Origin of the sequence: Mycobacterium mantenii (assembly GCF_001667865.1) — a bacterium.
Classification (GTDB): domain Bacteria; phylum Actinomycetota; class Actinomycetes; order Mycobacteriales; family Mycobacteriaceae; genus Mycobacterium; species Mycobacterium mantenii_A.
This window is the reverse complement of record NZ_LZJP01000010.1, coordinates 57,672-100,118: the sequence shown is the minus strand read 5'-3', so window position 1 is coordinate 100,118 and position 42,447 is coordinate 57,672. Positions and strand designations below refer to the sequence as shown.

General features: G+C 65.4%; 42 protein-coding genes and 1 pseudogene (1 of these 43 cut by a window edge). 26 read left to right on the top strand and 17 right to left on the bottom strand.

Translation table 11 applies throughout. From position 1 onward, the window contains the following. Nucleotides 1–386: 386 nt before the first annotated feature. From A5688_RS01235 to A5688_RS01225, 3 genes are all read right to left on the bottom strand, one after another. Nucleotides 387–1,058: a TetR/AcrR family transcriptional regulator gene (locus tag A5688_RS01235; RefSeq protein WP_067831440.1), complete on the bottom strand. Its 672-nt coding sequence runs from the start codon at nucleotides 1,056–1,058 to the stop codon at nucleotides 387–389. Between the two features lie 231 nt (nucleotides 1,059–1,289). Continuing rightward, nucleotides 1,290–1,598: a hypothetical protein gene (locus tag A5688_RS01230; protein WP_067831441.1), complete on the bottom strand. Its 309-nt coding sequence runs from the start codon at nucleotides 1,596–1,598 to the stop codon at nucleotides 1,290–1,292. Between the two features lie 152 nt (nucleotides 1,599–1,750). Next, nucleotides 1,751–3,082 carry an acyltransferase family protein gene (locus A5688_RS01225; protein WP_067831443.1) on the bottom strand — a complete coding sequence of 444 codons (1,332 nt, stop codon included), beginning with the start codon at nucleotides 3,080–3,082 and terminating at the stop codon, nucleotides 1,751–1,753. Between the two features lie 96 nt (nucleotides 3,083–3,178). Here A5688_RS01225 and A5688_RS01220 point away from each other — a divergent pair, with 96 nt between their 5' ends. After that, a complete protein-coding gene (locus A5688_RS01220; RefSeq protein ID WP_067914671.1) occupies nucleotides 3,179–4,150 on the top strand; it encodes an aldo/keto reductase in 972 nt (323 codons plus the stop codon). A gap of 14 nt (nucleotides 4,151–4,164) precedes the next feature. On the opposite strand, the gene A5688_RS01215 is transcribed toward A5688_RS01220, so the two are convergent. Genes A5688_RS01215 through A5688_RS01205 form a run of 3 tightly spaced genes read right to left on the bottom strand, consistent with a single transcriptional unit; the run spans nucleotide 4,165 to nucleotide 6,658 of the window. Then, the gene (locus A5688_RS01215; protein ID WP_067914669.1) at nucleotides 4,165–5,265 is read right to left on the bottom strand and encodes an NAD-dependent epimerase/dehydratase family protein; all 1,101 of its coding nucleotides are present in this window, start codon (nucleotides 5,263–5,265) and stop codon (nucleotides 4,165–4,167) included. A 7-nt stretch (nucleotides 5,266–5,272) separates the two neighbouring features. Beyond that, a complete protein-coding gene (locus tag A5688_RS01210; protein WP_067831449.1) occupies nucleotides 5,273–5,791 on the bottom strand; it encodes a nuclear transport factor 2 family protein in 519 nt (172 codons plus the stop codon). Nucleotides 5,792–5,851: 60 nt separating this feature from the next. After that, complete coding sequence (locus A5688_RS01205) at nucleotides 5,852–6,658, bottom strand: acyl-CoA thioesterase (RefSeq protein WP_067831451.1); 807 nt, start codon at nucleotides 6,656–6,658, stop codon at nucleotides 5,852–5,854. Between the two features lie 209 nt (nucleotides 6,659–6,867). On the opposite strand from A5688_RS01205, the gene A5688_RS01200 reads away from it, so the two are divergent. The 11 genes from A5688_RS01200 to A5688_RS01150 all read left to right on the top strand — a co-directional run bounded on the left by A5688_RS01200 (nucleotide 6,868) and on the right by A5688_RS01150 (nucleotide 18,295). Continuing rightward, a complete protein-coding gene (locus A5688_RS01200) occupies nucleotides 6,868–8,115 on the top strand; it encodes an acyl-CoA dehydrogenase family protein (protein ID WP_068268025.1) in 1,248 nt (415 codons plus the stop codon). Further along, entirely contained in the window at nucleotides 8,112–8,978 is an 867-nt protein-coding gene (locus A5688_RS01195) for a hypothetical protein (protein WP_067914667.1), read from the top strand. Before A5688_RS01200 ends, A5688_RS01195 begins: the two co-directional genes overlap by 4 nt. A gap of 170 nt (nucleotides 8,979–9,148) precedes the next feature. Continuing rightward, the gene (locus A5688_RS01190; protein ID WP_082955223.1) at nucleotides 9,149–11,626 is read left to right on the top strand and encodes a heavy metal translocating P-type ATPase; all 2,478 of its coding nucleotides are present in this window, start codon (nucleotides 9,149–9,151) and stop codon (nucleotides 11,624–11,626) included. An 86-nt stretch (nucleotides 11,627–11,712) separates the two neighbouring features. After that, a complete protein-coding gene (locus A5688_RS01185; protein ID WP_067831694.1) occupies nucleotides 11,713–11,964 on the top strand; it encodes a hypothetical protein in 252 nt (83 codons plus the stop codon). A gap of 133 nt (nucleotides 11,965–12,097) precedes the next feature. Then, nucleotides 12,098–13,093 (top strand): Acg family FMN-binding oxidoreductase, encoded by a 996-nt coding sequence (locus A5688_RS01180; RefSeq protein WP_067914665.1) that lies wholly within the window; start codon nucleotides 12,098–12,100, stop codon nucleotides 13,091–13,093. Between the two features lie 72 nt (nucleotides 13,094–13,165). Beyond that, entirely contained in the window at nucleotides 13,166–13,744 is a 579-nt protein-coding gene (locus tag A5688_RS01175; protein ID WP_067914683.1) for an Rv1733c family protein, read from the top strand. 58 nt (nucleotides 13,745–13,802) lie between these two features. Beyond that, a complete protein-coding gene (locus A5688_RS01170; protein WP_067831696.1) occupies nucleotides 13,803–14,927 on the top strand; it encodes a 4Fe-4S dicluster domain-containing protein in 1,125 nt (374 codons plus the stop codon). Further along, entirely contained in the window at nucleotides 14,920–15,777 is an 858-nt protein-coding gene (locus tag A5688_RS01165; protein WP_067831459.1) for an FAD/NAD(P)-binding protein, read from the top strand. The genes A5688_RS01170 and A5688_RS01165 overlap by 8 nt, the downstream gene beginning before the upstream one ends. Next, on the top strand, nucleotides 15,778–16,536 hold the full coding sequence (locus A5688_RS01160; protein ID WP_067831461.1) for an oxidoreductase: 759 nt from the start codon (nucleotides 15,778–15,780) through the stop codon (nucleotides 16,534–16,536). Continuing rightward, the gene (locus tag A5688_RS01155) at nucleotides 16,533–17,825 is read left to right on the top strand and encodes a Ni/Fe hydrogenase subunit alpha (protein WP_067831463.1); all 1,293 of its coding nucleotides are present in this window, start codon (nucleotides 16,533–16,535) and stop codon (nucleotides 17,823–17,825) included. The genes A5688_RS01160 and A5688_RS01155 overlap by 4 nt, the downstream gene beginning before the upstream one ends. Continuing rightward, nucleotides 17,774–18,295, top strand: coding sequence for a hydrogenase maturation protease (locus A5688_RS01150; protein WP_242660408.1), 522 nt, complete (start codon nucleotides 17,774–17,776; stop codon nucleotides 18,293–18,295). Before A5688_RS01155 ends, A5688_RS01150 begins: the two co-directional genes overlap by 52 nt. Here A5688_RS01150 and A5688_RS01145 read toward each other — a convergent pair. Then, nucleotides 18,264–18,671: a DUF302 domain-containing protein gene (locus tag A5688_RS01145; protein ID WP_067831470.1), complete on the bottom strand. Its 408-nt coding sequence runs from the start codon at nucleotides 18,669–18,671 to the stop codon at nucleotides 18,264–18,266. The genes A5688_RS01150 and A5688_RS01145 overlap by 32 nt on opposite strands. Before the next feature lie 374 nt (nucleotides 18,672–19,045). On the opposite strand from A5688_RS01145, the gene A5688_RS01140 reads away from it, so the two are divergent. The 4 genes from A5688_RS01140 to A5688_RS01125 all read left to right on the top strand — a co-directional run bounded on the left by A5688_RS01140 (nucleotide 19,046) and on the right by A5688_RS01125 (nucleotide 21,014). Then, nucleotides 19,046–19,414 carry an STAS/SEC14 domain-containing protein gene (locus A5688_RS01140; protein ID WP_067831472.1) on the top strand — a complete coding sequence of 123 codons (369 nt, stop codon included), beginning with the start codon at nucleotides 19,046–19,048 and terminating at the stop codon, nucleotides 19,412–19,414. A 92-nt stretch (nucleotides 19,415–19,506) separates the two neighbouring features. Continuing rightward, nucleotides 19,507–19,770, top strand: coding sequence for a DUF1918 domain-containing protein (locus A5688_RS01135; protein WP_067831474.1), 264 nt, complete (start codon nucleotides 19,507–19,509; stop codon nucleotides 19,768–19,770). 78 nt (nucleotides 19,771–19,848) lie between these two features. Next, complete coding sequence (locus A5688_RS01130; RefSeq protein ID WP_067831476.1) at nucleotides 19,849–20,130, top strand: DUF1876 domain-containing protein; 282 nt, start codon at nucleotides 19,849–19,851, stop codon at nucleotides 20,128–20,130. 80 nt (nucleotides 20,131–20,210) lie between these two features. Next, entirely contained in the window at nucleotides 20,211–21,014 is an 804-nt protein-coding gene (locus A5688_RS01125) for an HPF/RaiA family ribosome-associated protein (RefSeq protein ID WP_067831478.1), read from the top strand. Between the two features lie 130 nt (nucleotides 21,015–21,144). Here A5688_RS01125 and A5688_RS01120 read toward each other — a convergent pair. The 3 genes and pseudogenes from A5688_RS01120 to A5688_RS01110 form a co-directional block, all read right to left on the bottom strand. Continuing rightward, nucleotides 21,145–21,789: pseudogene (locus A5688_RS01120) on the bottom strand (dienelactone hydrolase family protein); the annotation flags it as partial. A 127-nt stretch (nucleotides 21,790–21,916) separates the two neighbouring features. Next, entirely contained in the window at nucleotides 21,917–23,035 is a 1,119-nt protein-coding gene (locus A5688_RS01115) for a hypothetical protein (RefSeq protein ID WP_067914663.1), read from the bottom strand. A gap of 129 nt (nucleotides 23,036–23,164) precedes the next feature. Then, the gene (locus A5688_RS01110; protein WP_067831482.1) at nucleotides 23,165–25,033 is read right to left on the bottom strand and encodes an AMP-dependent synthetase/ligase; all 1,869 of its coding nucleotides are present in this window, start codon (nucleotides 25,031–25,033) and stop codon (nucleotides 23,165–23,167) included. 295 nt (nucleotides 25,034–25,328) lie between these two features. Here A5688_RS01110 and A5688_RS01105 point away from each other — a divergent pair, with 295 nt between their 5' ends. Continuing rightward, nucleotides 25,329–25,811, top strand: a complete 483-nt coding sequence (locus tag A5688_RS01105; protein ID WP_067831484.1) for a flavodoxin family protein — start codon at nucleotides 25,329–25,331, stop codon at nucleotides 25,809–25,811. A gap of 96 nt (nucleotides 25,812–25,907) precedes the next feature. Here A5688_RS01105 and A5688_RS01100 read toward each other — a convergent pair whose 3' ends face one another. Continuing rightward, nucleotides 25,908–26,177, bottom strand: coding sequence for a hypothetical protein (locus A5688_RS01100; RefSeq protein WP_067831486.1), 270 nt, complete (start codon nucleotides 26,175–26,177; stop codon nucleotides 25,908–25,910). A gap of 241 nt (nucleotides 26,178–26,418) precedes the next feature. On the opposite strand from A5688_RS01100, the gene A5688_RS01095 reads away from it, so the two are divergent. From A5688_RS01095 to A5688_RS01085, 3 genes are all read left to right on the top strand, one after another. Then, nucleotides 26,419–27,657, top strand: a complete 1,239-nt coding sequence (locus A5688_RS01095; protein WP_067831488.1) for an alpha/beta hydrolase family protein — start codon at nucleotides 26,419–26,421, stop codon at nucleotides 27,655–27,657. Between the two features lie 13 nt (nucleotides 27,658–27,670). Beyond that, nucleotides 27,671–29,080 (top strand): wax ester/triacylglycerol synthase family O-acyltransferase, encoded by a 1,410-nt coding sequence (locus A5688_RS01090; protein WP_067831490.1) that lies wholly within the window; start codon nucleotides 27,671–27,673, stop codon nucleotides 29,078–29,080. Nucleotides 29,081–29,264: 184 nt separating this feature from the next. Further along, nucleotides 29,265–30,080: a slipin family protein gene (locus A5688_RS01085; RefSeq protein ID WP_067831700.1), complete on the top strand. Its 816-nt coding sequence runs from the start codon at nucleotides 29,265–29,267 to the stop codon at nucleotides 30,078–30,080. Between the two features lie 48 nt (nucleotides 30,081–30,128). Here A5688_RS01085 and A5688_RS01080 read toward each other — a convergent pair whose 3' ends face one another. Beyond that, entirely contained in the window at nucleotides 30,129–31,766 is a 1,638-nt protein-coding gene (locus tag A5688_RS01080) for a GAF domain-containing sensor histidine kinase (RefSeq protein WP_068268023.1), read from the bottom strand. A gap of 361 nt (nucleotides 31,767–32,127) precedes the next feature. On the opposite strand from A5688_RS01080, the gene A5688_RS27615 reads away from it, so the two are divergent. Both A5688_RS27615 and A5688_RS01075 read left to right on the top strand, forming a co-directional pair. Then, the gene (locus A5688_RS27615) at nucleotides 32,128–32,271 is read left to right on the top strand and encodes a hypothetical protein (RefSeq protein WP_165606899.1); all 144 of its coding nucleotides are present in this window, start codon (nucleotides 32,128–32,130) and stop codon (nucleotides 32,269–32,271) included. 131 nt (nucleotides 32,272–32,402) lie between these two features. Next, a complete protein-coding gene (locus A5688_RS01075; protein WP_242660407.1) occupies nucleotides 32,403–34,097 on the top strand; it encodes an HAD hydrolase family protein in 1,695 nt (564 codons plus the stop codon). Between the two features lie 40 nt (nucleotides 34,098–34,137). Here the strand turns inward: A5688_RS01075 and A5688_RS01070 are convergent, their stop codons facing one another. After that, complete coding sequence (locus tag A5688_RS01070; protein ID WP_067831494.1) at nucleotides 34,138–35,556, bottom strand: WS/DGAT/MGAT family O-acyltransferase; 1,419 nt, start codon at nucleotides 35,554–35,556, stop codon at nucleotides 34,138–34,140. A gap of 220 nt (nucleotides 35,557–35,776) precedes the next feature. Here A5688_RS01070 and A5688_RS01065 point away from each other — a divergent pair, with 220 nt between their 5' ends. After that, the gene (locus A5688_RS01065; RefSeq protein ID WP_067831496.1) at nucleotides 35,777–36,448 is read left to right on the top strand and encodes a hypothetical protein; all 672 of its coding nucleotides are present in this window, start codon (nucleotides 35,777–35,779) and stop codon (nucleotides 36,446–36,448) included. 76 nt (nucleotides 36,449–36,524) lie between these two features. Here A5688_RS01065 and A5688_RS01060 read toward each other — a convergent pair whose 3' ends face one another. Then, nucleotides 36,525–36,956: an Hsp20/alpha crystallin family protein gene (locus tag A5688_RS01060; protein ID WP_067831498.1), complete on the bottom strand. Its 432-nt coding sequence runs from the start codon at nucleotides 36,954–36,956 to the stop codon at nucleotides 36,525–36,527. A gap of 478 nt (nucleotides 36,957–37,434) precedes the next feature. Here A5688_RS01060 and A5688_RS01055 point away from each other — a divergent pair, with 478 nt between their 5' ends. After that, a complete protein-coding gene (locus A5688_RS01055; protein ID WP_067831703.1) occupies nucleotides 37,435–38,616 on the top strand; it encodes a site-2 protease family protein in 1,182 nt (393 codons plus the stop codon). Nucleotides 38,617–38,676: 60 nt separating this feature from the next. Further along, nucleotides 38,677–39,471: a universal stress protein gene (locus A5688_RS01050; RefSeq protein WP_067831500.1), complete on the top strand. Its 795-nt coding sequence runs from the start codon at nucleotides 38,677–38,679 to the stop codon at nucleotides 39,469–39,471. A 9-nt stretch (nucleotides 39,472–39,480) separates the two neighbouring features. On the opposite strand, the gene A5688_RS01045 is transcribed toward A5688_RS01050, so the two are convergent. The 3 genes from A5688_RS01045 to A5688_RS01035 all read right to left on the bottom strand — a co-directional run bounded on the left by A5688_RS01045 (nucleotide 39,481) and on the right by A5688_RS01035 (nucleotide 41,484). Continuing rightward, nucleotides 39,481–40,374 carry a universal stress protein gene (locus tag A5688_RS01045; RefSeq protein ID WP_067831502.1) on the bottom strand — a complete coding sequence of 298 codons (894 nt, stop codon included), beginning with the start codon at nucleotides 40,372–40,374 and terminating at the stop codon, nucleotides 39,481–39,483. Nucleotides 40,375–40,437: 63 nt separating this feature from the next. Continuing rightward, a complete protein-coding gene (locus tag A5688_RS01040; protein WP_067914659.1) occupies nucleotides 40,438–40,899 on the bottom strand; it encodes a hypothetical protein in 462 nt (153 codons plus the stop codon). A gap of 153 nt (nucleotides 40,900–41,052) precedes the next feature. Beyond that, nucleotides 41,053–41,484, bottom strand: coding sequence for a hypothetical protein (locus A5688_RS01035; protein ID WP_082951125.1), 432 nt, complete (start codon nucleotides 41,482–41,484; stop codon nucleotides 41,053–41,055). 435 nt (nucleotides 41,485–41,919) lie between these two features. On the opposite strand from A5688_RS01035, the gene A5688_RS01030 reads away from it, so the two are divergent. Then, on the top strand, nucleotides 41,920–42,447 hold the 5' end (the start) of the coding sequence (locus tag A5688_RS01030) for a cation-translocating P-type ATPase (RefSeq protein ID WP_242660406.1). 2,175 nt of this gene lie beyond the right edge of the window; 528 of the gene's 2,703 nt are visible here — the first part of the coding sequence; the start codon lies at nucleotides 41,920–41,922; the stop codon falls past the right edge of the window.

Genomic DNA, 42,447 nt, shown 5'->3' with positions numbered 1-42,447 from the left:
TGTAGTGCTCCGTGCCGTCCTGGGCCGCGATCCGTCGAGCGCAGGTCGACCAATCGCCGCTGCCGTACGGTCGGTCAGTTAAAGTCCAGGTTCTCTCTGGTCGATGCGATTCTTAGGCTGCCCTTGCCGTCAGTCACGCGGCGACGCGAAATTCACGCAAAGTACCTGCTAAAAGTGGATTTGCGGTCCTTGGCCACCCGGCGGTTGGCTCGCGGCTTCTCTAAGGTCGGCCCGCGCCGGACCCCAAATGTCATTGACCGACCGTACGGCAGCGGCGATTGGTCGACCTGCGCTCGACGGATCGCGGCCCAGGACGGCACGCCGCTCCACGTGCTACGGATGCGGCTAATTACCTTCCTGCACAAGCCAATTCGAATGCTATGCGGTCAATCCGTCGGACCCGTGGCCGCGGCAAGGCATTCGCGCACCACCGAGACGACGTCCGCTGACGGGTTCGCCCACTTCCCGAGCCCCAACCGGTCGAGCAGGAGCCCGCCGAGGAACACGTCGACGAAAGCTGCCCCGACTTGTTCGGGTGTCCGGGAATCGGTGGGATCGAACCACACCCACATCCACTGCAGCGATCCCCACAGTTGCAGCGCGGCCAGGTCGACGTCGACGCTTCGGAACACACCGCTGTCAATTCCGTTGCGTATTTCGTCAATCGCCAGATTTTGCAACTGATTCCGTAACTTGCGCACTTGTTGCATCGCAGGATCATCGGACAACTGAACCACCTCGCGCTGGCTCGCCACCGTCGCATCGCGGGCGATCACCTGCAGCAGTGCCGAGGTGTAGATGATTGCGGCGATGCGCTCGTGCGGAGCGGCCAGGCGTTCCCATGCCATCTGCAACACATCGAGTTGGCGGGCCAGGTGGGTTTCTTCCAGTTCCCGCAACATCTGCGCTTTGGTGCCGAAGTGATGAACGATGGTGCCCTTGGACATACCGAGCTCGTCGGCGATGTCTCCCATATTCGTTCTGTCATAGCCGCGTTCGGCAACATAGCGGACAAACGCGTCGAAAATCTCGTTTCGCCTACCTGGCGATCGGGGCATCTTCCACCCTTCGGCATAAACTAACCGTACGAACGGTCTATCATAGCCGCCGCAAAGTCAAGTTCCCTCGCCGTTGCTGGGACCGGGAACGGTGGCCGGCATGTGGCGACGACGGTTTGAATTGGCGTCCTGCACTGCGGGGATCGGGTCGACGAGTCCCGCATCGTGCGGACATCTGGCCGGCCCGGCCTTTGAAACGGCGGCGAGCGACGGCCGGCAACTCAGCGGGCTCTAGGCGCCCTTGCGGCCATCGAACCTGTCCGGCGCGGTCACCACATAGGTGTTCGCGCGAGGTGATGATTTGATTTCACCGGCGGTGTACACGGTCATCAGTTCTCTGCCATCGCCGTCGACGACGCACACGTAGGTGTCGGTCTCGGCGTCGTAATCGAAGCTTTCCCAGGCCAATACGAATGCCAGGCAGTTCCCCTCGCGGTCCGTGATCACCAGCTTGTGAACCCCGGACTCCTTCAACAGCTCGGCGTCCTGCTCGCGCTGCCGAGGAACTTGGCTGGTGTGGAGCGTAGCGGTGTGTGACATTTGTGCACTCCCTTCACAGGGGTTTCTTCGTCCGGGCCTGGGCGCTCGATACTCACGTAATCCGAAGCCTGCCGGAGACGTTTCTCCGTGCATACCGGTCTGGCCAGGGCATTACGGCCCCTCTCGTGGGGCCGTAAGTCGCTCCCGCGCGGCTACGCGGTTCTGTGCCCGACCGTCGGGCCGCGAGTTGTCGACTCGGCGGTGGGACGAAACGCGGCAATGAGCACTCCGACGGCAAAAACGACTGCGATCAACCAGGGGAAGTGGCCATCGGGGGCGAATCCCTCGGAGGCGACGACGGACAGCGCGTAGGCCGCCATCGCGGCGCCGGTCAGCATCACCGGTTCCATCCAGCGCTCGGTGAGCGGAATCCCGACCAGCGGCAACGGGGCCGCGAAAATTCGCCGTCCCCACCACAACAACAGCATCTCGACCGCGGTCACGGCGCCGAGGATGGCCACCCATTCCAGCCGGGCCAACCACCACGCCGCGGTCCCGATGGGTGGTTGTGGCAGCAGCCCGGCGGGGTAACCGACGATCGCGACGATGACGACCGGAATCATGTGCCAAAGGTAAAGCGCCATGATGTTTCGATTACCGATGGAGAGCACGCGCTGGACACGCATGGCGTGCAGCGCGCGGTTGAGCGCGGGCGCCAGCGCGATCACAATCCCGGCTTGGGTGCCCGCAAACGACAACAGTGCCACGGTGGGCGGCGTCGTATTGTCGATCGTTTGACCGGGGACCCCGATCATGCTGACCGGATAGATCTTCAGCCACATCAGCAGCGCGAGCACGACCGCCGATACGCCGGCCAGTACGGCGGGTCTGTGGCCGTCCAATCGGCCTGCCCGCCAGGCGATTCCGAGCTGATAGAGGGCCCCCCAGGCCAAAAGGTAATTCAGCCAGTCGAGGTATTGCACATGGCCGCCAAGCCGGACGGCGTCTACCACCACAACGGCCAGGGCGAGGGCGCCGGGCGCCAAGAGTCCCCAACGCCGGTCTGCGGCAATGGCAATCGGCGTCAACGACACCACCACGAGATAGACGGCCAGAAACCAGAGGTGCATGGCGACCGCCCATCCGGCGTACTCGAGCACCGAGCCGGCGACACCGCCGGCGCCCAGGACGATCACCACCACCGACACCAGCACTCCGTAGACGGCCGTTGGTCCCAGCACCCGGGCCAGGCGATGCTGCAGCCAGGTCTGGCGCGAGAATCCGCCGGTGTCGCGCCGGTGGGTCCAGGACACAGCGCCGGCGTAGCCGGCCACCAGGAAGAACGTCGGAACCGCCTGGAATGGCCACGTCAGCCACTGGGTCCAGGGCAGCTCGACGAGGGGGTTCTGCCGGCCGAACTGCCCATCGCGATACGTCACCGATCCGGCCAGCCAGTGCCCCAGCACGATGAGCACCACACCCGACACGCGATAAAAATCGACCGCCAGATTTCGGTCCGGCCGCGGGGTGTTTGCGCGGTTCATCAGATCGGGGGAAGCTCGACGCGGTGCACAGCGCCACCGTACCGTCGCGCGGTTGCGTGAGGCGTGTCGAATCGCGTCGAGGACAGGAGACAAGCCATGAAACAGGTTCAACTCGGCGAGCTGAACGTCGGGCGCCTCGGACTCGGCGCGATGGGCATGTCGGTGGCTTACGCGGTCGGCGGTTTCGACGACGCCGAATCCATCCGCACGATTCATCGTGCCATCGACCTGGGTGTCACGCTGATCGACACCGCCGAGGTCTACGGGCCGTACGCCAACGAGGAACTCGTCGCCCGCGCCCTGCAGGGCCGCCGAGATCGGGTGGTGCTGGCAACCAAATTCGGGCTGATCTCGCATACCGGCCGCGACGGCCTGGACAGCAGCCCCGCCAATATCCGTCTCGCCGTGGAAGGTTCGCTGCAACGATTGGCGACCGATCACATCGATTTGTACTACCAGCACCGCCTCGACCGCCAAACCCCGATCGAGGACACGGTTTCAGCGCTGGCAGAACTGGTCGCCGCCGGGAAGATCCGGCACATCGGTCTGTCCGAGGTCGGCGTGAGCACCATTCGCCGCGCGCACGCGGTACACCCCATCACGGCCGTCCAGTCCGAGTACTCGCTGTGGACGCGCGATCAGGAAGAGGCGATATTGCCGGTGCTGCGCGAGCTGGGGATTGGATTCGTCGCCTATTCGCCGTTGGGGCGTGGCTTCCTCACCGGCGCCATCCGCTCCACGCAGGAGATTCCCGACACCGACTACCGCAAGACCAACCCGCGGTTCTTCGACGACAACTTCGCGCACAACCTCAGGTGTGCGGACGAATTACGCGACATCAGCGCCGACATCGGTGCCACCCCGGCCCAGGTGGCGTTGGCCTGGTTGCTGGCGAAAGGCCCCGACATCGTGCCGATCCCGGGAACCAAACGCGTCGCGCGCCTTGAAGAAAACGCCGGTGCCGACGCGATAGAACTGAGCGGCGACCAGCTGGCCAGGCTCGATCGCCTCACCCCGCCCGTGGGAGGGCACCACGCCGAGGCGCAAATGGCCTGGATCGACCGGTAGTCGTGCTGGTCGCGTCAGTCGACGCGGGCCAAAGCCGCTGTCCCGTATTTCTTTTCGACCAGCGCCCACGGGTCGGCGTAGGGTCCGCGTCCCTCGAGCCGGCGCTGCACGATCAGGACGGCGCGCAAGGCCGGCCGCAATAGCGGTCCAAGCAGCCGCAGCACGATGCGCAGGTGGCCCTGCGACGCGGCGAGCCAGGCCAGGGTATGGCTCCAGTCGTGTTCTTGAAAGTCCAGCAGCGCCTGCGCTTCGGTGGTGTCGTACCAGCCGGTGAAACTCCAGCCGCGGTCGTCGCTCGGGTCGCCGGGCAGGCTGGCCGATGGGCCGAGGCGACCCAATCCGATGGCCTCCATCAGGCCGTCCTCGAGGCCGCGCTGCGTCAGCACGTAGGACTCGTTACCGCCGATCAGCAGAACCTTGCCGGAAATGGTCGCTTCCCGATCGACGCCGTTGGCGAATGCCAGTGCCACGTCACGCGCGTCCACGGCGTGCATGCGGTTGTCTCCCGGCATCGATCGCATGAGGAGCAGCGAATCGGCGTTGACGGTCGAGTGGGTATCCGGCGAGATGACGCCGCCCAGCCGGAACAGCGCGTAGGGCAGCCCGCTCGCGCGGATCGCCGCCTCGCCGAGCACTTTGTCCTGGCCGTATTGATCGATCGGGTTCACCGGGGTGTCCGGGGTGATGCGCTCCGGCTGGCGGTAGGGATTCCTTGACCCGTACACCGCGGCGCTGGACGCCATGAGGAACAGCGGTGGACGGGGGAGCGCGGTGCAGGCGGCCAACAGGTTCTCGGTGCCACCGACGTTCACCTTTCGGGCCAAACCGGGATTGCGGTACGACAGCGGGGAGACGATCGCGGCCAGGTGGACGACCGCTCCCGGGGAATGCGTCGTGACGAGCTTGCGCACCGCCTCGGCGTCCAGCAGGTCGGTGTAGGCGGGAATCAGTGTCCCGGGGTATCCGGCGGCCGCGAGTTCCTTTTCCGCGGCGACGGTGTTGTCGTTGCGCAGATCCATTGCGACGACGGTTCGCCCCCGCTCCAAAAGAAGCTGCGTGCAACGCTTACCGACTTGCCCGAAGGCGCCGGTGACCAAAACGATGTCGACTGTCATGGGTGCGTCACCGGTCCATCAGCCGGCCGGCGATCTTGCCGATCGCCGTGCGCACTCGCGGAGAGACGTAGAACGAGAAAAACGGAGTCACGATGTCCTCACGGAGTCGAGTTAACTTGGAGCTCTTGATCAACCACTGCCCGGCGATGAGTTCATAGGTCTCGTGGTAGTGGCCGTAGCCGACCAGAGTCACCCCGGGCCCGAACCGGACGACGTCTTGCAGCGCCCATGTTCCACGTGCCGTCGTCGCCGACGTGAGCTCGATTTCGGGCGTGTGCACCTGGTGGGCGGTGGGCTGTGTAGGCCGGCCGAGGGCGCGGCGGGTGAACGCCACGAAATCGTCGGCGCCGGCGATCAGCTTGCCGCCCGCTTCGGACGTGTCACTGACGAAGTCGTCGGCGAAAATCGTCCGCCATGCCGCCCAGTCCTTGGTGTCCAGATGGCGGCAGTACCGGGCCTTGAGCTGCTTGATGGATTCGATCGCCGGCAGCGTCTCGGCGACCAGGCCGTCCGCGCGCTCTGTCATTGCGGCTCGATTCTTTCAGTAAGCGTCCCGGCGCGACGTTTCACTGGCGAAGTGTAAACGTCACCCCTTGAAGTAGACGATCTGATGCGTGGTGGCCAGCAGCCCGCCGTCGCGCGTCCACACCTGCGCGCTCTGGTCGGAATAGCCGCCGGAGAAGCGGTTGGCGTGCGCGGTGGCCAGGACGAAGTCGTTGTCCAGGGCACCGAGTTGATGCCGGTCGGCGTGAAAATACGTGGTCAACGAGATGGTCCCGGACGGGATGAAGCCGCCGCGGCGCAAAAACACCCGCGGGTAGAAGATGTCACACAGCGCGGCCAGCGCCGGATAGTCGACCGGGCGCCCGGCGCCGTCGCGGGCCCAGAGCGTGGTGGTCGAAGACGGGCTGGGATCCCCGTCTTTGCCGGGCATCGCGCCTTCGACGAACCGCATGTCGTACAGGCTCGTCCACCTGACGAGGCCCGGGTCGACGGCGGGCACCTGCTCGGGCGCCGGTGCGCTGGGCGGCCGGCTTTCGGTGTCGCTCCAGCTCTCCCGCCGGACCGCGTAGATCGCGGTCGCCGTGGTCTTGACGTCGCCGTCCTGGCTGAGTTCGACGATCCAATGCTGGTTGGTGCGGTTGGTGCGCGCGGCCCGAAGTGTGAGGTCGAAGTCGCCGTCGGCGATGGGGGCGGCGTAATTGACGGTCAAGGCCAGCGGTTCCCCGATGCGGTCGGGGTGCGTCTCGACGGCGCGCAGCATGGTGGCGGCCGTGATCCCGCCGAACGGTCCGACCATGTTGGCCCACTCCGGGTGCGTGCGGCCGCGCCTGGTGTCCGCGCCGACGGTGTCGAGCTGGATGGCTTCGTCGAACGGATGTGTGTCGGTCATCTGGCTTCCTTGATCTCCGGAGCGTGCAGCGCCGTGGAGCCGGGCTGCGCGCTTGCCACCGCACCGGCACGAGTCGACCGCAGATTACTTGCGGGCGACCGCGGTGCCGGACAGCGGGTCACGGCGCACCCAGCTGCGCCTATACACCCGGGTGGCGGTGCTGTACAGTCGCCCAGCACACGGTCGACGTCGAACGAGAGGCCATCGGTGTGACTTCCGAATCCGTCGAGGAATTCCGGAGCCGGGCCAGGGCCTGGCTGGCCGCCAACATGCCACGACTCGATCCGGCCAAGGCGGCGACGCTGGAGCGCGATGAGTTGCCGTCGTGGCGCCGGGCTCGTGAACTGCAAAAGCTCTTGTGGGACGGCGGATTCGCCGGGATCTGTTTTCCGCGCGAGTATGGCGGGCTCGGGCTGAGCTACGAATACAAAAAGGCGTTCGACGCCGAGTCCCAGGCCTACGAGACACCACTGCTGCTCAACGTCCCGTCGTTCGCCATCTGCTGCGCCACGATTCTCGATATGGGCAGCGAGGAGCAAAAGCGCACGCACATCTCGGCCGCGCTGCGCGGCGATGAGGTGCTGGTGCAACTGCTGTCCGAGCCCAACGGGGGATCGGATCTGGCCGGCGTCATCACCCGCGCCGAGCGCCGGGAAGGACGATGGATCATCAACGGCGCCAAGACCTGGAGCACCTGGGCGTTCGCCGCCGATTACGGTCTGTGCCTGGCCCGGACCGACTGGAACGTGCCCAAACACGAGGGGCTGACCATGTTCCTGGTACCGCTTGCCCATCCCGGCGTCACCATCAACCGCATCCAGCAGGTCAACGGCTCCATCGAATTCTGCGAGGAGTTCTTCGACGACGTCGAGGTGGGCGACGACGCTGTCGTCGGAGAACCGGGCAAGGGATGGGACGTCGCGTCGCGACAGCTCTACCACGAGCGGCGCACCATGGGGGACGGGTCGGAGTACACCAGCGGACCCGGAATCGCTGAGGCCCACGATGTTTCCGTCGACCTCGTGTTCTTGATCGAGAAGACGAATCAGGGTGACAACCGGCGACTCCAGGAAATGGTCGGCCGGGCGCTGGTGCACCGGGCCGTGCATGGACAACTCAGCGAACACGTCTTCCACGCCGTGGCCAGCGGATCCCTGCCGCCCGCCGCGGGATCGATCATCCGCCTGTACATGGCCGAGGTTCACGACGTCGAAACCGACACCGCGCTGGCCATGGCGGGCTCGGCGGCCGTGGTCGAGTACGACGGCGGGCTGCTCGACATCGGGACGCGCTATCTGAGCCGCCAGACCGCCAGCATCGGCGGCGGCACCACCGAGATGGCGCGCAACGTGATCGGCGAGCGGGTGTTGAACTTCCCGCGCGAGCGAGCCGACGACCGCGGCGTGCCGTTCAACCAGGTGCGGCGCGGCAAAGGCCCGGGAGGCGAACGGAATTGAGCGATCAGCTGCGTGACATCCGAGAGTTGGCGGGAGACTCCGACGCCTACCGCGATGAACTGTACCGCCGCTGGACGGGCCTGCTCAGTTACCGCTACATCGGTCGCAAACACTCGTCGATGAATCTGGGCGAGACCGACGACACCGTCACCATCCGCCGCGACATGCGCAACGAAGCGGGCGGAATCATGGTGGCGCCGTTGGCCATCTCCTCCCCGGAGGGCTGCCAGACCGACATGGTCGCCGTGCCCAATCCGGTTATCGCCTCGGTCCAGATCATCGATCCGGGTTACGACGTCAACAGGATCGAGATCGTCGGGTCGGGCATCGTGCACCAGGGCCGCACCATGGGCTACGGCCGCTGCACGATCGTCGACGCCGACAACCCGAGCAGAGTCATCGCCTTCAACGAGGGGCAGGGAGCGATCATCGGCACCCCGCCGGAAGGCCTGGACCGCATGGATGTTTCGGGCACGGAGCTGGTGGTCGAGGATTCGCCCGACCTGCCGCCGCTGTGGCAGGCCTTCGGTGCCGGCCGGCGGGGCGACGGCCACTGGATCCTGCCCGAGCTGAGCACCGAACTCGCGTCGCCGGACGCCGCGCTGCACATCGGACCCCAGCACGTCGTCCTCGAGACCGCGGCGATCGACCTCGCCGCCGAGGTCGCGGGAACCAGGAAGCTGCAGGTCGTCAGCTGGCACGTGATGTTCATGTCACGCGGCAAGGTGGGCCCTTTCCGGGTCGAGGGCACCGCACATCCGGGCGGAGCCGGACGCGTCGGAGTGCGCATGCTGCTGCACGACGAGGGCAACGCCGACAAGGCCGTCACCAGTGCCGCGGCGGTCTTCGACATCGTCCGCTGAGCCGGGGTCCGGCCGCGGGCCGAAAGGCCCGCGAGTGCGGGCATTACGACACTTGCCCGCCAGAGTGCACGACTGATCGACTCGGTGGGGACGCCGTTGGCCGTCGTCGGTGATGCTCGATGGCATTGGTTCTCGATCACGAACGGATTGCGAGGCCGGAGGAAGCGCTCATGGTTTTCGGTGTGCGCGGGCGTTGGATCGCGTGGGTGCGGCCCTATGTCGAACCGGCTTTGGTGGCAGGCACATTGGCTGCGTTGACAGCCGGGGGGATCGCGTGGCTCGGCGGTTGGCGCGGGGTGGCCGATGCCTGCTGGATTGCCGGCACGCTACTCGCGATCGCACCGGCCGCGGTGTGGGTGATGGCGGCATTACGCCGCCGACGCGGTGGCGTCGACCTCATTGCGTTGTTGTCGCTGATCGGCTGTCTGCTGGTCGACGAGTACCTGGCCGGTGCACTCATTGCGCTGATGTTGACGGGTGGGCGTGCGTTGGATGCGGCGGCCGAGCGCCGCGCCTCGCACGACCTGCGTGCGCTGCTTCAGCGCGCCCCGCGCTTTGCGCGGCGACGCATCGGTGCGCAGGTCAGTGTGATCCCGCTGGACGATGTCGCCGTCGGCGACGTGCTGGTGGTCGGCCCCGGTGAAGTGGTGCCGGTGGACGGGCGGGTGGCCGACGTCGCGGCGGTGCTGGATGAGTCCGTCCTGACCGGCGAACCGCTTCAGGTGGAGCGTGGGGTTGGCGAACCGGTCCGCAGCGGGGTGATCAACGCCGGCAGCGCTTTTGAACTGCGGACGACCGCAACCGCCGCCGAGAGCACATACGCGGGCATCGTCCGGCTGGCTCAGCGGGCCAGCGCGCAGAATGCGCCGATTGTGCGGTTGGCCGACCGCTACGCGGCCTGGTTTCTGCCGCTGGCGCTGCTACTTGCCGCGATCGCGTGGCTGGCGAGCGGATCAGCAGTGCGTGCCGTGGCGGTGCTGGTGGTGGCGACGCCATGCCCGCTGCTGCTGGCTGCACCGGTGGCGATCGTCTCGGGTTTGTCCCGGGCATCTCGCGCAGGGGTCGTCATCCGCGGCGGTGGTGTGCTGGAAAACCTCGGTCATGCAACGACTTTGGTGATGGATAAGACCGGAACCATGACAATGGGACAGCCGACGGTCGTCAACGTGATAGCCGCCCCCGACGAAGATGCGACTTCGGTACTACGGTTGGCCGCGTCGGCGGACCAGCTCTCGCCCCACGTACTGGCTGAGGCCATCGTCACCGAAGCGCTCCGCCGCGGCCTGGCGCTGTCGCTGCCCACCAATGTCCTCGAACAGCCCGGCCGCGGGGTCGCGGCAACGGTCGATGGACGGCCGGTCAGCGTCGGCAAACTGCCGCCCGACGGGGTGACCGGCGCGTGGACACGAACGGTGTTCAATCGTGCCCGCCTCGATAGTGCGGCCATTGCCTGGATCTGCGTCGAAAATCGGCCCGTGGGTGCCGTTTTGTTGCGCGACCCGCTGCGTCGCCAGGCGCCGCGCACGGTGCGGCGGTTGCGCGAGGCGGGACTGAATCGGTTGATCATGCTCACCGGAGACCGCCTGGAGCCAACCCGCGAAATCGCCGCGATCCTGGGACTGGACGAGGTCTACGCCGAGCAGACGCCGGCCGACAAATTCGCCGCCGTGCGCGACGAATCCGCGCGCGCCGTGACGGTGATGGTGGGCGACGGCATCAACGACGCGCCGGCATTGGCCGGGGCCACCGTCGGCGTGGCGATGGGCGCGCGGGGCGCCACGGCATCCTCGGAGGCCGCAGATGTCGTGCTGACCACGGATCGCATCGACCGACTTGCTGACGCCATGGATATCGCCCGCTGGTCGCGGCGTATTGCCGTGCAGAGCGCGGTTGTCGGCATGGCCCTGTCGCTGATGGCCATGGTGATCGCCGCGCTGGGCTGGTTGCCGCCCGCCGCGGGCGCGCTGCTGCAGGAAGGCATTGACGTCACCGTCATCCTCAACGCATTGCGGGCACTGCGGGGCAACCCCGGCGCCGAGGCGTCGTTGGCGGCCGGCACGGAAAAGATGTTGCACCGCTTCGCCGCCGAACACGAAGAGCTGCGTGACACCATCGGACTCCTGCGGGACAGCGCGGATCGGCTGGTCGCCGGCCCGGACGCCGCGGGATTGGAATCGTTGGCCGCCGCGCATGCCCTGCTGGCCGAGCGGATCCTTCCCCATGAACAAGCGGAGGAAAATCAGCTGTATCCGGCCCTGGCGCGCCCCCTGGGCAACGCAGCCACCGCGACCATGAGCCGGATGCACGCCGAGATTCAGCGTCTTTCCGATCGCATCGGCACGCATCTGGCTCTCGCGCAGGCGGCCGGAGCGATCCAGCCCGACCAAGTCGACGACCTACTCGCGTGCCTCTACGGTCTGTACACGCTCTTGCGGCTGCACTTCGTTCAGGAAGAGGAAAATTACTTCGTTCTCGTGGAGGATGATCTCGCCCCCGCGGTCAAAACCGCTGAGCGGCAACGTAATCAGCTGACGTCAGCTGGGGGCGATCCCACCCCGGCCGACGCGGCTCGGGGTGTTGAGCCTCGGCATTCGTGTGACCAAAGGCCTTTCGCGCGGGGACTTCAGGCCGGCGACAAGGGCGACTGAAGGACTGCGGGCGGGTTTCGTTCGGCTCTACGGACCGAGTAAGCGATGTGGTCGAATCGAGCCTACGGCCGATCGAGGAGGCTGCGATGAGGTTCCCGAGGCATGTGAATCGGGTTGAGGTGACCTACTACGTCACCGACCGCCTGCATGATGGCCGCACTGTTGCGGTGCCTGGACGTGAGATCGCCGCCATCGTGTCGACCTGGCTGGCCGAGCTGGGAACTCATAGCCCCCTGGTGGAGGAGTTGGCACGGGCGGCGTGCGTCGGCGACTGGGTGACGGCTTGCGCCGTCGGTAACCAGCTGTCCGTGGGTATCAGCGTTGCGAGCGCAGCGTAGGTTGCGTCCGAATCGCCCCGTGATTACCTGATTTGTGGCACAAAGTCACTCGCAGCTGGGGACGTCATCCCCTCGTGCGGCCGCGGGTAATCGAAAGATCATTGACAAGACCACGCCATGGAAGGGGCTGAGTATGACTACGCGCTTTCCCGATGAGGGCACCGTCCGGACGGTGCTGGCCTTGGCGTCTCGCGCTCCGTCCGTGCATAACACTCAGCCGTGGCGCTGGCTGGTGGGCCAGGAGAGCCTGCATCTCTACTCCGAGCTTGACCGGCAGTTGCCGAACACCGACCCGGACGGCCGCGACTTGATCTTGAGTTGCGGTGCGGCCCTGAACCACTGCGCGGTTGCATTCGCGGCGGTCGGTTGGCAAGCCAAGGTGACCCGCTTCCCTAATCCCGATGATCCCAGTCACCTCGCCGCGATCGAGCTGGTGCGCGCTACTGCGGATTCCGTTGACATATCGCTTGCGGCGGCGATACCCCGGCGACGAACCGACCGGCGCCACTACAGTTCCTGGCCGGTACCGGTGGGCGACATCGCACTGATGGCCGCCCGGGCCGCCCGCAACGGAGTGACGCTGTGCCAAGTCGAAGACACCGACAGGTTGCATAAGCTTGTGACTCAATCGGTTTGGGACCACATGAACCACGACTACCTGGTCGAACTCACCGCATGGAGCGGCCGCTACGCGTCGGAGGCCGGCGTTCCCGCACGGAATACGCCGCAGTCCGACCCCAGCGCAAGAATCCCGGGTCGGCTGTTTGCCGGCCCTGCGTTAGCGATGCCATCGGGATCGTCGGCCGCCGAGGACAATGCCGTGGTGCTTGCGCTTGGAACCCGCAGCGACGACAGGCTGGCCCAACTGCGTGCCGGAGAGGCCACCAGCATCGTGCTGTTGACCGCGACATCGATGGGCTTGGCCAGTTGCCCGGTTACCGAACCGCTGGAGGTTGCGGAAACACGCGAGGCGGTGCGCGCCGAGATCTTCGGTGGGAGCAGCTATCCGCAGATGCTGCTGCGGGTCGGCTGGGCGCCGATCAACGCCGATCCCTTGCCGTCGACACCGCGACGAGACTTCTCCGATTTCGTCGAATGGATGTCCGAGCGCGAACACAGCGGCCGCTGAGTAGTAGGCCGGCCCCGATCGCTGTGAATGTTCGGCATGAAACCGGAATCGTGGGGCTCGAGGGGGCATGCGATGGAACAGTTCATGTTAGACCCACGCTGCTGGCGGGTCGCCCGCATTTTTGGCCGCAATCCACTGCTCCGGCGTGTTGATCGAATCGAAGCCATGGTCGCGATGCTGGCGATCGTCGTGTCGCTGGTTGCGATACCCATCGCCGGCGTCGCGGGCACAGCGGTCTACGGTTCACGTCACAGTCAGTACGTGCAGGAAGCGAATCAACGGCACGCGGTCGTGGCAACGATCACGGCTACCGGAAAAGATCGCGTGAATGCGGCTGCGGTGCAGGCGAGTTGGCCGGTCGTGGGCGGGGACCGCTCTGGACCGATCCTGGTCGCCAGTGCCGCCAAGGTGGGCCAGCACATCCGGATCTGGATCGATGAGAACGGCAACCCGGCGGACCCGCCGACTCCGGTTTGGCAGGCCTTCACCGTCGCCCTGGCAACCGGACTGGCGATCGTGCTGGCGACGGCTCTCGCTTCGGCCGCACTCGCCACCGGCATCCGTGCGCGGCTCGATCGCGCACGCGACGTTCGGTGGGAGCGCGAGATCAGGCACTTCCAGGAAAACGGCGGCCGGACGAACCAGCGTTGACGCGAGAAGGGGCAAACGCCTCTTTGCAGAGGATGTGGGTCGGGCGGATGATGTGTCGATGAGCGGACATGGCGACGATCCCGGCGTCGCGATGTTGACCACCGCTGGGCTGCACCGCCTGGTCGAGGTGCTGATCGCACAGGGATACCGGGTGGTGGGTCCGACGCTACGGGACAACGCGATCGTGCTGGCCGAACTCGCCTCGGCAGCCGATCTGCCCAACGGGTGGGGTGTCGATGTGGGTCCGGGACACTACCGGGTCCGTCGCCGCGAGGACGACGCGGCGTTCGGGCACTCGGCCGGTCCGCAGTCCTGGAAGCAATTTCTCCACCCACCCCGGCAGCGCATGTGGGCGGGCACCCGGGGCGGCACCGGCGAAGCGGAATCCCAAGAAGAGACTCCCCGGTACGCATTCCTCGGAGTGCGCGGGTGCGACCTGGCGGCGATCGCGACACTGGACCGCGTGCTGGGCGGTCCTTCCTATCCCGACCAGTCTTTTGTCGGGCGCCGCCGCCTTGCTTTCGTGATCGCGGTGAACTGCACGGAACCGGGCGGATTGTGCTTCTGCGCGTCGATGGGCACCGGACCCGCGGCCGGACCGGGTTACGACCTGGCCCTCACGGAGCGGCTCGAGGGCGACGAGCCGTCCTACCTTGTCGACGTCGGCAGTGCGGAGGGCGCCGACGTGCTGGCGGCCGTATCGCATCGACTCGCCGAGGACGACGAAATCGCCTCTGCTCGTGATGATGTCGAGGCCGCGGCACATCGAATGGGTCGCCAGATGCCGGAGGCGGATTTGCGGGACCTGCTCGTCCGGTCGCGCGAATCGCCGCAATGGGACGAGGTGGCCAGTCGTTGCCTGACGTGCGGCAACTGCACGATGGTATGCCCGACGTGCTTTTGCACCAGTACCGAAGACGTCAGCGATCTCACGGGGGAGCACGCCGAGCGTTGGCGGCACTGGGCGTCGTGTTTCGAATTCGACTTCACTTACATTCACGGCGGTGGCAGTGTTCGCCAGTCGGGCGCATCGCGCTACCGGCATTGGCTGACCCACAAATTGGGCACGTGGCACGATCAGTTCGGTATGTCGGGCTGTGTCGGCTGCGGGCGCTGTATCGCCTGGTGCCCAACCGGTATCGACATCACCGCGGAAATGAACAAGATGGCCGGCGATGACTGACCGGGTGGTCGGCACTACCGCACTGGCGTCGGCCATGGCGCCCATCCCGTATCGGGTGTGCACGCGGGTGGTGGAGAGTCCGGACTCGGCGACGCTGACCCTGGTTCCGGTTGACGAGTCGCTACGGTCTCCCCAACCGGGGGAGTTCATGATGCTCTACGCGTTCGGTGTCGGCGAAGCCGCGATTTCGATCAGCGGTGATCCCACCGTCACCGACGGGTCGATCACCCACACGGTCCGCGCGGTCGGCGCGGTCAGCCGGGCACTGCACGACGCCGGCCCGGGAACCGTTGTCGGCGTGCGCGGCCCGTTCGGCACCACGTGGGGATTGGACGAGGCGGTCGGCAGGGACCTGGTGATGGTCGCCGGCGGCGTCGGGCTGTGTCCATTGCGCCCGGCCGTGCTCGGCGCGCTGGCGCGCCGCGCGCGCTACGGCAAGCTCACGCTCATCGTCGGTGCACGTTCCCGGGCCGACTTCGTATTCGCTGCCCAACTGGAAAAGTGGGCGCAGGAGCCGCAGATCGATCTGCATCTGATCGTCGATGCTCCGGTAGCCGGGTGGACGGGCGAGGTCGGGCTGGTCACCGCGCCTCTGAGCCGGCTCGAGCTCGATGCCGATCGCACCACGGCATTCCTGTGCGGGCCGGAACCGATGCTGCGCTTCGCGGCCGACGTCCTGCTGACGAAAGGCCTGGCAGCGCAGAATATTCGAGTGTCACTGGAACGCAACATGCAGTGCGGAGTCGGTTGGTGCGGGCACTGCCAGCTGGGGCCGCTACTGCTGTGCCGGGACGGGCCGGTCGTCGGTTACGACATCGCCGGACCGCTGCTGCGGGTGAAGGAGCTTTGAGTGAGCCGACCCACGCTGGCCGTGTGGAAGTTTGCCTCCTGCGACGGTTGTCAGCTGACCCTGCTGGACTGCGAGGACGAGCTGCTGGTCCTGGCCGACCAAGTCGAGATCGCCACCTTCGCGGAAGCTTCGAGTGCAACCGTCGGCGGTCCTTACGACGTGTCACTGGTCGAAGGTTCGATCACCACCCGGCGTGATGCGCAACGGATTCAAGAAATCCGGGACCAATCGAAAGTTTTGGTCACCATCGGCGCGTGCGCGACCGCCGGGGGCGTGCAGGCGCTCCGCAACTTTGCCGACATCGCCGAATTCACCTCCGTCGTGTACGCGAAACCCGAATACATCGATACGCTGGCCACCTCCACGCCCGCGTCGGAGCACGTCACCGTTGACTACCAGCTGCCCGGGTGCCCCATCGACCGTGGACAGCTGCTCGATACCCTCGCCGCGCTGCTCATCGGGCGCAAACCACGGCTGCCGGCCAAGACGGTGTGCACGGAATGCAAACTTCGCGGCGTGACGTGCGTCCTGGTCGCCGACGGCATTCCATGTCTGGGACCGGTCACCCACGCCGGCTGCGGAGCCTTGTGTCCACGGCATCATCGCGGTTGCTACGGCTGCTTCGGCCCGTCGGCGGCACCACGCACCGCGACATTGATCCCACTGCTGCGCCGAGACGGCATGTCCGACGGCGATGTCGACCGGGTGTTCTCAACGTTCAACGTCGCGCCGTTCGCCGCCGAGCGGGGCAAGGAATGACGGGGGGGACCCGCACCCTGAGTGTCGGCGCGCTCACCCGGGTGGAAGGTGAAGGCGCGCTGCACATCACCTTCAAGGGTGCGGAGTTGGAGAGCGTCCAGCTCAACATCTACGAGCCGCCGAGGTTTTTCGAGGCGTTCCTGCGCGGCCGTGCCTACACCGAACCCCCGGACTTGACCGCGCGCATCTGCGGGATATGCCCCGTCGCCTATCAGATCAGTGCCTGCAACGCGATCGAACAAGCCTGTGGCGTCGACATCGATGAGGAACTCATCGCGCTGCGGCGGTTGTTGTATTGCGGCGAGTGGATCAACAGTCACGCGCTGCACATCTATCTGTTGCACGCACCGGACTTTCTCGGCTACTCCGACATCGTGGGCATGGCGCGCGATCACGCCGAGGCCGTGGAGCGTGGGTTGGCGCTGAAAAAGGCCGGCAACCGCTTGATGGAGTTTGTCGGTGGGCGGGCGATACATCCCGTCAATGTGCGCCTGGGCGGTTTCTATTCCGTGCCGACCAAGGGCGACTTCAGACCGGTAACCGAGCAATTGCGCGTGGCGCTGGACGACGCGCTGGCGACGGTCGAGTGGGCGTCGCGGTTCGATTTCCCCGACCTCGAGCTTGACCACGAGTTTCTGGCGCTCAGTGCATCCGGCCGTTACCCCATCGAGGATGGTGTGATCGCGCGCAGCGCCGGCCCGGCTTTCCCCGTCGCCGATTTCACCAGCCACGTTGCCGAGTCGCAGGTGCCGTACTCGACGGCGTTGCACGCCACGCTCGACGGCGGCCGCCACTTGACCGGACCGCTCGCACGATACTCGTTGAACTCGTCGGCGCTGTCACCCGTCGCCGCTCAGGCCGCGACGAGCGCCGGGTTGTCGCGCGAATGCCGAAACCCGTTCCGAAGCATCCTCGTTCGCGCCGTAGAAATCGTCTACGCGATCGAAGAGGCGTTGCGGATCATCGAGGCATACGAGCGCCCGTCGCGCCCGTACGTCGACGTTCCCGCCCGGGCCGGGGTAGGCCACGGCGTCAGCGAGGCGCCGCGTGGGCTGCTCTATCACCGCTATCAGATCGACGCCGCCGGATTGGTATCGGCGGCGACCATCATTCCTCCCACCTCGCAGAATCAAGCCGCGATCGAGGCGGACCTGGCCCGCCTCATCACGGACAACCTCGCCCTCGATGATGCCGCGCTGACCGCACTGTGCGAGAAAACGATTCGCAGTTACGATCCGTGCATCTCGTGCTCGGCGCACTTCCTGACACTGAAGGTGCAGCGCCGGTGAGCCGAAACATCGTCGTCATCGGCCTGGGCAACAGCTACCGGTGCGACGACGGCGTTGGCATCGCCGCCGCCCAGGCGCTCGACGACATGGCATTGCCGGGGGTTCGGGTGGTCACCGGCATTGCCGAACCGATGGGCCTGATCGAGACTTGGTCCGGCGCCGCTCTGGCCGTGGTGATCGATGCCGCCGCCGCCAATCCGTCGGTGCCGGGGCGTATTCGCCGCTGCACCGCGCGCGATGCGGCCGATGAATCCGCGAAATTCAGCTCGCACGGCATGAACCTCGGTCGTACACAGTCGTTAGGGCAAGCCCTCGGCCGACTCCCCGACGCGCTGGTGGTCTTCACCGTCGAAGCGGCCGATACCGGCCACGGCGTGGGCTTGACCCCACCCGTGGCAGCTGCGGTACCGGAAGTGGTCGGCCTGGTGGCGGCCGAGATCAACTGTGCACGGCTGTCAACGAAGCGATAGCAGCACTGAGCTTTTCCGCGATCTCGCGGGCGATCGCCAACAGCGCGGGCTCACCGATTACCTCCACCAGGAGGGTAGGGTCCATCGCCTCGACAATCACCGTGTCGGGATCACCGGGGTCTGCCCGTACCACGACGTTGCAGGGCAGTAACAACCCGATATCTCGATCCACGCTGATGGCCTGGTACGTCAACTCCAGGTTGCATGCACCGAGGATCAGGTACTCCTCGATGGCTACCCCGAGCGTTGCCTTCAGTGTCTCCGCGATTCTGATCTCGGTGAGTACACCAAACCCGTTTTGTGCGAGTGCCTCTCGAGTGCAATCCACCGCGTCTTGGAATCGGCTGGCTAAGCGCGTCGATAAAGCAATGGTCATGCTGACCTGTCATCGGACGACCCGAGAAAGATCGGGTAGGCAGAACCCGCCACTCGTGTCGCGGCCTGGCTGCCTGCCGGGGGGCCGGTCATGCCGGCCGCTGTCAGCACGGGCCCTCGCCCGCATCTGGACCGTGCGGCTCGCGTCGGCGCGGCGCGCCGATCAGGGGCGCCGAATAAGGGAAGTCCACAGGATCGATCTGATCGTCCGAACGGAGCCTGCGATAGGGGCGGAAGTCCCAAAGTCGACCGGATCCAGCCCCGCGCATCGAGCCGACTTGCCGGATCGTCGAGTGGGGTATTCCCAGATGACCTAAGGCACTAGTTGGTATGGGCCGGCACGGAGAAGCTTGAGACCGTGCAAAGGAGAATTCGATGATCGAAGAACTGCAGGATATGCCCCAGGGTGTGATCGGTCTCCGCGTGTCGGGCCGGTTGCGTGGTGACGAGCTGCGGGAGATGAAGCCCGCTCTCGAAGACCTACTCAAGACCGGCGAGATCAGAATCGTGGAGATCATTCCTGACGATTACGAGGGCTTCGGGCCCGGCGGCTTCTTCGAGGATCTCAAGCTGGGGCTGGGCACCGTGTTGCCGCATTATTCGGCGTTCAAGCGAATCGCAGTCGTATCCGACAAGGAGTGGGTCGCACACACGCTGCATGCCCTGTCGTGGATGGTTCCCGGGGAGCTCGCGGTGTTCGGGCTCGACGAGCTCGAGCATGCCAAGGAATGGGCCGCGGGCTGAGGACCTTTGGTCATCTGAGTTTGTGACGTGATACCCCTCCCGGCGCCACGTCATGCGTGTGCACGATTGAGCCCGAAGGAAAGGAAAGGCGCGTGAAGGCAAAAGTCGGTGACTGGCTGGTGATCAAGGGCACCACCATCGATCAGCACGACCAGCGGGGTTTGATCACCGAAGTTCACTCAGCAGATGGGTCACCACCGTATGTGGTGCGGTGGCTGGCCAACGACCACGAGGCGACCGTTTTTCCAGGCCCGGACGCGGTCGTAGTCACCGCCGCGGAGCAAACGCGCGCCGACAAACGTGCGCAGGCCCGCTTCGGCGCCATACAGTCGGCCATCTCCCATAAGAGCAAGTAGACGCTTCAAGCGATGGCGGCCCGTTAGCAAAGGCAACTGCGAGTCCATTTATCGGCTTGCCAGACAAGGAGATTGGCGATGACCGGCAACGATGAGGGCACCAAGACCTGCTTCATCGACGTGCTGATTGAAGAGCGCGAAGAGAAGACCCGGGCAAAGGCTCGGCTGTCCTGGGAAGGCCAACGGTACGTCGGCGTTGGTTTGTCGCGGCTCGATCCGACCGACGAACCTGTCGCGCAGATCGGCGACGAACTCGCCATAGCCCGAGCCCTGGCCGATTTGGCGAATCAGCTGTTCGCCTTGACATCAGCCGACATTCAGGCCAACACTCACCAACCGATCACAGGTCTGCACCACTGAACCCGGGGATGGGCGACCCCGTTTGGGCGTGGTGACTTTCTGCTCTGCAACAACGATTTACGAAAGCGTAGCAACGAATTATGAGGCAGCGACCCGATTTGCCGGCCGTTCTCGACGTCGAGGTGGTCACGCATGGCCGGCTGGAGGATGCGGCGACGTACGCGCGGGCAAAGATCGGCGAGCTTGGTCCATATACCCACCAGCCGGTGCTGCATGCTGTCGTCAAACTGAGTGAGCACACCGATCCGGCTGTGGCCCGGCGAGTGATCGCGCAGGCGAACCTCGACGTCAACGGACGGCTGGTCCGCGCTCAGGTCGAAGCCGCGACCGCGCGGGAAGCGATCGATCTACTACAGGCCCGTCTGCTTCATCGGCTGGAACGCAGCGCCGAACACTGGGAGTCCAAGCGAGGTGGCTTTCCGCGGGGTAGTGGACGCGAATGGCGGCACGGATCCGAACCCCATGATCGGCCCAAATACTTTCCCCGGCCGGCGAATGAACGCCGAATCATGCGGCACAAGGCATACAGTCTGCCAACGTGCACCGTCGAGGAAGCTGCGTTCGAGATGGACCAGCTCGATTACGACTTCCACCTCTTCACGGAGGAAGGAACACACCAGGACAGCGTGCTGTATCGCGGTAAGCCCGGGGAATACCGCCTCGCCCAGGCCAATCCGGAACACGCGGACAAGCTGTCGCCATGCGAGTTGCCGGTGACCATCAGTCCGCAGCCCGCTCCGTCTCTCAGCGTCGAGCAGGCCATCGAGCGAATTGGATTGCTAGGCCTACCGTTCCTGTTTTTCGTCGATACCGCCCGAGGTCGTGGCAGCGTGCTGTATCACCGCTACGACGGGCATTTCGGACTCATCACGCCGGCATGCTGAACAGTCGCCACGCAGGCGAACCCCCGACCTGATTCCGCGGTGGTTGGTCCCGGTACCCCCGTCATCTGGGACCAACCACCGCTCTAACAAGACATCCGGGTTCTGCGTTGCGCCGCAGGTCTTTCGGGGCTCAGGCTGCCTGGCCGTCAAGGTAGTCGACAAACCAGTCCCGAGCCAGCCTCGATGCTTGCTCGAGCGTGCCCGGTTCTCCGAACAGATGGGTGGCGCCGGGGACCACGACCACCTTGCACCTGGCAGTCATCATCCGTTGCGCCTGCCGGTTGAGTTTGAGGACGGTCTCGTCACGTTCGCCCACAATCAACAGGGTGGGCGCCTTGACCGCAGGCAGCGCCATTCCCGCGAGATCAGGCCGGCCGCCGCGGCGCACCACGGCCGCCACCTTGACACCGGGGTGGGCGGCCGCGGCCAGGGCCGCACCGGCGCCGGTGCTGGCGCCAAAATAACCCACCGGCAATGACGCGGTGTCGGGTTGACCGGCCAGCCAGTCCGTGACGTTGACCAACCGGCGGGCGAGCAAGTCGATGTCGAACACGTTGGCGCGGTTGCGCTCCTCGTCGGGCATCAGCAAGTCGAAGAGGAGCGTGGCGAATCCGGCACCGTTGAGGACTTCGGCGACGAACCGATTGCGTGGGCTGTATCTGCTGCTTCCACTTCCGTGCGCGAATACGACAACGCCTTTCGGTTGTCGCGGAATGGTCAACTGGCCGGCCACCGAGACCGGCCCAGCGGTCACCCGGATTTCCTCGTCGCGTAGCAACGCATGGTCAGCCCCGGCCACCAAATGTAAATCGTTGTGGCGGGCGGCGTGAGACCGCTCGCCTCGACGAACCCGCATGCCTTCATCGTTGGTGTTCATGGCTATCCGCCCCCTGTTCAACCAATCATTGGCCTACGAGCCTGTCGACCGACACATAACGCAGCAGCGCCGCGATCCCATCCACCGGTGCGATGCCGTCACCGGCCCGAACCAATGCGGCGCGACCCGCGATTGCGGCGAACGGCAAAGCCTCGTCTGCCCGCGCTATCCGTTCGACCGGCTCACCGAGTTCGGACAGAGCGTCGGCGTCAGGGGCGATCGTGCTGAGCGCTTCGCCGCTGACCACCGTGATGTCATCCAAATCCCCGACGATCAGGGTGTCGACGTCGCCGTCGCGCAGTGCCTCGCACACGGCCGCGAGCCCCTCGGCCGCCAACCCCGATTGTCGTCCGATTTCGGTTTTGAATCGGTCCGCGCTGTCGGTCGCCTCACTGCGGCGCCGTCGTTCGAACTCCGCGGCGGTCAGTCGGCGAATCTCTTCGGAATCCACGCCGGTCTTGCGTGTCCCGGCATGCAGCTGCGACACCCGCTGTCCGACGCGCTCCGGCAATTCGGCGACCACGTCTGTGCGGGAACGTACTTCGCCGCTCAGGAACACCACGTCGGGATCCGCCTCGTCGACCAGGCGCGTCAGTTGATGGGCGATCGCACGCGAATTCATCCGGATCGCTTCATCGGTCGAGCGCTGGAAGTCGCCGTAGCCGTTCCAGCCGGCGGTGACCGGCTTGTGTACCGGGTAGCCGCCGCCCTCGATGCTCACGCAATCGCTGGTGCCGCCCCGATACAGGGCGATATCGGCACCCGTATGGTCGACGGCGGCGACCATATACGTCGGTTGTTGTGCCTCCAAGTCGATCAGGGGCACGACGTAGGGGTAGTCCGATACGCGAACCACCGCAACCGGAGGCGGGCTGATGAGCTGCTCGTTGATCAGTACCTGATCCTTCGTCGCGATCACGGCGCGGCCGCGCCGGCCCACCGCAGGGCGATGGGCGCGCACCGCCTCTTCGACCGTCGTGAGGAGTTGTGCACCGGCGCCCTGATTCTCGAGCTGCCTGCGCAGATCGCGCCATCTCGCCTCGAGCTGCTCCGTTGCGTCGGCGGTGTCGTGCGAGTCGTCGAAATATAGTGAGGCGAATGGGCCGGGCGTCGTTGTCAGCCTTCTGAAGCGTTCTGATCGCATGCCATCCCTCCACTGTTCGTCCGGACGTGTCCTCGTCGGTTTCGCATACCGTACAAAGGGCCGATGTGGCGCCGCGAGAGCCGTTAGCCTCCCGATAAGGGTCTTAAGTCCCGGCCGCTCCTCGCCGACTCATGATGCGGCGAGCGACTTTTCGGTGCCGGAGTCGTAAAGGGCCGACAGCCGGTCGGCGAATTTTTCGATGACCACCTTGCGGCGCAGCTTCATACTCGGCGTCAAATCGCCGTCTTCGATCGACAGTTCGCGGTCGGCGATCGTGAACTTCTTGATCTGTTCCCAGCGATTCAGTTCGGAGTTCAGCACGTCGAGGTATCCGGCGATCATCGCGCGGGTCTTCTCGTCGCAAGCGATCTCGGCGAAAGACTTGTCCGCGAGCCCGTTCTTGGCGGCCCACTCGGTAATCGCCTCGGCATCAAGGCCTATCAGGGCGACGCAGTACGGCTTACCCTCGCCATAGACGAGGAACTCGCTCACGTACGGACAGAGGCCCTTGAATCTCGCATCGATCGCCGACGGCGCCACGTACTTTCCCTGCGAGGTTTTGAACATGTCCTTCTTGCGGTCGGTGATTCGCAGGAAGCCGTCGGCGTCGATCTCGCCGACGTCGCCGGTGCGGAACCAACCATCCGGGTCCAGCGCCTCGGCGGTAGCGTCGGGCAGATCGTGGTAAGCGGTCATCAAACCTGGCCCCCTGAGCAAGATCTCACCGTCGTCGGCGATCTTGACCTCGGTGGCCGGGAACGGCCAGCCAACCGTTCCGAATCGGTAGGCGCCGGGGCGGTTGATGAACGACGCCGCGGCGGTCTCGGTCAGACCATAGCCCTCGAGCACGACGATGCCGATCGCGTCGAACCACTGCGCGACATCACGGTCGAGGGCTGCGGCAGCGGACACGAAGAATCGCAGCCGCCCGCCGAACCGCTGCCGGATCGTCGAGAACACCATCCGGTCCGCGACCTTGTAGGCCAGCGACGACGATAACGAGGGCTTCTTCCCCGCTTGCCGGGCAGCCGAGACCTTCAAACCCACCCCGATCGACCAGTCGAACATCTTCTTGCGGAACCGGCCCTGCTCGGCGACCAGCTCCTGGACGCGGGCGTGAGCCTTTTCGAAGATGCGTGGCGCGGCGCCCATGATGGTGGGGTGTAACGCCGCGAGATTGTCGACGATCCTTTCCACCCGGCCATCGATGGCGGTGGGGAACCCGATCTGAAGCGGCAGCGCCAGCATCACCTTGCCGAATGCATGCGCCAACGGCAGCCACAGAAAGTTGAGGTCGTCGGGGCCGAGGATGTTGAGTGCGTCGATGGCCGCCGCGGTATACGTCCACGCGCCGTGGGTCAGCCGCACGCCTTTGGGGCGCCCGGTGGTGCCGGAGGTGTAGATCAGGCTGGCGAGCTGATCCGGACCGACCGCCGCGACACGCTTCGTGACGGCATCGGGTGAATCGGCGAGCAATTGCTTTCCGAGCTGTTCGAGTTCGGCGAGGGTGATCACCCAGTCGCCGTCACCATTGCCGTCGATCATCACCACCTTGTGCACATCGGGCAGTTCGGCCCGGTGGGCGAGCAGTTTGTCGAGCTGAGTCTGGTTCTCGACGATCACCACCCTGCTTCCGGAATTGGCCAGAATGTAGGCGGTGTCGCGGTCGTTCGTCGTGGGGTACACCGTCGTGGTGGCGGCGCCGGCGCACATCACGCCGAAATCGATGAGCACCCACTCGTAGCGCGTCGCCGATACCAGGGCGACGCGATCCTCTGGTGCGATTCCCAACGAGATCAGGCCGCCGGCGATGTTGCAGACACGTTCGCCGACCTGCTGCCAATTCACGCTTTCCCAGCTGTGGTCCTGTGGGTATCGAAAGGCCTCGGCGTGCGGAGTGGCGGCGACCCGGTTGAGGAACATGTGAGCCACCGACGGTGCGCGAGTCTCGATCTTGGCGAAGTCGGGCCGCTCCGCCGGAAGGTGTAATGCTTTCATGGTGCTAATCCGTTGCTGCCGAGCCGAATACCGCTGGTGCGACTATCTGTTGTGAGCCTTTCGATCCTGCCGCTGCCCGCAGGTCGCGGGTAGAGGCAAAAGTCACGTCGAGACCGACAAACGTCCCGGGCGCCGCTCTTCCCTCGGTGTGCTTGCGCGGCAGGCAACCGGCGATACCTCGATTCATCACAAGTGACCAAGGCCCCGCTCCCGTGTGCCTTTACGCCCTTACGGCCGGCGCACAACGCACGCAGCATGGGACCGGCGTCCGCACGTTCACGAAGGGGGTTGAGCAGTGAAGTCGCTCATCATCTGCTCCTCGAAGTCGCACGGCAATACCCGCTTGGTCGCCGACCGGATGGCCGGGGCGCTGGGTGCCGAGGTCGTCGCACCCGAGGCAGTCGACCCCGCCACGCTGCGCCAGTACGACCTCATCGGCTTCGGGTCGGGCATCTATTACATGAACGTGGATACGAGGCTGCAGAAATTGATCCGCCACTTGCCGACCGTCGACCGTATCCGTGCGTTCACGTTCTACACCAGCGGCGCCCGTGAAGTTCCGCTGTTGGGCTACCATCGGCCGCTGCGGAAACGGCTCGAAGCCAAGGGTTTTGAGGTAATCGGCTCGTACTCGTGCCGGGGGTTCGACACGATTGGGCCATTCGGGTTGATCGGGGGCATCAACAGGGGACGGCCGGATGGCCGCGATCTTGAACGAGCCGAGGGGTTCGCGGCGCGTCTGCGCCGGCGGGTCGAGGCCTCCACCGCCGCTTCCTGACCGCCGGCTCGCGAATAGTGCGGTTTGCGCGTCCCGGGACGGATGCCCCGCCAAAGGCGGTGGGGCATCCGGTCATCGATGTTTTCGGGTGAAGCTCTACTTGCTGACCGCCTCGCCGGCGCTTCGTACCACGCTGCGGAAGAACTCGATCCGGGCGGTGATCAATTCCTCAGCCAACTGCAGCGCGGCGTCGACGACGGTTTTGCGCCGAGATTGATCGGGAATCTGGGCGCTGACCTGATCGACGAATTTGCGGACGGCCTCGATGGCCTGCTTACGGCCGGACTCGACCGATTCGAGTACCTCGTCGGACAGTTCCGCCCAACGGGGCGGCTCGGACTTCTGCGGTGTCTGTGCCTGTGTCATGACAACTCCTCATGCTGACTTCGTCGCGATCGGCCGTTCATCTCAGCGTTGAGACCGGCCTTATGGGACGCCCCGAGGCTACGACTGCCCGAACGTCGGCGCGAGTGACCAAAGTCCCTTCAAACCCGGTAATTGGTCCCAGGCGGTGCGGGCGGTTTAGGTTGCCGGTAAAGGACTTTCGTGACTTTGGTCGGGCCGTAATCCCCTAAGGTACTGCCCTGGGCCGCGCTAACCTGCCGTCATGGCCGACGAATCCGCCAGCCACGACCGTCAGCGACTGAGCTCCTCTGCCGCCGGCGGGTTAGGCGCAGCAATCAAGCCGTTCACGCACACCGGTCGATACCTCGCTCAGTCGTGGCGCGATTATCTCTATCAAGCGCCGAATCAACTCCCGATCGCACGGCCCACCCTCGCGCTGGCCGCACAGGCTTTTCGCGACGAAATCGTCCTGACCGGACTCAAGGCGCGCCGTCCGGTCAGTCGACCCGAGGTGTTCGAGCACATCACCCGCGAGGTCATCGCCGCGCTGGACTTCTACGGGGGTAAGGGATGGCTGGACAATCCCACAGAATTCTTTGGCGAGCCTCCGGTCCTTTCGGAACTGACTATTCGGCACGTCAGGGGATACCGACGTTCGTTTTACCGCCTCGCCTTTGACAGTGGCTACCTGCCGCATCCCGGCGAACCGGGCGCGCAGCGCTGGCAGACGTACACCGGGAACAACCGTGAGTACGCCCTGCTGCTGCGCCATCCGCAGCCGCGCCCCTGGCTGGTGTGTGTGCACGGTACCGAGATGGGCCGGGGCGCACTCGATCTCGCCATATTTCGCGCGTGGAAACTGCACGATGAGCTCAAACTGAACGTCGTCATGCCGGTGCTTCCGATGCACGGCCCCAGGGCGCGCGGGCTTCCCCAGGGCCGGGTCTTCCCGGGAGAAAATGTTCTCGACGACGTGCATGCGACGGCCCAGGCGGTGTGGGATATCCGGCGCCTGCTGTCCTGGATCCGGATGCAGGAGCCGGATTCGCCGATCGGATTGAACAGCCTGTCGCTGGGCGGCTATATCGCCGCGCTGGTTGCCAGCCTGGAGAGCGGCCTCACCTGCGCGATCCTGGGCGTCCCAGTGGCGGACCTGGTGACGGTGCTGGGCCGGCACTCCGGCCTGAGCCACGACGACCCACGTCGTCCCACGATGAAGTTGGCTGAACCAATCGGGCGGATGGTCTCGCCGCTTTCGCTCACGCCACTGGTGCCCATGCAGGGGCGTTTCATCTACGCGGGCATCGCTGACCAAGTGGTGCACCCACGCGAGCAGGTGATCCGCCTCTGGGAGCACTGGGGTAAACCGGAGATAGTCTGGTACCCCGGTGGACATACCGGATTCTTCCGATCGCAGCCGGTGCAGCGGTTCGTGCTGGCGGCGCTACGGCAGTCGGGGCTTCTGGACTCACCAGCGATGCGGCGCGACAAGTCCGCGTAGTGCCGAGCACACGGTGAATCCGCTGAATCCGTTGGACGCCGCGATGATGACCGCGGAGTTGGTGGCCAGTCCCATGCATGTCGGTGCCGTGCTGCTACTGTCACCGCCCGCGGACGCCGGGCCTGACTATGTCGATGAGCTCTATCGCGCGGCGCTTGCGACCCACGACTCGACCGATCCGAGGCTTCGCAGGTACCCGCATCGCGGCTTGGATACCGGTGGGATGTGGGTCTGGCATGATGCCGAGACCGTCGACCTGAGTCGACATTGCCTGCGCCGCAGTGTTTCTGGCGGTTACGACGAGTTCTGGCGGCTGATCGGCGAGCTCGATGCCCAGCGGCTTGACCGGTCGCGCCCGATGTGGATGTCGTATCTGATCGACGGCCTCGAAGACGGCAGATTCGCCTTTTACGTCAAGGTGCACCACACCATCATCGACGGCGTTGCCGGGGTTCAGATGATCGCCGATGCGCTGAGCACCGATCCGATGCTTCGGTCAATGCCACCTTTCCATGCGGACTGCGGTCATGGGTGCGCGCCGGCGCCGGCATCGACAGGGTTGTTGCGCCGTTTGGTCGCGCCGCTTCGGTTCCTGGCCGGTGCGGCGGCGTCGAGCACCGGCTTGGCCGAACGGGTCATTACCGGCGAGTTGTCCACCGTGGTCGGCGGTCTGGTCCGGCACACCACCGTGCTGCCGCTGGGGGCTCCGTATACCAGGTTCAACGGCCGTCTTGGGCCCGGGCGTGCGGTCAGTGCGGGCAGTTGGGCGAAGAGCCGTATCCAAGCGGTACAACGGGCTGCCGGGGTCACCGGCAACGACGTGGTCAACGCCGTGCTGGGTTCCGTTCTGCGCCGGTGGTTGAGTGATCGCAGCGAATTGCCCAAGCAGTCGCTGGCAGCGATCTGTCCGATCACCGTCCGCGATCGCACGCAATCCGCGACCGTAAATGAGAATTATGGCAACAGGTTTGGCTTCTGGATATGTCCGCTGGGCACCAATGTGGATGATCCGGTCGCGCGGTTGGCGCTGATCCATCGGTCCATGTCGGAAGGAAAGGACTGGGTGGCAAAACGCGGAGCGGCGGCATCCCTGCTGACCACGGCGGGAAGCATTGCCGCGACGGTCATCTCCCCGATGCTGCCGTTGGCGCCGAAGATCCGAACCGGATACAACCTGCCGATTTCGCATGTCCCCGGACCCCGCGACGAAATGTACTTCAACGGAGCTCATATCGACGAGATGTATCCGGTGTCAACCGTTTACGACGGTCAAACTCTCAACATCACGACGTGCTCCTACGCCGACCGGATCGGGATCGGGTTTGTTGCGGGCGCCGAGGTGGTGCGCGACATCGGCGCCCTGATTCCGCTCACGGAGCTGTCCTTGGTCGAACTGGAAGCCGCCGTCGGCGTGCAGGGCTGAACGGGATCGTCCGGGAACACCTGGGCGCACTGAGGAAGGGCCCTTCGGCGGCCGGACAGGGACTTTCGGCCGCTGAGGGAGTCGATGACGGGCTCTAGCGTTGGTGGTAACCGCGTGGTCACCGCGGACCAGCAAGAGCAAGTGGATCGAGGTGGTCGTCGTGAGTCAAGGCGCGACGGTTCTTATGGTTTTCCTGTCGGCCCTGGGGTTGTCCTTGTTGGCCGCCTCGATTCGGGTCGTGCAGCAATATCAACGCGGCGTGCATTTTCGGCTCGGCCGGGTCATCGCGGTCCGTGAGCCCGGGCTGCGATTCATCATCCCGATCATCGACCGTCTGCTGCGGGTGTCGATGCGCATCGTGACCATGCCGATCCAGTCGCAGGGGATCATCACCCGCGACAACGTCAGCGTTGACATCGCCGCGGTCGCCTACTTCCGGGTCATCGATGCCCGCAAGGCCGTCGTCGTCATCGAGAACGTGCACGCGGCCATCGACCAGATCGCCCAGACCACCCTGCGCAACGTCGTCGGGCAACATTCTCTCGACGAGGTCCTCGCCCAGACGGAGAAGATCAACGCCAGCATCCGCCAAATCCTCGACACGACAACGGTGGAGTGGGGCGTGGAGGTCACGTTGGTCGAACTCAAGGACATTCAGCTTCCGGACAGCATGAAACGCGCGATGGCTCGTGAGGCCGAGGCGGAACGGGAAAAGCGTGCCAAAATCATTGCCGCAGAGGGAGAGGCGCGTGCTGCGGCCGCCCTCGGCGATGCGTCGGACACCATGATGCAGCACCCGCTGGCCTTACAACTGCGAAACCTTCAGACACTGCTCGAACTCGGCGTGGAGAAGAACACCACCATCGTGTTCCCCGCCCCCTTGATGAGCGCGATCGGCGAACTCACCGGATTCTTGACGCGCGAGTCCGGCGCCTCGAAATCCGGGCAGCCCAATGGGTTACCCGACGAGAAGCTCGTCAACGCGGCCACGCTGCATTGAGCACCGCTGCCCAGCCCCGTCCCGTCCAAAAAGCGAAAACAGTGGGCTTTACAGGCAGGTGAGAGGCGCGGTCCAACGGACGTGGTTGCCGCCTTCGGGAGGTGAACTGACCCGGCAGGTGCCGCCGAGTTGTGCCGCGCGGCGGTGCATGTCCGTGCGGCCTTGCGGGTTGTCGGCCGGGATTTGTCCACCGTCGGCGGTGATATCGAGGGTGAACGAGTCGTCCACGGTAATCGCCACGGTCAGTTGGGACATACCGACGTCGCACGCAGTGTCGCCGATGGCCTGGGTAATGACCGCCGCGGCATGCTCGGCCAGCTCGCTGCCGACCGCGGACATCAACCCCGTCGTTTCCAGGGTGACAACGATGTCGAGGTCTTCAGTCAGGTCGGCGACCAGTTGTCGAATGCGGTGCGGAAAGAGATCGCCCGGGTCGGTACGAGGTTGCAGCTCGAAGATGGTCGCGCGGATGTCTTCGACGGTGCCCTGGAGGTTGTCGAGGGTCATGCTGAGGTGAGCGGTCATGTCCGGTGAGCGGGACCGGGCGATGGCGCTCTGCAGGTCCAACTCCGCGCCGAATAGCCGCCGGATGACGTGGTCATGCAGGTCGTGCGCAATGCGTTCGCGGTCGGCCAGAATGCTCAGCTCCCGTTCGCGGTCACGATTGGCGGCGAGCTGCAGCGCCATTGCGGCGTGGTCCGCGAAAGCGCTGACGGAGTCGAGGTAGCCGGGTTTGAAGGGGGGCGCTTCGGTGGCGCGGGCCACGGCGATCACCCCGATCACGGCATCGCCGGCGCGCAGCGGCACCGCGATCGCCGGGCGCTGCCCGACATCGGTGAAGGCCGGTATCGGGTGGCGGAAGTGTTCGGTGATCACCGCTTTGCCGGACCGGAAGACAGCGCCGGTGGTGGAGTCGTCCATCGGCACCGATTGGCCGGTCACCTCGTCGGCGTGCACTCCCGCGGCCATGGACACCACCAAGGAGTCGGCGTAGTCGTCCGGCTCACCGACCGGAACAAGAACGATGGCTTGCTCGGCGCCGGCGAGCTCCATCGTGCGCTCGGCGATCAACCGCAGGGCACCCGCGTGTGAATCGGAACCCGACAGCAGTGCCGCGGTGATCTCGCGAGTAGCCTCGACCCACGCCGCCGACGTGCGCAGCCGATCGAAGAGTTGCGCTTTGTCGATTGCCACCGCCGCGGCCGCGGGCATCGCGCGGGCGGTGATCTCGTCGGATCCGGTGAACCCTTTCTCGGGGCTATCGTCCGCGACGTAGAGGTTGCCGAACACGTCGTCACGCAACGCGATCGGCACACCGAGGAAGGCGCGCATGAGCGGATGGTGGGGCGGAAAGCCGACCGCAGCCGGGTGCTTGGTCAGATCGTCAAGACGCAGCACTTCCGCCGTCTCGAGCCCGATGCCGAGAACGCCCTTGCCTACCGGTAGATCGCCGATGTGTTGCGCCGTCTCTTGCTCCATGCCGGTGTACACGAAAGTGACCATTCGGCCGTCGCTGTCCCGGACGGCCAATGCGCCATAGCGGGATTGCGTCAATTCGGTTGCCGCGGTGACGATTCGATGCAGCGTCGCATCCAGGTCCGCATAAGAACCGATCTCGACGATGGCTTGCAGCAGTTGCTCCATGTGGTCGTGGGAAGCCACCAGCTCGTCGAGTTGCTGGTGCATGCGACCCACCAAATCCGGCCTGCCTAGCTGGGCAAAAGGCGCTCTACTGTGCTCCACGACTACGGATCGACACCTTCCACGACCCCCTTGGCCCCCGTTTATGCATATGTTCCGTACCAACCAAGGGCGGCAGCCCCGCACTGCGCCTCGCCTACGCCCGTCGATGCTACTCGGTTGGGAGCGTTGTGGTTTGGATCGAACTACTCTAAACGAAAACTTGCCGAGCGTTACGGATAGCTGTAACGTTTGGCGCATGCCGGCCAGGGAAATGCGGTGCTGTGTGTGCAGAACATCGTTCTATGGACGCGCCGATGCGTCGTACTGCTCGGGGGCCTGCCGGCAGAAGGCTTACCGGGCCCGCATGGCTCGGCAGTCCTCCGACGAAGCTCAAGTCGGTGACGCGCTCGAGCGCGCTCGGCAGCTGCGCAGGCGCGCCCGATTGGCCCGCAAACAGGCTCGCATCATCAACCGGAAGCTGGCCGCTCCGGAGGACCCGATCCGCTAGGGCGCCCGAAGGCGTCTCGCGGACGGTCGTCGGTCTTCAACAAGGTCAAACGGCCCTACGCGCCACCCTGTCGCTTCCCGTAGGTTCAGCGGTGGACGCCGGTTAATCCACGCTCGGGAATCCCGGCCCAGGTGTCCGGACAGCTCCAAATGCAGATGGGATGCGCGGTGGCGTTTTTCAAGCTCGTCGCGGCCGACTTCGACGGCACCCTGACATCGGACGGCAGCGTAGCCCCGGAAGCGATGATGGCGATCGACCAGGCGCGGCGCAACGGTCTGGCAATGGTGCTCGCCACCGGCCGCATTGGGGCCGAGCTGCAGGCCGAGTTCCCACGGATCACCGATCACTTCGATGCCTTGGTACTGGAGAACGGCGCGGTGATCGTGATCGGCGGTAAGGCATACGTGCTGGCACCCCCGGTGGATCGGGGTCTTGATGACGCGCTTGCCAAACGCGGGGTCCCGTGCCGGCGCGGAGAGGTGTTGGTGGCCGTGGATGTCAAGCACGCCGCGACCGTCGTCGATGCGATCGGTGAGCTCGGGATGGACTACCAGATCGTCAGAAACAGGGCCGCCCTGATGGTGCTGCCGGCCGGTATCACCAAGGGCACCGGCCTGTGCGCCCTGTTGGCGAAGTTGAACCTGTCCCCACACAACACCGTCGCGGTGGGCGACGCCGAGAACGACCTGTCGTTACTCGCTGTCGCCGAGATCGGCGCCGCAGTGCCCGATGCGGTCTCCTCACTTCGGCGGTTCGCCGATGTCGTACTGGACGAACCGGAAGGCGCCGGTGTCGCCGGGCTGCTCACCGGCCCGTATCTCGCTGGGGCGCAACGCTGGTGCCCGCCGCGCCACTGGGTCGACATCGGACAGTTCGATGACGGAAACCCGGCCAAGTTGCCGGGAAGTCAGGGCCGCATCCTGGTTACCGGGCCGGCCGCGTCGGGAAAGAGCTACCTCGTCGGACTGATGGCCGAGCGATGGATCCTGGCCGGCTACTGCGTGCTCGTCATCGACCCCGAGGGCGACCACCTGCAACTGCAGCAGCTCAACCAGGTGCAAGTCGTCGACTACGGTCACCACCTGCCGGAGCCGGCCGAGATCGTCAACTCGCTACGTCCGGACTCGAGCCTGGTGGTGGACCTGTCGGGTATGGGCGAGCCGGGCAAGACCGACTACGTGCACCGGCTGCGGTCGACAGCCGAGGCGCACCGGGAACAACGGGGATTCCCGCACTGGGTGATCTACGACGAGGCCCATCTCCTCGGCAACGGCGAGCAGGCGCACTGGGCACGCCGCGGCGGTTACGTGTTGTGCTCATTCCTCCCGGCGTCGTTGCCCGCCCATGAGGTCGACAGCAGCGACGTCGTGCTGAGGCTCACGAGCGCTGACGCCGTGACGGATCTCGCTTCCCGGCGACGGGCCACCATACGGATCGGCGCGGGCCCGCCGCGCGGGTTCGTGGTCGCGGACCGCCGCACCACACACGTACGGCACCGCCACAAATATGCCGATATCCGCCTCGCGCCTGAGCGCCGGTTCTACTTCCACAGCACGGACGGCGAATCCATCGCCGCGGCAGCGACGATGCACGACTTCTGCAAGGCGCTAAGGCATCTCGACCAGCAAGTGCTGGAATACCACCTGGAACGAGGCGACTTTTCGCACTGGCTGGAAGGCACCATCGCCGACAAAGACCTCGCGGCGCGGGTGGCGGCCTGGGAAGACGAGCTGGAAGCCCATCGCGCCGCCGATTTGGAACGCATACGCGACCAGCTCGTGGACGCGGTGGAAAAGCGTTACCTGCCTTCAGAGCGGCACGGCTGAGCCGCGCCAGGAGCCGCGACGGGCACGGCGGGTGGCTGGCCTAATGGACGGCCTTAACGGGCCTACGGGCCTGCCTCGGCGCCTTTGTCGGCTTGCGCCCGGACGTGCGGGTGACCAGGCGTGCCACCCCGAGTTCGATACCGCGCGCCAACTCGTCGGCGTCTGGAGTGGCGTCGTAGTCGGCGGTGATGCCGAACACCAGCTGATCGACGTAACTGAGCATGCTGATCACGGTGCGTAGCTGCACGGCTATCGGTGGTACCGGCAGCAGTTCCTCCACCGGGCGACCCACTATCTGCAGGCGCTGACGCGGACCCGGAACATTTGTCGCCAGCGTGACAATGCTTCGCTGCGGCAGCCGCGTGAGTAGCCGGATGGCCCAGGCGCTCATGACGAACGGTAGGTGATTGGTCAGTGCGACAAAGGCATTCGCGGCTTGCCGCTCGCCGCTGCTTTTCAGCCTGTCCAGCCGAGCGTGGACGGACCTCAACCGCTTCACCGCGTCCTGCTGCTCGACGGGCAGGGAAGAAAGCATCGCCGAGACGCGAATATCGGTGTGATTCAAGGCATCCGATGAGCGGACCGATATCGGGATCAAAGTGCGCAGTGAGTTACGCCGTGGTTTTTCGCCCCGACGCAACAGCATGGCACGAAAACTGTCTGCGATCGCCGCGAGCGCCACATCGTTGAGCGTGACGTCGAAGGCCTGGCATATGGTGTCGACGTCTTTGAGAGAAACCCGTGCCGCGCTGTACCGCCGCATGTTGGATACCGGGCCGTGCAGCGACGATCCGGCCGCCGGAGTCAGCAGGCCGGTGAGGAATTCCGCTGCGCCCCGGGCCGTCTGCGTCGCGGCACCGGTGGTGGCCAGCGATGCGCGCCATAGTCCACCGGCCCAGGTCAGCGGGTTGCGACTCAGCCCTGCCGACACAACCACCGACGAAGGTCGCTCTCTGGCTGCCCGGATGTCACTGGCGAAGGTGGTTCCCGAACCCGGATCGGCGAGGCTCGCCACCAGTTGCATGACGGCGATCCCGTCGGCGAGGCAGTGATGGATCTTTATCAGGATCGCCCAGCGCCCGTCCGGCAGGCCCTCGATGACCCAGCACTCCCATAGCGGATGGTCACGGTCCAGTCTGCGCTCCATGAGATCGGCTGTTAACCGAAACAGGGCGGCGTCATCGCCGGGGTGCGGCAACGCCACCCAACGGATGTGATGGGCGATGTCGAAGTTCGCGTCGTCTGCCCATTCCGGCGCCACCAATTCGAAGGGGCGTTTCAGCACCCGCTGCGTGAACCGGGGGACACCGCGAATCCGCTCGGCGAGCGTCGTGATGAGGCTCTGCTGTTCGGGTATCGGCCCATCGATGACGACCACGGTGCCAATTGCCAGGCTCAGGTGCCGGTCGGCATCTTCTGCCTCCAGGAAACTGGCCTGAAGAGTTGTAAGTTGTTCCATCGTCAATCATTTCCGATCACGTCGATTCGCATCACTATCGGCCCGCGGCGGGAGTGTCGATAGTGCCGTTGGTCCCAAAACGGTGCCGCCGGTGCCCCCGGTGTAAAGCCGGACGTTTCTGGTCATGGGCATGTGGCGGCGTGGCCGCAGGGCACATCGGCGTGACCGCGGGGACCATTGACCCTGGCGGCCAGGTGCCCGACCCGGCCAGACTGGCGCCATGAGCATCAGGGCAAAACGGACCGCTGAAACCGCGGCGCTGCTTGCGGTGTTGTACGGCGCACGACGGTATTACCGCAATTGGGGCACGACCAAGTCGGAGTCTCAGATGCGGTTGCCGGGGGACACCTTGGTAGCCGATCCCGCTATTCAGACGACCGAGGCGGTATACATTGACGCGCCCGTCGCCGCGGTGTGGCCCTGGCTGTTGCAGATGGGTCAGGATCGAGGCGGCTTCTACGGTTGTGAGGGGCTGAAGAATCTGGCCGGCCTCCGCCATCACGATGCCGACCGGCTCCACCCGGAATGGCAGCGGCTCGACAGGGGGGATCGGGTGCGACTGGCCCCCGAGGGCTGGATGGGGCTGCCGGAAGGCGTGACGGTGACCGTCGCCGAGATCGTGCCCGAAAAGTACCTGGTGCTAAATGCGACGCAGGAAGATCAGCGCTGGAATGCGGTGTGCTCGTTCCATGTACAGCCGCACTGGGAGGACCGCGTCCGGCTGCTCACCCGCACGAGAATCGGCTTGCGCCACCCGGGCGAGGTGTTCGTGATGGAACTGATCAGGCCGGCGATCGCCTTCGGCACGCGGGGTTTGTTGCTGGGCATCAAGCACCGGGCCGAGCGATTGGCTCGGGAAAACGCGGTGCGGCCGCAACCACTTGCCGGTTGACCCGGCGCCGTTCGCACCGTCCAATCGACATGCGACGTGCCCGGGCCGATGTTGCCCGGGCCCGTCTTCGAACCGGCTATTTGGTGGCTACCTGAACGTGCTTCTCGGCGGATGCGGGTTCGGAAACCTTGACCGAGACGGTCAGGATGCCTTTGTCGTAGGTGGCCCGGATGTCGTCCTCGTCGGCGCCCGCGGGCAGTGACACGGTACGCACGAACGAGCCGTACGAAAACTCCGACCGGCCGTCGAATTCCTTCTTTTCGCTCCGTTCGGCCTTGATGGTGAGCTGTCCATCCCGGACAGTGACGTCGACGTCCTTGTCGGGGTCGATGCCGGGAATCTCAGCGCGCACTTCGTACCGACCGTCGGCCATTTCGTCTTCCAACCGCATCAGCCGGGTATCGAATAGCGGGCGGATGCCGGCGAACGCCGGGAAAGCCGCGAAGAAGTCCGAAAACTCGGGAAGAAGCGAACGCGGCTTTTGGGTCGCAGGCAGGGTGGTCGTCATGTTGTTCTCCTGAGGTGTTTGTTCGGTCAATACGCCCCTTAGATCCGACCATGCCAGCCCCATGACGCGGTAGGGGCGGAAGTCCTCATTGGGTTACGCGTGATGAATGTCGGTCAATGACAGGAACACTCGAGTGATCACCCCTCAAGCGGCCAGGCGTTGCCGAGTGGCCTGCGAGTGTTCGGACCGCGACCGAAGTCCTGATGGCCGTAGCGGCACACCGAAATTGACGCCGATGATCCCTATTTTGGGGTGGCCAGGTGAGGAACCGCGGCGGATATGCAGGAGCCGTGCGGACGCGCTCGACATTGCGAATTCGCCAGAATCGACCAGGTCTATTGGCCGCCTACGGAAGGTCTAACGGCCCTAGCGTCGGCTACCGTTTCGCAATATTTTCGGCAATAGATGGGAATTCAAAAGCGTGTCCGAGTTCTGACGCGAAAACAGCACGTGGACAACCGTGTTCGGAGGTTATGAGGTGCATGACGCGATTCCGCTGGGGCGAATTGCCGGGTTCGAAGTCAAGGTCCACTGGAGCGTCATCGTAATCCTGTGGTTATTCACCTGGAGCCTGGCCAGCTCGTTGCCCGCTGCCGTCAAAGGATATTCGCGACCGATCTATTGGCTGGCCGGGTCCTGTGGTGCGCTGGTCCTGCTGGCCTCCCTCTTGGCGCACGAACTGGCGCACGCGGTGGTCGCCCGGCGGATGGGGGTGCGCGTGGGGGACGTGACGCTATGGCTGTTCGGCGGTGTGACCACACTGCACGGGGAGGCAAAGACGCCGAAGGCGGCCTTCCGGATCGCAGGCGCGGGCCCGGCGACCAGTCTCGCCCTCTCGGCCGCATTCGCCGCACTGGCCATGGTGCTTCCCGCCCTGGGCGCGGGAGCAATTGCGGTCAGCGTTACGTGGTGGCTTGCCGTCATCAACCTGGTGTTGGGCCTGTTCAATCTGCTGCCGGGCGCGCCACTGGATGGCGGTCGGCTGGTGCGCGCTTATTTGTGGCGCCGGTATGGCGACAGCGTGCGCGCCGCGGTCGGGGCGGCGCGTGCTGGACGAGTCGTCGCAATCGTCTTGATCGTGTTGGGATTGGCGGAGTTTTTGGTGGGCGGCCTTGTCGGTGGCGTCTGGTTGGCGTTCATCGGCTGGTTCATCTTCGCGGCCGCGCGCGAGGAAGAGCTGCAAGTGACCACCAGGCAGGCTCTCGCCGGGGTGCGCGTCGTCGACGCGATGACGGCCAACCCGCATTCCGCTCCCGGCTGGCTCACGGTGGAGGAATTCATCGAGCGCTATCTGCTCGGCGCCCCGCATTCGGCATACCCGGTCGCCGACCGCGACGGATCGATCGTGGGGTTGGTCACGCTGAAACAGTTGCGCGATGTCGCGCCCGGCCGCCGCGGCACGACGATCGTTCGCGACATCGCGCTGCCGATGGATCGTGTGCCGAGCGCGACGCCCCTCGAGCCGCTCAGCGCGCTCATCGAGCGGTTGTCAGCGGCCGGCCACTGTAGCCGTGCCCTGGTCGTCGAGGGCGGCAGGGTGGTGGGCATCGTCACGCCGAGCGACCTGGCTCGGCTGATTGACGTCTACCGGCTGGCCCACCCCGGTCCGGGTCACGAGGCACGTACCCCGCATACGGAAAACTACTCCAACGCAGGGTGATTCACGATCGGCCCGAGACCGAACACAGGCATTCGAAGATGGTCACAGAAGGTGCGGACGATGAAAGCGGTCATCGCGGGTATCGATGGTTCACAGGCGGCGATCACGGCTGCGCTCTGGGGTGTCGATGAGGCCATCAGCCGCGCGGTGCCCCTGCGTCTGATCTCGGTGATCAAGCCGACACATCAGTCGCCGGACGACTATGCGCGCGACCTCGCGCATTCCGAAAGGTCACTCAGCCAAGCGCAGAAGGCGATAACCGACTGCCGCAGGGGCGTAACCGTCGAAACGGAAATTCCTCGTGCGCCGGCGGCGGTCGCCCTGATAGAGGCGTCGAGCGACGCGGAGATGGTCTGCGTCGGCTCGGTGGGGATCGGGCGCTACGCTCGCTCGCTGCTGGGATCCACGGCGGCCGAAGTCGCCGAAGCGGCACACTGTCCGGTCGCGATACTGCGCACAGAATCCGATCGGCCACCGCCGGAGATCAATTGGATCGTGGTCCGGATGACCGACGCTCCCGACAATGAGGCCGTCGTCAAACACGCCGCCTGGGAGGCGAATCTGCGCAGGGCCCCCATGCTCGTCCTGGGAGGCCGACCGGAGGAACTCACCGAAAGTGCCGACGGTGAATTCGAACGTCGCGTAGAGGGATGGCGGCGGCGTCATCCGGAGGTGCGCGTCTATCCGATCACGACGAAGTTCGCGATCGCCAGCTTTCTGCGGACCAACGATGAGCGAGTCCAGCTCGCGGTGATCGGTGCCGCGGAGGCCGATCAGTTGGCGCGGCTCGTCGGCCCGGCTGGGCATCCGCTTTTCCGCCATCCGGAATGTTCGGTGCTCGTCGTCCGCGGCTAGCCTCGCGTCCTAGGCGGGCGATTCACGCGCCACGATCACCGGCACGCGCGCCATCTGGGTGACGGCCTCACCGACGGAACCTACCAGCAGGTCGGCAAAGCCGCCGCGGCCGCGGCTGCCGACCACAACCAGCTGGGCATCTTCGGACCGCTCGACCAGCTGGTGTGCCGGCCTGTCGCGCGCGACGATGCGGTCAACGCGCACATCAGGGTACCGTTCTTGCCAACCGGCCAAACGCTCGGCCAAAACCTCTTCGGCCATCGACTCCGTTGCGGGCCAATCGATTCCCGGCCAATCCGAGACATCGGTGTCGGTCCATGCGTGCAATGCGAGCAATCCGACATTCCTCCGCGAAGCTTCGTCGAAGGCGATCGCGGTCGCCAACTCGGAGGCGGATGACCCGTCGATACCGACCAGGACCGGTGCTTGGCTCAGATGCGATGTCGACGGGTCCTCGTCGTGGATGATCGCGACCGGACAGTGGGCGTAGCGGAGCAGCCCGGAACTCACCGAGCCCATCGGACGGCCGGTCCACCCTCCCGTTCCACTACACCCCGCGACCACCAACTCCGCGTCCTTGGATAAGTCAACCAACGTCGGAACAGCGGCAGAGGGCAACACTTCGGTGTGTACTTGGGGGGGACCGCCACGCCGCGAAGCCTTTTCGACGGCCTCGAACGCCTCGTCGACCAGCCGGCGCCCGCGATCTTGCTGCCAGCGCGCCAGGCCCGCGGGTAGCCGCACCTCCGGCCACGTGGCGATCTCCGGCGAGATCGCGTGCACGAGTGTCAGCGGAACCCTGCGCAGTTCGGCGTCGTAGGCCGCCCACCGCACCGCCACCTTGGCGGCCGGGGACTCGTCGACCCCGACGATGATTCCCAACGATTCGTTTCGCGATGACATGACCGGACCCCTAGTCGTAGCTGCATTATCTTGCTGGTGCCGAATCGGTTTGGCCACTCGTGCCTACTCGTGGAAGCCGTAGCCGCGACTGTCCTGGGCCGTTCCGGCGAGACGCTCGATCTCGTCGGCCGCATCGGTCAGCGCCGTAGCGAGTTCGCGGGCCGCCGCGGCGCCGAGCGCATCCACGCGGGTGTGCACCGCGATCCACCACCGCGTCGAACCGTCGGCCAGCTGTCGGCCGTAAATCTGGACACGAACGGGGCCGGCCCGGCGGGTGGTGCCCTCGACGTCGCGGAACCAGCTACCGTCGAGCTGCCAATCGAAAGTGCGCACCGCGCCGAACGGTGGTGCGACGTGGTCGAAGGGCGCGGTCGCCGTCACGTTCTGCGCTGCCCATTGCCGCGCCATCTCCAGCAGCGTCTGCGGTTCGTCACGTTCGAGCCGCTCAAGCTGGGCGATTTGTGCCGGGGTAAGCCGGTCGGCAACCTCGCGCCAGCTTCGTACGGTGTCGTCGGAAGTCGCCATGGTGGGTAGTCTGTTCGGCCGGGCCGTTATTGGCGAGAGTCGAAGGTCATGTCTTAGCGGAAAGCGGGGCGCTGGTTGGCAATTGACGGCCCCCCAGGGTGCATTCGCCCTGGAGGGCCATCAGTTCTTGATCTGGCTGTCCCGGCGCCCAGATCACGCGGCGCGCGGGATGTCTGGACTCGACGCTCTAGCCTGTGTCGACGGGGGAGCCGGCACCGGCTTCCAGCCGACATACGTCAGATAGAGCCCTACCAGGCCGAGGAAGACGGTGACGCTCACCCATAGGGCGGTCATCCGCATTGCGGCGTCCGCGGCTCCCATGAAGGCATGCGGGAAGGCCATCAGAAAAATTGCGCGCAGCGCGAAAACCCATCCCACGACGGACACGATGATCGCCGCCGCGCCCCGCCAGTACTGGTGAAGCCCGACGATGGCCAGGGCCACCAACAGCAGGAAACTGGCCGTCACCCAAGGCAACGCGGAATTGGCCTCGAAATCTGACAGCAGCCTTCGCATGTCCGATGCGCGTGCCACGGTTGTCACGGCGAAGATGACGAAGAACGGTCCGAGCACGCGGGCGAACATTCGGGTGCGCAGCTCGGGTTGTTCGGTGGTAGTACTCATTTGTCACACCTCCATTGGTGCGCCCGGCCTCCGTACGGTGGCAGGACGTTATGCGTGAGATTTCCATCTCATAGCGATATCTGAGCATTCGACCAAGCGCCGGGGGAGGGCCCGAAGTCCCACACCATCAGGACATTCGTCGCAAATCCGTTCGTCCGCAGGTTCCGCAATCGCGGGGTGACTTAGGCCTGTCACCCGGGGACGAATGACCCTCGCCGGTGCGCCGCGACGGTAATACGGTCGGAAATGATTGTTTGCGACCACCAGGAAAAGTGTTGACCCGTGTCTGATCAGGCGCCCGCCCCGCGACAACCTGCGGTGGTGCCGACCCGGATGAGCGAAGTCAGGACGCACAGAAGTCACACGAACGGTGTCGACGGCCAGGGTGCTTCGATCGTGGGTCTCGATCCGGAGGAGGCCGCCGATCGGTTGTTGCGGGATCTGCGCAGCACCCCGGAGGGCCTATCGACGCGCGAGGCGCAGCGACGGTTGCTGCAATACGGACCGAACACGCTGCGGCGCCAGCGGGGGCGGCGCTGGCCCGCCGAGTTGGCACGCCAATTCACCCATCCACTGGCCCTGTTGTTGTGGTTGGCAGCCGGGCTGTTGCTGATCGTCGGCTCGCATGTCGTCGCCACCGCGGTCGTGCTGATCATCGTGCTGAACGCGGCGTTCTCGTTCGCTCAGGAGTTGCAGGCCGAGCGGGCGGTCGAAGAACTGGCCAAGTATCTGCCGCAGCATGCCACGGTCGAACGTGACGGGGTGATCACCGAAGTCGATGCGACCCAGCTGGTCCCCGGTGACATCGTGGCGATCCGCGAGGGGGACCGCATCGCCGCTGACGTCCGGCTGCTGGATGGCGCTGTCGGCGTCGACATGTCGGCGCTGACCGGGGAATCGGCGCCGGTGCTGCGCTCCGCGGCC

Bases quoted from the DNA above. Each gene is read 5' to 3' on its own strand.
- A5688_RS01130 (WP_067831476.1), top strand. From the start codon at position 19,849: ATGACCGGCAACGATGAGGGCACCAAGACCTGCTTCATCGACGTGCTG.
- A5688_RS01210 (WP_067831449.1), bottom strand. From the start codon at position 5,791: ATGACAGAGCGCGCGGACGGCCTGGTCGCCGAGACGCTGCCGGCGATC.
- A5688_RS01065 (WP_067831496.1), top strand. From the start codon at position 35,777: ATGAGCATCAGGGCAAAACGGACCGCTGAAACCGCGGCGCTGCTTGCG.
- A5688_RS01085 (WP_067831700.1), top strand. From the start codon at position 29,265: ATGGTTTTCCTGTCGGCCCTGGGGTTGTCCTTGTTGGCCGCCTCGATT.
- A5688_RS01140 (WP_067831472.1), top strand. From the start codon at position 19,046: ATGATCGAAGAACTGCAGGATATGCCCCAGGGTGTGATCGGTCTCCGC.
- A5688_RS01220 (WP_067914671.1), top strand. From the start codon at position 3,179: ATGAAACAGGTTCAACTCGGCGAGCTGAACGTCGGGCGCCTCGGACTC.
- A5688_RS01155 (WP_067831463.1), top strand. From the start codon at position 16,533: ATGACGGGGGGGACCCGCACCCTGAGTGTCGGCGCGCTCACCCGGGTG.
- A5688_RS01180 (WP_067914665.1), top strand. From the start codon at position 12,098: ATGACTACGCGCTTTCCCGATGAGGGCACCGTCCGGACGGTGCTGGCC.
- A5688_RS01185 (WP_067831694.1), top strand. From the start codon at position 11,713: ATGAGGTTCCCGAGGCATGTGAATCGGGTTGAGGTGACCTACTACGTC.
- A5688_RS01230 (WP_067831441.1), bottom strand. From the start codon at position 1,598: ATGTCACACACCGCTACGCTCCACACCAGCCAAGTTCCTCGGCAGCGC.
- A5688_RS01080 (WP_068268023.1), bottom strand. From the start codon at position 31,766: ATGCACCAGCAACTCGACGAGCTGGTGGCTTCCCACGACCACATGGAG.
- A5688_RS01070 (WP_067831494.1), bottom strand. From the start codon at position 35,556: ATGGAACAACTTACAACTCTTCAGGCCAGTTTCCTGGAGGCAGAAGAT.
- A5688_RS01095 (WP_067831488.1), top strand. From the start codon at position 26,419: ATGGCCGACGAATCCGCCAGCCACGACCGTCAGCGACTGAGCTCCTCT.
- A5688_RS01175 (WP_067914683.1), top strand. From the start codon at position 13,166: ATGGAACAGTTCATGTTAGACCCACGCTGCTGGCGGGTCGCCCGCATT.
- A5688_RS01110 (WP_067831482.1), bottom strand. From the start codon at position 25,033: ATGAAAGCATTACACCTTCCGGCGGAGCGGCCCGACTTCGCCAAGATC.
- A5688_RS01100 (WP_067831486.1), bottom strand. From the start codon at position 26,177: ATGACACAGGCACAGACACCGCAGAAGTCCGAGCCGCCCCGTTGGGCG.
- A5688_RS01050 (WP_067831500.1), top strand. From the start codon at position 38,677: ATGAAAGCGGTCATCGCGGGTATCGATGGTTCACAGGCGGCGATCACG.
- A5688_RS01060 (WP_067831498.1), bottom strand. From the start codon at position 36,956: ATGACGACCACCCTGCCTGCGACCCAAAAGCCGCGTTCGCTTCTTCCC.
- A5688_RS01190 (WP_082955223.1), top strand. From the start codon at position 9,149: ATGGTTTTCGGTGTGCGCGGGCGTTGGATCGCGTGGGTGCGGCCCTAT.
- A5688_RS01235 (WP_067831440.1), bottom strand. From the start codon at position 1,058: ATGCCCCGATCGCCAGGTAGGCGAAACGAGATTTTCGACGCGTTTGTC.
- A5688_RS27615 (WP_165606899.1), top strand. From the start codon at position 32,128: ATGGCTCGGCAGTCCTCCGACGAAGCTCAAGTCGGTGACGCGCTCGAG.
- A5688_RS01125 (WP_067831478.1), top strand. From the start codon at position 20,211: ATGAGGCAGCGACCCGATTTGCCGGCCGTTCTCGACGTCGAGGTGGTC.
- A5688_RS01145 (WP_067831470.1), bottom strand. From the start codon at position 18,671: ATGACCATTGCTTTATCGACGCGCTTAGCCAGCCGATTCCAAGACGCG.
- A5688_RS01165 (WP_067831459.1), top strand. From the start codon at position 14,920: ATGACTGACCGGGTGGTCGGCACTACCGCACTGGCGTCGGCCATGGCG.
- A5688_RS01115 (WP_067914663.1), bottom strand. From the start codon at position 23,035: ATGCGATCAGAACGCTTCAGAAGGCTGACAACGACGCCCGGCCCATTC.
- A5688_RS01170 (WP_067831696.1), top strand. From the start codon at position 13,803: ATGAGCGGACATGGCGACGATCCCGGCGTCGCGATGTTGACCACCGCT.
- A5688_RS01035 (WP_082951125.1), bottom strand. From the start codon at position 41,484: ATGTTCGCCCGCGTGCTCGGACCGTTCTTCGTCATCTTCGCCGTGACA.
- A5688_RS01040 (WP_067914659.1), bottom strand. From the start codon at position 40,899: ATGGCGACTTCCGACGACACCGTACGAAGCTGGCGCGAGGTTGCCGAC.
- A5688_RS01045 (WP_067831502.1), bottom strand. From the start codon at position 40,374: ATGTCATCGCGAAACGAATCGTTGGGAATCATCGTCGGGGTCGACGAG.
- A5688_RS01215 (WP_067914669.1), bottom strand. From the start codon at position 5,265: ATGACAGTCGACATCGTTTTGGTCACCGGCGCCTTCGGGCAAGTCGGT.
- A5688_RS01205 (WP_067831451.1), bottom strand. From the start codon at position 6,658: ATGACCGACACACATCCGTTCGACGAAGCCATCCAGCTCGACACCGTC.
- A5688_RS01225 (WP_067831443.1), bottom strand. From the start codon at position 3,082: ATGAACCGCGCAAACACCCCGCGGCCGGACCGAAATCTGGCGGTCGAT.